We start from the raw sequence: 43098 nt of genomic DNA, 5'->3' as shown, positions 1-43098 counted from the left end.
AATCGGAGACCAAGGAAGGGCTCGAGCGCATCCAGGACGATTTCCGCCGCGTGCTGACGGCCGCGAAGCCGGACGTCGAGCTGCCGTTCTGAGCGACGTACGCACGCGTATTGTCGAATTGTCGACGCATCCGATACGTGCGGGGGCGGGTCCGTCGCGGCGCCGAGCGTTCGAACACGCGGGCCGCCGCAGACGCAACCGTCACCCGTCGAGAACATAACGAACCGTTCGGGACGAGCGTCCCGTTCGGCTTTTCAAGACGCCGGAACAATTTGGAGGAAAAGGATGTCGGGCTATCGCGAACTGAAGGCGCAAGCCGATGAACTGATGAGACGGGCCGAGGAAGCGAGACTGGCCGAACTCGAAACCGTGCTGCAGGAAGTCCGCAACCGTGTCGCCGAATACGGGTTGACGCCGAAGCAGATATTCGGCCGCAAGGGGGGCGTGGGGAAGCCTGCAAGGCCAACGGTCACCGTAGCGCCGAAGTACCGCGATCCGAACACCGGAACGACATGGAGCGGGCGGGGGCGCGAGCCCGCGTGGATCAAGGGAAAGCGCCGCGAGCGTTTCCTGATCGAGCACCAGGACGACTGAACGGGCAATCGCGCGGCGCGCCGGTTGCTGGCGCCGAGGCCAACGCCAACGCCAACGCCAACGCGTCGCCGAAGAGCGAGCACCTACAATGGAGGCGTCCGTCGGCCTGCGCTTCACCCTGACCTGGGTGACGCGCGGGCCGATCCACCCGCGACCCTCCAAGGCCAACATGGAAATCAAATGGATCGAGGATTTCCTCGCGCTTGCTCAATATCAGAGCTTTTCCCGCGCGGCTGAATTTCGCAACGTCACGCAATCGGGTTTCAGCCGCCGCATTCAGTCGCTCGAGCAGTGGATCGGCGCCGAACTGATCGACCGCAGCAGCTTTCCGCCGGTGCTGACGCCGGCGGGGCGCCTGTTTCGCGAGACCGCCGAGGACGTGCTCAGCCGCCTGTTCGACACGCGGGCCATCATCCGCACCGAGCAGCGGATCGCCGGCAAGAGCCTGCAGATCGCCGCGGGCCACACGATCGCGCTGAGCTTCCTGCCGGCCTGGCTCAAGGCGCTCGCCCCGCATTTCGGCGAGGTGCGGGCGCGCGTCATTCCGACCAATGTCCATGACTCGATCCTGATGCTCGTCAACGGCAACTGCGAGCTCATGTTCGCCTATCACCATCCCGAGCTTCCGCTTCATCTCGACCCCGCGAAATACGAGCACCTGACCGTGGGCCTCGACACGTTGATGCCGGCGTGCCGGCCGAACCGCCATTCGGCGCCCGCGTTTCGCCTTCCCGGAACGAGACAGAACCCGTTGCCGCTGATTTCCTATACGGAAACCAGCTACTTCGGTCGATGTCTCGCGCTGCTGCTCGGTCGTGCGTCGGACACGCCGGCCTTGCAACTGCATTACGAGTCCGACATGGCCGAAGTGCTGAAAAAGCTCGTGATGGAAGGTGAGGGCGTCGCGTGGCTGCCCCGCAGCGCGATCGCCGAGGAACTGGCGGCCGGCGAGCTCGTGCCGGCCGGAGCGGCGGCGTGGAATCTGGACGTCGAGCTGCGCGTGTATCGCGACGTGTCGAACCGCAGCGACTTCCTGGACACGCTCTGGCAGCATCTGCGCGCGGAGCCTGCCCGGCTAGGGTGAGCAAGGGTTTTCCCGCCTTATGCGGAACTCGCATACAGCCATGTTGCACCGGCATCACGAAGTTTTTGACCATCCCTACCATTCGTTCCAGCGGCAACCGTGACGCGTGACCGGCGTCGCGCGGCCTTCTTCGCAGCGCTCGTTCGCCTCCCGGCGGCCGGGCGTCACCCAAGGACGAATGGACATGAAAAATCGCCTTACCCTGAGCATTGCAATCGGCATGATCCTCGGTGTCGTCGCCGGTTATGCGTGCCACACCAGCATAGCGGACCCGGCCACGCTCAAAGCGGTCGCCGGCTACTTCTCGATCGTCACCGATATCTTCCTGCGCCTGATCAAGATGATCATTGCGCCGCTGGTGTTCGTGACGCTCGTCTCCGGCCTGGCCGGCATGGACAGCGGCGAAGACGTCGGCCGCATCGGCCTGCGTTCGATCGGATGGTTCATCTGCGCGTCGCTGCTTTCGTTGAGCCTGGGCCTCGTCATGGCCAATGCGCTGCAGCCGGGCGCGGGCCTGAACCTCACGGAGACCGCCGGCGAGGTCAACACCGGATTGAACACCGCTGCCCTGAACGCCCGGGACGTGATCACGCATGCGTTCCCGACCAGCCTGCTCGACGCGATGGCGCGCAACGACATCCTGCAGATCCTGGTGTTCTCGATCTTTCTCGGCGTCGCGCTGAGTGCGCTGAAGCACGACAAGCGCGTCGGCGTCGTGATCCAGTCGATCGACGGCATGGTGCCGGTGATGCTGCGCCTGACGAACTACGTGATGCGCGCGGCGCCGCTCGGCGTATTCGGTGCGATCGCTTCGTCGGTCACGCTGCGCGGGCTCGACGTGATCGTCACGTATAGCAAGCTGATCGGCGCGTTCTACCTCGGCTTGCTCGTGCTCTGGATGATCCTGATCGGCGTCGGCTACGTGTTTCTCGGGCGGCGCGTCGGCAGCCTGCTGAAGGCCGTACGCGAACCCGCGCTGATCGCATTCTCGACCGCGAGCAGTGAGGCCGCCTATCCGCGCCTGACCGAGCAGCTCGAGAAGTTCGGCGTCGACAAGAAGGTCGTGGGCTTCACGCTGCCGCTCGGTTACGCGTTCAACCTCGACGGCTCGATGATGTATCAGGCGTTTGCGGCCATCTTCATCGCGCAGGCGTTTGGCGTGCACATGCCGTTGTCGCAGCAGGTCTTCATGCTGCTCGTGCTGATGTTGAGCAGCAAGGGCATGGCGAGCGTGCCGCGCGGCTCGGTGGTGGTGGTTGCGGCGGTCGCGCCGATGTTCCATCTGCCGGCGGCCGGCGTCGCGATGGTCCTGGCGATCGACCAGATCCTCGACATGGGCCGCACGATGACGAACGTGATCGGCAACAGCGTGGCGACGGCGGTGATCGCGAAGTGGGAAGGCCGGCGTGCCGCGAAGCCGGAAGGCGCCGTATTCGACCAGCCGGAGCTGAACGCATGATGCGCACGGATAGCGGGAATGCGCGGCGGAAATTCGGCGTGGTCGGCGGTCTCGGGCCGCTGGGGAGCGCCGACGTGTTCTTCAAGATGGTGAAGGCGACGCCTGCGTCGTCCGACGAGGAGCACGACGAAGTGATCTTCGAGCAATACCCGTTCAAGGGCTCGGGGTCGGGCAGTGCGGCGACCATCGAGCGCAAGCTGTACGTGTTCGACATGATCCGGTCGTTCGAGCAGCGTGGCGTGACGACGGTCGTGCTGCCGTGTTTCCTGAGCCATACGTTCATCGACGAGCTGAAGGCGAATACGCGCCTGCCGATCGTCGATATCGTCGAAGCGGTTCGCAGCCACGTGCGGCGCAAGTATCCCGACGCGACGCGCATCGGCGTGCTCGCTTCCGACTATGTGCGCGACAAGCAGCTCTTCGACACCTATTTCGCGTCACCGCCATTCGAAGTCGTCTATCCGCGGCCGCACGAAGGTGTCGATCTCGTGACCGAGGCCATCTACGGATCGGACGGCATCAAGCGCGGCAATCTTCGGGGCCGGCCGGTCGAGCTGCTGCGCCGTGCCTGCGAGGATCTCGTCGATCAGGGCGTGCAGGTCATCGTCCCGGGGCTGACCGAGATCGCGCTCGTCGCGGACGAAATCGGCTCGCAGCGCGTGCCGCTCGTGGATTCGAACCTCGCGTATGCGCAGTACGCGGTGACCGGGCAGCCGGGTTCGCGCACGGCGCCGTTCAAGATCGGCGTGGTCGGCGGCGTGGGTCCGGCCGCGACGGTCGATTTCCTGGACAAGATCGTGCGCAACACGCCGGCGTCGCGCGATCAGGACCATATCAAGCTGCTGGTCGAACAGAATCCGCAGATTCCCGACCGGACGGAGAACCTGGTCGGCACCGGTGCGGACCCGACGATCTCCCTGTACGCGACCTGCAAGAAGCTGGAAGACGGCGATGCCGACATCATCGCGATTCCATGCAACACCGCGCATGCGTTCGTCGAACGGATTCAGCCTTATCTCGGCATTCCGATCGTCAACATGCTGACGGTCACGGTCGCCCACCTGCGCGATACCTATCCGGCGCTGCGGGAGGTGGGCGTGCTGGCGACGTCGGGCACGATCGAAAGTGGCGTGTACAAGCGGGCGCTGGCGTCGCAAGGCCTTCGGCAAGTGGCGCCGGCGCCGGCGTTGCAGGCGCGCGTGATGGAGGCGATCTACGGAAAGCAGGGCGTCAAGGCAGGCTTTACGACCGGACAGTGCGAGGAGGATATCGGTGCGGCCGTCGAGGCGTTGATTGCCGAAGGTGTGAGCGTGATCGTGCTCGGATGTACCGAACTGCCGATCCTGTTGCCGGGCGGCGAATATGTGGCGCGCAACGGGAGTCGGGCAACGCTGGTCGATCCGACCGAAGTGCTTGCCCGCGCGTGCATTGGTTATGCGACGGCGGGCGGTGGCTGAGTCGGTTCCTGTTTGGGGAGGGCGTTGATGATGAGGTTGACGCCCGCCGGGTTCGAGGCACGGTTCAGGCGCGTCGGCGTCGCATCAGGTTCTGCCCGCATCGCCTGCACCCGGCCCGGCCGGGCGCGTGATGAAATGGCGTCCGGACGAGGGCGCCGCTGCGTCATCCCGGTACGAGGAAAATGCGTAGTTCAGCAACCGGGCCGCATCCGATATTCTTGCTGCAGCAGTGGGCGCGCCCAGGACCACCGCGAACACGCGGCGCTTCATCGTGGGGGCGGCCTGCAATCGGCTCGCGGTCGCGACGATGCAATATCCGGCGGCCGCGGTGTGTCCCGTCTTCAGGCCGTCCACGGACGGATCCATGCCAAGCAGCCAGTTCTTGTTGCGCTTCTCGAATTTTCCGTAGGAGAAGCGCTGCTCGGATGAGTACCCGTAGTATTCCGGGAAGTCTCGCGTGAGACGGAGTGCCAGCGTGGACAGATCGCGAGCGGTCGAATGGTTGCCCGGCGTCGTGATGCCTGACGGCGTGGTGAAACGGGTGTGCTGCATGCCGATCTGCCGCGCCGTGTCGTTCATCCGTTGCTCGAAACCGGCCGGCGAGCCGCCGACCCGCTCGGCCAGCACCAGCGCCGCATCGTTCGCCGACGCGACGATCAGGCCCTGGACCAGGCGCCTGACCGTGACGCGCTGTCCGGGGACGAGATACATCCGGGCTTCGTCGCTGCCGACTTCCGCTACATCGGACACGCCGACCGTGACCTTTTCGTCCCAGCTCAGGGTTCCGTCGCGCAACGCACGAAGCACGATATACGCGGTCATGAGCTTGGTGAGCGACGCGGGCTGACGCGCCGCGTCCGCGTTGTGCTCGGCGAGGATCTGTTCGGACGCACCGTCGACGACGAGCCATGACACGGCTTGAATGTTCGGCGGTGGAGGCGCAGGTGCAGGTGCAGGTGCAGGTGCAGGTGCGGGCGCGGCTTCGGCCAGTGCTGTCAGACAGGCGGTAATGGCAGCCAGCAAGCGGGGGAAGCGCAGGCGTGAATGGAATCGTCGTGTCGTATGCCGAATAACCTGCATGGGAATGTGAGTCGTGACGGGTAGGGCTGATCGGGCGTCGAGCGGATGTGTCGACGGGGAGCGTCTGGCGTGACGTATCGCGACAGGATTCGCGGACGCCGATCATAAGCGACGACGCGGCGCGTGCGATGCCGTGTCGGCATCGCGTGATGCGTGAGCGGCATACGACCTCGAACGCGCGGGCCGTACGCCGTAACGACACGCACCCGCGGAGCGTCGTTCAGCGTGCGCTGTCGATGATCGAGCCGCCGTCCGGCGTGAGGCTGTAGCCGGTCAGGAACTGTGCGTCCTTGCTGGCGAGAAACAGGACGACCGGCGCGATGTCGTCGTCGGGTGTGCCGAAACGCCCCAGCGGGTTGGTCGGTGGCGGCACGTTGGCGTTCTCGCTCCACGTCTGCGCCAACGGCAACAGGTTGTTGACCGTGATCCGGTCAGCGGCCCATTCGCGCGCGGCGGTTCTCGTCAGCGCGCGTACCGCTTCTTTGGCCATGTTGTACGGACCGTATCCCGCGAGACCCATGACGCCGGCCATCGAGCCGAAGTTGATCACTCGCCCTTCGCCGCTCGCTTTCAGGTGCGGGTAAGCCGCCTGCATCATCCTCAGGTACGCGATGGGCCCGAGATCGAAGTTTCTTTGCAGTTTCTCCACCGATAACTCGGCGATCGAGGAGAACGGCACGGACGGATCGAACGCATTGTTCACGAGTATGTCGATGCCGCCGCACGTCGTGGCGACCTTGTCGACGGCGGCGTTGATCTGATCGGCGCTGCCGAGATCGCAAGGGACGCCGAGCGCATGGCCGCCGGCGGCCTCGATGTCGGCGACAACCGCATCGACGTTGGCCGACGTGAGCGACACGACCGCTACCGTTGCGCCTTCGGCGGCGAACCGTTTCGCGATGGCGCGGCCGATGCCTCGGCCTGCGCCCGTTACGATGGCAATTTTCCCGTTGAGTCGGGCCATGACGTTCTCCTTTAGCTGACGGTTGCATGACGCGTCGTCGCGACCATGCCGTACGGTGACGGGATGTCACGCGCGGCGTTTTGCGTGGTGAATGAAACGACGAGACAGACGAGGGCGGCCGCTGCCGGCAGTGCGCCGCGTGGCTTGCGAACACCGATGTGTGCGAGTGCGGAAAGCAGCAGGTGATAGAAGATGCCTGCGTACGCGAGATCGCTGAGCGGTACGCCGACACGCGTCAGGATGACCGCTATGGCGGCGATCTTCACGACGATCAGGAGCGGCACGAGATACGCGGGATAGCCGAATTCGACGAGGGTTTTACGGACCCAATCCCGCTTGACGATGTAGAGCGTTGCGGATGCCAGATAGAGCAGCGACAGCAATGCGGTGCTGATCCAGTATGCGAGATTTTCAGCCATTTGTTGCGGGTTCCTGAGTTTCGTCGATCTCGACTTGGCGCAAGAATGTCGTCTAAGATGAAATCCCGCAAGTAGGATGATTTTCTGTCTGTTGGTATGGAAAAGATGACTAATGATGCCGACGAAGTGAATATGCACGATGAAATGAGACGCGCATTCTCGCTGCTTTCCGGCAAGTGGAAGCTGGAGATCATGTGGCTGCTCAATCAGCGTGTCTATCGATTTGGAGAACTACGAAAAGCGATTCCCGGCATCACGCAACACATGCTGACCGCTCAACTACGCGAATTGGAATCGGACGGCTTGATTACCCGTACGGTGTTCGCGGAAGTTCCGCCGCGCGTCGAATACGGAATCACCGCAAAGGCGCGCGGTCTCGGGCCGACGATGGAGGCGTTGACGGCATGGTGGAACGAGTACGGGCGTACCGTGCCGGCCAAGCCGTCGACGCGCGGACGCAAGGCCAGTTCCGCCAAGGTGAAGCCGGAGTGATCTGGCGCGTTTTCCCGCATTCGGCTTGCTCGTGGAAAACTGTATGAATATACAGTATAGTATCCGTCGAACTCGAGCCGCGCGGGCATGATCCATGCGGCCCGTGCGCCGCGCCTGCGGGCATCCGCCGCAGCGTTCCGGCACCGTGAATTCCGGCTAACTCATTCAGACGGGCAGGCAAATTGTCATCCAGCAATCTGATCCGCATTCGCGGAGCACGTCAGCACAACCTCAAGAACCTCGATCTCGACCTGCGCACCGGCGAAATGACGGTCGTCACCGGCCCGTCGGGCTCCGGCAAGTCGAGCCTCGTGTTCGACACGCTGTACGCGGAAGGCCAGCGGCGCTACGTCGAGACGTTCAGCGCGTATGCGCGGCAGTTCCTCGACCGGATGGACCGCCCGCAGGTCGAGCGCGTCGACGGCGTGCCGCCCGCGATCGCGATCGACCAGACCAACCCGGTTCGCAGTTCGCGCTCGACGGTCGGCACGATGACCGAGCTGAACGACCATCTGAAGCTGCTGTACGCGCGCGCGGCCGAGCTGTTCGACCGGCAGACGGCGCGGCAGGTGCGGCATGACACGCCCGAGACGATCTATGCGGAACTCGTCGAGCGCACGCGTGCCGACGATCCGCGCGTCGTCGTCACGTTCCCGGTCGAGCTGCCGGAAAGCGCGTCCGAGGAAGAAGTCGCGCAGTGGCTGTCCGCGAGCGGCTACACGCGCGTGCAGGCGCAGCGCGAAGTCGCGTCGCCCACCGGCCCGCGCAAGCTGCTCGACGTGGTGGCCGACCGCTTCCGCGTGCAGCAGGCCGACAAGGTGCGCGTGGTCGAGGCGATCGAGGCGTCGCTGAAGCGTGGCGGCGGGCGCGTGAACGTGTACGTGCTGGCACCGGAGGCCGAAAACGCGATCGCCGAGCCGCAGGTGTGGCGCTTCTCCACCGGGCTGCACGATCCCGACAGCGACCTGCGCTACGCGGAGCCGCAGGCGGCGATGTTCTCGTTCAACTCGGCGTATGGCGCGTGCGAGACCTGCCGCGGCTTCGGCCGCGTGATCGGCGTCGATCTCGGCCTCGTGATCCCCGACGCGCGCAAGACGCTGCGCGGCGGCGCGATCAAGCCGATGCAGACGCCCGCCTGGAAGGAATGCCAGGACGACCTGATGCGCTACGCGGCGAAGGCGGACATCCGCCGCGACACGCCGTGGTCCGATCTGACGGACGCCGAGCGCGACTGGGTGATCAATGGCTCGCCGGACTGGAACGGCAAGTGGCAGAGCCAGTGGTACGGCGTCAAACGCTTCTTCGGCTACCTCGAATCGAAAGCGTACAAGATGCATATCCGCGTGCTGCTGTCGAAGTACCGCAGCTACACGCCGTGCGACGTGTGCGGCGGCGCGCGCCTGAAGACGGAATCGCTGCAATGGCGGCTCGGCTCGAAAGAAAACGCAGACGGCGTGCTCGCACCGGCCGATCGCTTCATGCCGCGCGGCGTCGACTGGACGCGCGCGCAGCTCGAGGCGCTGCCGGGCCTGACGGTGCACGACCTGATGCTGCTGCCGATCGAGCGCATCCGCCGCTTCTTCGACGCAGTGAGCCTGCCGAGCGCGCTGCTCGACGATGCGCTGAAGCTGCTGCTCGCCGAGGTGCGCACGCGCCTGAAATACCTGTGCGACGTGGGGCTCGGCTACCTGACGCTCGACCGGCAGAGCCGCACGCTGTCGGGCGGCGAGGTGCAGCGGATCAACCTGACCACGGCGCTTGGCACGTCGCTCACGAAAACGCTGTTCGTGCTCGACGAGCCGAGCATCGGGCTGCATCCGCGCGACCTCACGCGGATCGTCGAGGCGATGCAGCGGTTGCGCGACGCGGGCAATACGCTGGTCGTCGTCGAGCACGATCCGTCGGTGATGCTCGCGGCCGACCGGCTGATCGACATGGGGCCCGGCCCGGGCGAGCGCGGCGGCACGATCGTCTACGACGGCACGCCGGGCGACATCCGCTCCGCGCACACGCTGACGGGCGAGTATCTCGGCGGACGCAAGCACGTCGCGCATGCGTCGAACTGGGCGCGCCGTCCGGTGGACGCGAACACGCCGCGCATCGTGCTCGAAGGCGCGACCGAGCACAACCTGCGTGACGTGACGGTCGAGATTCCGCTGCAGCGGCTCGTGTGCGTGACGGGCGTGTCGGGTTCCGGCAAGTCGACGCTATTGCAGGACGTGCTCTATCCGGCGATGGCGCGCCACCACGGCAAGGCGACCGAGTCGCCGGGCGCGTTCCGCAGCCTGACGGGCGCCGACCAGGTCGGCGACGTCGTGTTCGTCGATCAGTCGCCGATCGGCAAGACCACGCGTTCGAACCCGGCCAGCTACGTCGGCGCGTTCGACGAGATCCGCAAGCTGTTCGCGAAGGCGCCGCTCGCGTTGCAGCGCGGCTACGGCGCCGGCACGTTCAGCTTCAACTCGGGCGACGGCCGTTGCCCGACCTGCGGCGGCTCGGGCTTCGAGCACATCGAGATGCAGTTCCTGAGCGACGTCTACCTGCGCTGCCCCGATTGCGACGGCAGCCGCTACCGCGCCGAGATTCTCGAAGTGCACATCGAGCGCGACGGCCGCGCGCTGAACATCGCCGACGTGCTCGACCTGACCGTCAGCGAAGCGGCCGCGTTCTTCGCGACCGACGCCGAGGTGCTGCGCGTGCTGCAGCCGATCGTCGACGTCGGTCTCGAATACGTGAAGCTCGGCCAGCCGGTGCCGACGCTGTCGGGCGGTGAAGCGCAGCGGCTGAAGCTGGCCGGCTTCCTCGCCGAATCGGCGGCCGCCGCCGGCGGGCGCCGGGTCGCCAGCGAAGAGGCGCGCATCGCGCGCGCGAAGCTGTTCATGTTTGACGAGCCGACCACCGGGCTGCACTTCGACGACATCGCGAAGCTGATGCAGGCGTTCGGCAAGCTGCTCGCGGCCGGCCATTCGCTGATCGTGATCGAGCACAACCTCGACGTGATCCGCGCGGCCGACTGGCTGATCGATCTCGGCCCCGAAGGCGGCGACGGCGGCGGCCTCGTGCTGTGCGCGGGCACCCCCCACGACGTGAAGGCCTGCGCGCAATCGCATACCGGCGCGGCGCTGCTGCAGTACGACCGCGCGATGGATGGCGAAACGGCGCTGGCCGACGAAGGCGTGCCGCTGCAGGCCGTGCTGAACGCCGCACGCGAGCGGCGCGCGATCGAGGGCGAGGACGTCGTGCGGATCGTCAATGCACGCGAGCACAACCTGAAGGCGCTCGACGTCGACATCCCGCACGGCAAGTTCAACGTGATCACCGGCGTGTCGGGCTCGGGCAAGTCGACGCTCGCGTTCGACATCCTGTTCCACGAAGGCCAGCGCCGCTACCTCGAATCGCTGAACGCGTATGCGCGCTCGATCGTGCAGCCGGCCGGGCGGCCGGAGGTCGATGCGGTGTACGGCATTCCGCCGACGGTGGCGATCGAGCAGCGGTTGTCGCGCGGCGGGCGCAAGAGCACGGTCGCGACCACGTCCGAAGTCTGGCACTTCCTGCGGTTGCTGTACGTGAAGCTCGGCCTCCAGCATTGCATCCACGACGGCACGCCGGTCACGTCGCAAACCGTCGAATCGATCGCCGCGCAGTTGCTGCGCGACCATCGCGGCGAACACGTCGGGCTGCTGGCGCCGCTCGTCGTCAACCGCAAGGGCGTGTATACCGATCTCGCGAAGTGGGCGAAGGCGCGCGGCAGCACGCATCTGCGCGTCGACGGCGAGTTCGTGACGGTCGATCCGTGGCCGAAGCTGGACCGTTTCCGCGAGCACACGATCGAGCTGCCGGTGGCCGACCTCGTCGTGTCGCCGGACAACGAGGCCGAGTTGCGGCGGCGGCTCGACGAGACGCTCGAGCTCGGCAAGGGCGTGATGCACCTGCTCGCGCCGCTCGACGGGCTGCATCACGCGATGCAGAACGATCGTTCGACCGCACGCGTCGGCGAGATCAAGGTGCTGTCGGTCAAGCGCGCATGCCCGGTGTGCGGCACGAGCTACCCGGAACTCGACCCGCGGATGTTCTCGTACAACAGCAAGCACGGCTGGTGCACGACCTGCGTCGGCACCGGCGTCACGCTCACGCGCGAACAGCGTGCAGCGTACGACGACACGGTGCTCGCCGGGGACGAGCGCGGCCGCGAGCAAACCCTGCCGTCGGACGAGCAGGAGCCGGAAGGCGTCGGCAATGAGCCGTGCCCGGATTGCGGCGGCACGCGCCTGAACCCGCCCGCGCGCGCGGTCACGTTCGACGCGCATCCGATCGTCGAGGTCGCGCAGTGGACGGTATCCGATACGCGCCGCTGGATCGACACGCTGGAGCTGACCGGCCGCGACGCGCAGATCGCGCGCGACATCGTCAGCGAGATCGGCAGCCGCCTCGCGTTTCTCGAGGAAGTCGGGCTCGGCTACCTGAGCCTCGATCGCGCGGCACCGAGCCTGTCGGGCGGCGAAGCGCAGCGGATCCGGCTCGCCGCGCAGCTCGGCAGCAACCTGCAGGGCGTGTGCTACGTGCTCGACGAGCCGACGATCGGCCTGCATCCGCGCGACAACCAGATCCTGCTGGACGCATTGCGCAAGCTCGGCGACAAGGGCAATACGCTCGTCGTCGTCGAGCATGACGAGGACACGATTCGCCGCGCCGATCACATCATCGACGTCGGCCCGGGCGCCGGCAAGCGCGGCGGCATGCTGGTCGCCGAGGGCGCGGTCGCCGATCTGGCCGCGCAGCCGGATTCGGTGACGGGGCGCCTGCTCGCGCAACCGATGACGCACCCGCTGCAACCGCGCCGCACGGTGAGCCTGCCGGGCAAGAAGGGCGCACCGGCGGTGCCGGAGGGCTGGCTGACCGTGCATGGCGCACGGCTGCACAACCTGCGCGACGTCACCGTCGGCATTCCGCTCGCGCGGCTCGTCGCGGTGACGGGCGTCAGCGGCTCGGGCAAGTCGACGCTCGCGCGCGACGTGCTGATGACGAACCTGCTCGATGCGGTCGGCCGCTCGGTGCTGTCGTCGCCGGCCACGCGGCGCGCGCGCAAGGCCGCGCAGCAGGACGCGCCGGCGACCAACCGCCGCTCGAGCGTGCTTGCACGCAGCGCGCCGCGGCCGTCGCTGAACGTCACGCATGCGTGGCAGGGCTGCGAATCGCTGAGCGGCTGGGAGCAGATCGACCGCGTGCTCGAAGTCGACCAGACGCCGATCGGCAAGACGCCGCGCTCGTGTCCGGCCACCTATATCGGCGTGTGGGACACGATCCGCAAGCTGTTCGCCGATACGCTGGAAGCGCGTGCGCGCGGCTACACGGCGTCACGCTTCTCGTTCAACACCGGCGACGGGCGCTGCCCCGCGTGCGAAGGGCAAGGCGTGCGCACGATCGGGATGAGCTTCCTGCCCGACGTGAAGGTGCCGTGCGACGTGTGCCACGGGCAGCGCTTCAACCCGGAGACGCTCGCCGTCACGTGGCGCGGCCGGAACATCGGCGATGTGCTGACGATGGAGATCGACGAGGCGGTGGCGTTCTTCGCGCCGATTTCGAACATCGCGCATCCGCTGCAGCTGATGAAGGACGTCGGCCTCGGCTACCTGACGCTCGGCCAGCCGTCGCCGACGCTATCCGGCGGCGAGGCGCAGCGCATCAAGCTCGTCACCGAGCTCACGAAGGTGCGCGACGACATCACGCGGCGCGGCCAGAAGGCGCCGCACACGCTGTACGTGCTCGACGAGCCGACGGTCGGCCTGCACATGGCCGACGTCGCGAAGCTGATCCGTGTGCTGCACCGGCTGGTCGACGGCGGGCATAGCGTCGTCGTGATCGAGCACGATCTCGACGTAATCGCCGAAGCCGACTGGATCATCGATCTCGGTCCGGAAGGCGGCGTGGGCGGCGGCACGATCGTCGCGGCGGCGCCGCCGGAAGGGCTCGTGCAGGTGGAGGCGAGCCATACCGGGCAGGCGCTGAAGCCCGTGCTGGCGCGCACGGCCGCGACGGGCGATGAAGCGGCGCGTGAGGGAGTAGAGCGGGTCGGTTGAACGCGGTGCTTCCGGTGAGCGGCCGCGGTGTCGGGTCAGACATCGCGGCCGCTTTTACATTCGCTCGTGCGATCAGCTGATACGGGAACCGGCACACAGCGTGAACAAATCGCTGCGTCGGATATCGTCGCGGGATGTGTCGAGGCTGCCAGCCAACACCAGTGAAGCGGACGAACAAGGAACGACAGCAACGGCTTTTGCCGCTCGGGCGGAAGACGGCTGCGCCTTCTCCGATCTCATTCGGCCTTCACGCCGATCGTCTCGATGATGGTCTCCAGTTGCGGGCTCATCGGCAGGTTGAGACTCATGCCCGACGGCAGCGGACGCAGGAACCAGCGCTTGTACTGACGCGTGATCTCGCCGTCGGCGGCCAGTTCCTCGAACGTGCTCTTCACGACCCGCGCGAGCTGCGGATCGTCCTTGCGGAACATGATGCCGTACGGGTCGTATGACAGGAAATCGCCAACCACGTCGTACTGACCGCCCTTGCCCGCATTCTCGGCAATCAGGCCGTACAGCAGCACGTCGTCCGTCGCGAACGCATCGGCGCCGCCGTTCGCGACCAGCGCGAAGCCCTGCGCATGGTCCGGCACCACCTGCAACTGGATCCCGAGCCTGAACCGCGCGTCCAGGTCGCGCAGCGCCTTCTCGTTGGTCGTGCCGGCCGTTACCGCGACCTTCTTGCCCGCGAGATCGCGGAACGAGCGGATCGGCGAGCCTCGCTTCACCATCACCTTCGTGCCGGCCACGAAGAAGATCGGCGAGAACGCCACGCGCTTCTGGCGCTCCAGGTTGCTCGTCGTGGAGCCGCATTCCAGATCGACCTTGCCGCTGACCACCGCGTCGATGCGGTTGTCGGCCGTGACCGGCACCCAGCTGATCGTCAGGCTCTTGTTGATCGCATCCTCGATCGACGACACGAGCGCCTTGCAGAGCTCGATCGAATAACCGATCGGCTGGTTGCGTGCGTTCAGGTACGAGAACGGTATCGACGCGTCGCGATAGCCGATCGCGATCGTGCCGCTGTTGCGCACCTTCGCGAGCGTGCCGGTCAGTTGGGCCGGCGCGAACGGCTCGACGCGCGGCGGCGCCGATGGCGCATCTTCCGCGCGCGCGGTTGCACCCGCGGCAAGCAGGCCTGCGAGCGCGAGCGCACGCCAGAATCGCTGCATCTTCATCGCCGGGCCTCCGTCAGACATCCGCAGGATGCGCGATCGTCCCTTCCTGCTCCGCGTCGATGCGCGCCAGGTTGGCTTCGGCTTCCGCCTCCGACATGAGCTGGCCTTCCCACTTCGCGACCACCGCGCTTGCGATCGAGTTGCCGACCGCGTTGGTCGCCGAGCGGCCCATGTCGAGGAACGTGTCGACGCCGAGGATCAGCAGCAGCCCGGCCTCCGGCAGCCCGAACTGGTGCAGCGTGGCGGCGATCACGACGAGCGATGCGCGCGGCACGCCGGCCATTCCCTTCGAGGTCAGCATCAGGACCAGCAGCATCGTGATCTGCGTGCCGAGCGACAGGTGCATGTTGTACGCCTGCGCGATGAACAGCGACGCGAACGTGCAGTACATCATCGAGCCGTCGAGGTTGAACGAATAGCCCATCGGCATCACGAAGCTCGAGATCTTGCGGCGCACGCCGAACCGGTCGAGCGCATCGAGGATTTTCGGATACGCGGCTTCGGAGCTTGCCGTCGCGAACGACAGCATGAACGCTTCCTTGATCAGCACCAGCAGCTTGAACACGCGCGGCCCGAGGAACAGCAGCCCGGCGCATACGAGCAATGTCCAGAGCAGGAACAGGCTCACGTAGAAGTCGCCCATGAACACCGCGAACTTCAGCAACACCGACAGCCCGTTGACCGCGACGGTCGCGGCCATCGCGGCCAGCACCGCGAGCGGCGCGAGCTTCATCACGTAGCCGGTGATCTTCAGCATCACGTGCGACAGCTGGTCGATCGCGGCCACGAGGATCTTGCCGCGCTCGCCGAGCGCCGCCAGCGCCACGCCGAAGAACATCGAGAACACGACGATCTGCAGGATCTCGTTGTTCGCCATCGCCTCCGCGAACGACTTCGGCACCATGTGGCCGACGAAATCCTTCAGCGTGAACTTGGAGGTCGCGAGGTTCGCCGAGGCGCCGATGTCCGGCAGCGGCAAGCCGAGGTTGTCGCCGGGCCGCAGCAGGTTCGCCATGAACAGCCCGAGCAGCAGCGAGATCAGCGATGCGGTGATGAACCAGCTGATCGATTTCGCGAACACGCGCCCGACCGATGCCGCGTCGCCCATGTGCGCGATGCCGACGACCAGCGTGGAGAATACGAGTGGCCCGATCACCATCTTGATCAGGCGCAGGAACACGTCGGACACGAGCGAGATGTAACCGGCGATCTCGGTGGTGGCCTTTTTGTCGGGAAAGCTCGTGAAGATCATGTAGCCGATCAGGATGCCCGCCACCATCGCGATCAGGATCCAGACGGCTGCAGCATTCTTTTTCTGCATCGTGAGCCTCCCATGCACCGGTTCCGCAACCGGGGATGGAAGGACAATACAGGACGCGAACGGCGATGAACAGTGCAACCGGGGCGGGATTTGTCCTAGCGCCGCGTCGCGACCGCTTGCCCGTCGGCGATTGCGCCGGTAGCGCCCCTCGGGCCCGGGCCGGCGCAACCCGATAGCGGATTTGTGCGGGGCAGCACATGGCCGGTTCGTTGCGGGATGCCGCGCTAGTCATGCGCGGCGGGATCCAGCAGGCTCTTGCTGAAATCGCACGCCTGCGCCGCCAGCCGAACGATTTCGGCGGTCAGCGAATGGGCGCGTTCCGCACGATGCAGCGCGACGTAGCGCACCGGCGGCAACGCCGGCCGCGTGCGCACGATCTCCAGCGCTTCACATGCGACCAGATGCGCGACGCACGCCTTCGGCAGATAGCTGACGCCCAGCCCCGACAGCGTCAGGCCGATCTGCGCGATCAGGCTGTTGCTCGACAGCACGCGCTGCATCGCGACGCCATGTTCCTGCAGGAAGCGGGTGTACAGGTATCCCGTACCGGACAGGTTTCCCTGCAGGATGAGTGGATGCTGGGCGATGTCCGTCAGCGAAAGGGTTGCCTTGCGCTTCGGCATGAACCCGGCCGCGCACATCCACGCATTGTCGACCTCGCCGACCACCGTCGCCGCGAACGATTCCGTCGCATGAATCTGCGGAACCACGATCAGGTCGATCGTGCCGGCCGCGAGACGCTCGCGTAGCGCCGCGGTCAGTTCCACCTCCGCCTCCACATGCACCCGCGGATACGCGGCCTGGATCGCCGCGATCAGGCGCGGCAGCCAGGTCAGCGCGGTCAGTTCGGTCACGCCGATCCGGACATGCCGCACCAGGGCTTCCTTCGAACTCATCCGCTCGACGACACGGTCGCGCTGCTCGAGCAATTCCTTCGCGTGCTCGAACAGTTCGGCGCCCTTGTCGGTGAGCCGGGCGCTGCGATGCGCGCGATCGAACACGGTCAGGTCGAACGCGCGCTCGAGTTCCTGGATCCGTTTCGACACGGCCGACTGCGTCGTGTTCAGGCGCGTGGCCGCCGCGTCGAAGGAGCCGAGCTGCACGATCCAGTACAGCGCTTCCATCTGCTTGAACGTGAGCATTGCCTTGCACTCGATAGATGAGGAAAAGCGATATTTTCTCATGTCAAAAAATCGCTTTTTTTACATTTTTCGGCTGTTTAAGGTTCTGCCATTGCGTTCGCCGGAAGACTCGCCACGTCGCGTCCGGCGTTCAATCGAACCCCATCATTGTGGAGACAGCATGGACACCGTCATCGATTCCCCGCCCGTCCCCGACGCGGCACGCAAGCCGCGCATCGGCCTCGCCTGGCAGATCGTCATCGGGCTCGTCATCGGCATTGCAACCGGGTTCGTGTTGAACCGGTTCCCGCCATTGCGCGAGACGGCCGTATCCGGATTGCTGCAGCCGGCCGGCGACATCTTCATCAAGCTGGTGCGGATGATCGTCGTGCCCATCGTGTTCACGAGCATGGTGATCGGCATCGCCGGCGTGGGCGACGGCAAGTCGCTCGGCCGCATCGGCCTCAAGACGCTGTTCTATTTCGAGGTGGTCACGACGATCGCGATCGTCCTCGGGCTCGTGATCGGCAACGTGCTGCAGCCGGGCGTCGGCACCGACATGTCGCAACTCGGGCACACGGACATTTCCCGCTACCAGCAAGCGACGCAACAGGTGCAGCAGGCGCACCACGGGCTGATGGCGCTGGTGCTCGGCATCATCCCGGACAACATCGTCGCGTCGATGGCGAAGGGCGACCTGCTGCCGGTGATCTTTTTCTCGCTGCTGTTCGGGCTCGGGCTGCAATCGGTGCCGGAAGAACACCGCAAGCCGGTGATCGCGATGCTCAAGGGCGTCGCCGACGCGATGTTCAAGGTGACGAACATGGTGATGCGCTATGCACCCGTCGGCGTGTGCGCGCTGATCGCGGTGACGGTCGCGAGCTTCGGCTTCGGCTCGCTGCTGCCGTTGCTGAAGCTGGTCGCCGTGACTTACTTTGCAATCCTGCTGTTTGCGATCGTCGTGCTGGGCCTCACCGCGCGGTTGTTCGGCTTTCGCATCCTGACGCTGCTGCGCGTGATCAAGGACGAACTGATCATCGCGTTCTCGACCTGCAGCTCTGCGACCGTGCTGCCGCAGCTGATGAAGAAGATGGAGGACTACGGCGTGCCGAAGAGCATCACGACGTTCGTGGTGCCGACCGGCTACACGTTCAACCTCGACGGCGCGTCGATCTATCTCGGCATCGGCACGCTGTTCGTCGCGCAGCTCTACGGCGTGCATCTCGACTGGCAGCAGCAGATCCTGCTGACGCTGACCATGGTCGTCACGTCGAAGGGTGCCGCGGGCGTACCGGGCTTCATGTTCGTGATCATGCTCGCGACGCTCGCGAGTGCGGGGCTGCCGCTCGAAGGGCTGGCATTCATCGCCGGCGTCGACCGGATCATGGACATGGGTCGCACGGCGCTGAACGTCGTCGGCAACGCGCTCGCGCCGCTCGTCATCGCCAAATGGGAAGGCCGGTACGACGCGGAGAAGGGGCGCGCGTACCTCGAATCGCTGCGCGGCTGAACGCCGCCATGCATGCATCGCACAACATATCGAAGCAGACAGGAGCATCGAAGATGAGTAGTACCCATGGAGCACTTTTTCCAGACGCATTGATGCAGCAGGTCAAGTCGCGCTTTCATCACGTCGATCGTGACCTCGATGGTCGCGAGCGGCTGTTCTTCGACAACGCGGGGGGATCGTTCCGGCTGAAGGCCGCGGTCGAAGCGTACGCGCGGATCGATGCGCTGCCCGATTGCCCGGAGCGCATCCATGAGCGCGCGCTCGACCTCCAGGCGATCCAGTCGCGCGGCGAGGATGACGTTCGAACGATCCTGAACGCGCAGGGCGGCACCGTATATGCGTCGCTGACGGCATCGGGCGCGATGTTCGACATGGTGCGCGCGATCATGGAGAACGTGCCGGGCACCAATGCGGTGACGACCGTTCTCGAGCATCCGTCGTCCTACGACGCGATGACGGGCTATGCGGAACGGACAGGCAAGACGCTGCGCATCGCGCCGAGCAATCCGGCGACCGGCGGCGTGGACGTCGATGCGATCGTGTCGCTGGTCGACGCCGATACCGCGCTGCTCAGCGTGATGTATGCATCGAACATCTCCGGCGCGAAATTCGACATCGAGACGCTCGTCGCGCGTGCGCGTGAGAAGAAGCCCGGGCTGTTCATCATCGTCGATGCGGTTCAGCATGCGCCGCACGGTGTGATCGACCTGGCGCGCATGCCGGTCGACGGGATCAACTTCGCGCCGTACAAGTTCTTCGGGTGTCGCGGTTCGGGCATCTCGTGGCTGTCGCCGCGCGCGGCCGCGTTGCCGCATCATCGGCTCGCCGCGAAAGGGCGCGACGTATGGGAGCTGGGCAGCCCGGCGCCCGCGCAGTTTGCGGTGGTGACGTCGATCGTCGATTACGTCACGTGGATCGGGCGGTATTTCCTCGACTCGGATGATCGGCGCACGTTGTTCGTCGAGGGCATGCAGCGGATCGAACTGCATGAACGCGCGCTGTTGGCCGCGTTGCTCGATGGGTGCGAGGGGCGTCGCGGGCTGAGGTCGATCGATGGTGTCGAGGTCTATTGGGATCACGACGACCTGACGAAGCGCGACCTGATCGTCGGGATCGGCTTCGCGAACCTCGAACCGACGCAAGCGGTGCGGGAATACGAGAAGCACGGTGTGATCGTCTATGAACGCGTCGCGTCGAGTTTGTATTCCGGCCGGATGCTGAAGTCGTTCGGGATCGGCGGCGCGGTGCGGATATCGCCGCTTCATTGTCATGCGCCGGAGGATATCGCGCGGTTTCTCGCGGTTACAGAGGTGCTGGCGGCGAGCCGGTGATTGACGACACGGCCCGGGTGATCCGGGCCGTGTCGCATTCGGTGCCGTAAAATTCTGCACGTCCGCGAGCGGTGCGTAGCCGATCGGCGGCAGTTTCGGCATCCAATCGAGATCGAAGCTGTAGCTGGCTGATGACACCGTTTCCAGCTCGATACATGTCCCGACATGACATGCGATCTGCGACGACGCGGGTATCGCACAAGACGCAATCATTGACCCGCCGGCGGCTGATTCGCTTTCTATACTGTTTACGTTGACCGAATTATCAACGGCATGCGTGCGCCAACAACGCACACGTCCGACAAATCCCGGGGTAAACGAAAACTGCACCGGCCGCAAACGCTTGCGGCCGGTCGGTGGAGTTCGGCCCGTGCATGGGCGAGGGCGCGGGGATGGGCTCCTCAACCATCGGAGAATTGAAATGAACGCGTCCCACCCGTGAAGGCAGGAGCAAAAGGAGGTGGATCCTCACGGGCCAACGGCATCGATGTGCCCAGGTGGAAAATGCACGCATTTCCCGGCAACCGGAGGATCCACGATGAACAGTATGGCCATGGGCGTCGATATCGCCAAGAACGTGTTCCAGGTGCATTACGTTGATCAGGCAAGCGGCGAGATCGTGAACAAGGCGATCAAGCGTGCGAAGTTTCTGGAGCACTTCGCGAATCGTGAGCGGAGCCTAATTGGGATGGAGGCGTGTGGCGGTGCGCACCACTGGGCCCGAGCGCTGAAGCGGATGGGTCACGAGGTCAGGCTGATGCCGGCGGAGTTCGTGAAGGCATTCAACATCCGCAACAAGAACGATGCGGCAGACGCGCGAGCGATCTGGCTGGCGGTACAGCAGCCGGGCAAGCCGATAGCGGTGAAGACGGAAATGCAGCAGGCGATGTTGGCGCTGCACCGGATGCGGGAGCAGTTGGTGAAGTTCCGCACGATGCAGATCAACGGGCTGCGTGGACTGCTGACGGAATACGGCGAGGTGATGAGCCGTGGCCGGGCGGCACTGGACAAGGAGATACCGGCGGCGCTTGGCCGGATCGCGGAGCGTCTGCCAGCGGCACTGGTCGATACGTTGCGCGAACAGTGGAATGGGTTGGCACGACTTGACGAACAGATTGCCGAGATCGAGCGACGCATGCGCGAATGGAAGAAGGAAGACCGGGCAGTGCAGGCAATCAGTGAGATTCCTGGCGTGGGGTTACTGACGGCGACCGCGGCAGTGGCCATGATGGGCGATCCGAAAGCGTTCAGATCGGGACGGGAATTTGCGGCGTGGGCGGGTTTGGTGCCCAAGCAGACAGGCTCTGGCGGCAAGGTGAATCTGCACGGAATCAGCAAGAGAGGCGACACGTATCTGCGCACGTTGCTGATTCACGGCGCGCGCAGCGTACTCACCCACGCGAAGGAGCCGGGGCCGTGGGTCGAGCAGATCAAGAAGCGACGACCAACGAATGTCGTGATCGTCGCGTTGGCCAACAAGATGGCGCGGACGATCTGGGCGGTACTCGCTCATGAGCAACCGTATCGGAAGGACTACGTCAGCGTGAAACCAGCCTGATCGGTTCGTGCGAGGTAGAAGATCAACATTGACACAGGGTGAACGTCGAAAGGTTGCGCAGCAATCGAGTGTGATGACGAGCCAGGTAGGACCTGGGCCCGCCAAGCCTGAATATCGCCAAGAGCTTTGAGCTCGTTCGGAGAATGAGGCGCGGGCCAGCGGATTTCATAGGGGCCCGCAGCGGAGGTATCGGCTGCATCAAGGCCGGATATAGAGCTGCAGCCCATCCTGTCTGTCGGAATACACGAGAACTGTTGCAAACGGGACGCGTTCATATAGGCAATATGGCGACATACATCGTATTGATGAATTGGACTGACCAAGGTGTGCAATCCGTGAAAGACACGGTCCAGCGAGCGAAAGCGTTTCAGGAAGGGGCGCGGGCGATGGGCGTCACCGTCGGCTCGCTCAAATGGACACTTGGGCCTTACGACATCGTCGCGACACTCGATGCACCCGACGACGAAACCGCGACGCGGCTGGGACTGATGCTGGCGCAGTTAGGCAATGTTCGAACCGTCAGCATGCGTGCTTTCGGCGAAGCGGAAATGGAGAGGATCGTCGGCGGCATGAAGTGAAGCCTTGACGCGCGAGATGCAACCAGCCACCGACAGTGGTGAAACGGGCGCCTTGGAAGCTGGTTGGTTGTCCTCGCATCGTGGCATCACGGGTATCGCTCACGAGCCAGGCGCTTGCGCAGTTACGCTTTCGGTGGTTAATCCACGACAAGAAACGGCGCTGCTTATACGGGAAGGTTGTAGTGAGTGGGCAGATTTCCTGCGCGACATCGGTAACCGAATCACGGCCAGCATCTTCGTGCCTCGTGCCTCGTGCCTCGCGCCGAAACGCTCGCAATCATCCGCCTAATCCCGAGTGCGATTGCCGGCTCGCGGTCGGGCTGTTTTCGTGCTCGCGTCGGTCGTCATGGATGGGGCCGCACTGATCGACGCAAGAGTTGAATTCCGGTCTCGGTCGAAACAGCGGCCGTCTGATCGTGGAGTAGTATTCCCCCAATGTCTGAGTTATTGCTCGGCCTCTGCGGCGCACAGCCAACTCATCCGTGAGGGCGGCAAGCTCGTTAAAGGATTTGGAAACTGCGTCAACGATACATGTGATGGCGCTGGCCGTGACGACGGCATTGATGGGATGCATCATGTCAACCGAGTGGAAGCACCGCGTCAGACTGTTTGCCCAGCGTTTCTGGCAGCCGACCAGTGCGTGCATGACCTGCATGCCGGGGAGCTGGGGAAATATCATGAGCCTTGCCCACTGGACTATTGCATTTCATACAGGACTGCTTACTGGACTCCTGGCTGTATTTTTGACTTTCACGCCTGCGGCGAAACTCTACGCGCATCGATACGGCAATGCGCTGGTCGTTGGCGTCCTGACAACGTTGGGCGACGCCTACTCGCACACGAGTCACTACCGTATCCCCTATGTCGAGCACATCGTGACGGGTGCGATTTCAGGTCTCTTGACGCTGGCGGCCTCATATCTCTTCGAAGACCGCGCGCGACGCCTTCGGGCGGTATGGGCTCGGGTTTTCGGATAGCTTGTCCGCTGACTTTCTGAACCCACCGGGCCGAACGGAAAGAGGCTCCTCGGTGTGGCTACGCTTCATGATTGGGAGGCTGCGCATGGACAACGGGAACTCGTGGCCGTTACATGCCCCAGTGTCAGGAGGCGGCCAGTTTCGGTCGTTCGGCGTCGCCCTACAGATCGTAGACAATCGCCAATATCGGGCAGGTTCAAAACTCTGCCCGCCTTCTGTTATCTACGTGCGACAATTTGAACCTGACGCGTCAGCTTGCGATTGACGTCAGAAATCATTGTTGCGGGAATCAGAAATGGCCCGGCTGTTCTGAGATCACATACGCCCATTAGGTGGCGACCGGGCACGTTGAATTGAATGAACGCTTCGATGTCGGCATCTTCTCGGAGTGCTAGATCCATCACCTCGTCGTTGAGGGCATGGGACGCTTGAATGGTCAATGTCGGTCCCTCTACCGGCGGGAGGGCTCGATTACCCGATTGGATAACCCAGTCGAGCCCGGCTTTCGTGACCGCGCACCGGAAGGACATACCGTAGAGGACGCCATTGCCGCGAGCCTGCTGTTCCAGCCACCAGTCGTTTTGCCAGTCTTCGTAGCCCATCAATGTTCCTTCGAGTCGCTCGAAGGTTTCATTCCAGCCGCCTGCCGCGCCAGCGGCTTGTCTTAGCAGCCTAAAGGCTGGGATACGCCACTCCTCTCCTTTGGCTGCGTAATAAACGTAGCCGACACGGCGGCCGGGAGAATTGGGCAGGATGTCTAGATTCTCTTCTCCGTGCAGCAATCCCGCCGCAACAAAGTGATCGAAACACGCCTTCAATCGGCTGTCAAAACTCAAGCCATCGTCGCTGTCGAACGTGAAGAATGCGAGTTTCTTTCTTCCATCCAGCAGCAGGGGCAACTCGTAACCGGTATGGAATAGGTAGGGCGAGCGTGGCAAGCGACGGCAATCCTTGAACAGGAAAACCTCCCGGCGTCCGCTGTCAAATCTCACACCAAATGCGCTGCAAAGCGCGGTGGTTTCGTGCGGTGACAGCAGATAAACCTTGTCGACCGACGGATCGTCGTCATCTTCGATGGCCAGAATACTCTTGAGCTTCGCTAGATCTGCAGTTCTAAATCGGGTTGCCAAACATGGGCTTAACAGGTGCTCATCGATGGCTTCGAGGATAAAAGCGGGAGCGTCTGGTGGCGTAGTCATGGCTTATTGGCTCGCATCGCATCCGTGCCGTAGGCGGTAGCATAATCTAGCACGCTCGGCAGACGTGAGAGAGGCACATGAAACTTCAGTCGAATTACGAGAATACGTTCAAGTACATCCGCAAGAACGCACGCGGTTTGACGTATGACGTGGGCTATCACCTCTACCAGCGCGACGATGGTACGTTTATCTATGGCTTTGAAATCGTGCAGGAAGCGTGCGATGGCCGCCTCGGAAGCGGCGCGACTGTTCTGAATTTCCGGGGCACGCCTGAACAAGCGGAGAAATATCTCCGAAACACTCTCGAGGAAATGGTCGAAAAATTGCCGGAGGTATGGGAATCGGATCGAAACAGGAACCGCAAGGAAACTGACGAGGGCGTGGTAACCGATGCGTGGCTAATCCGCCGCATCTACGGGTACTGGCCCGGATTTCATGATGCCGAACTCCTTTCTGTAACGCTGCGTCGACGCGTATCCGGTGGAAAAGGACAAGCGGACATGGAGCTTGTTCTTCATCACTGGGGACAAGACAATCCGGAGTGGCAAGGCGAGAACCGGCATTGCAAACTTACGTTTCTGCTGGAAGACGTGGACGGGGACGAGTTCGCCACAGATAACGTAAGCGATCCTTCTTGGATCTATGACTTGCGTTTTTCACGGTGTGACGATGGCCGCATCCAGGTCGATTTGGAGCCATCCACCGGCTTTTCGCTCCTGCTCTATTGCGCAGTTGCTCGCGTGATGTGCGTGGAACCGTATTTGCCCGAACGCACGTAATCGCGTGACATAAGGCATAGGATCCACCGGCTTGGTCAGGCTTACCAACGTCGCCTTCAGAGAAGACTGAATGGCCGCTCCGGGTCGCCTACAGCCGACCATGTCCGGCAGCTACGTGGCCAACTATGGCCGGAGCCAATTGCACCCAATAGCGGCCTTTGAGCGTTACTTGTCGAGGTGGCTGCGATTACCCCCTGTCTTTCCCTGCTTGCATCCTATATTTGTCGTTACGGGTTGCGTTGCGAGAGGAGAAGGGCCGTGAATCACATCCACATCGTCCCTACCGTTTCGCGACTGGTGCTTCTGGGACTCATGCTTCAATCGGGCGCCGCGTTGAGCCAGCAGTCATTGGACCAGCAACTGGCCGGCGCGTGGACGTATGTCTCGGTCGATACTGTCCGTCCGGACGGCAGCCGCACACCCATGTACGGGCCCAATCCCCACGGTCTGGTGATCTTTGACGGCCATGGCCACTACGCGCTGGTGAATTCGCGCGGCGACCTGCCCAAGTACGTATCCAACGATCGAATGAAGGGCAGTGCGGAGGAATATCGCGCGGTGGTGCAAGGTTCGATCGCCCACTTTGGTACGTACGTCGTCAACGAAGCAGACAAAACCATCACCTTTCGCATCGATACGAGCACATTTCCAAACTGGAATGGCGTCGAGCAGCGCAGGCCGTTTGTCCTCTCGGGAGATGAGCTCAGATGGACGACGCCTGCCGCTTCAGGGGGCGGCTCGGGCGAGGTCGTGCTAAGGCGAGCCAAATGACTTCGAGCGCAGGCCGGGTAGTTGACGTCGCGCCTTCTCAGGGATGACCGAACCCGGAGCGAACGGCCACTCCCCTCAATCGAAATACGGCGCCAACACCCCCTCGATCCAGTCCATGAACGCCCGCACGCGCGGCGACAGATTACGCCGATGGGCCACGACGAGCGACGCGGCCAGCGGCTCGGGACGCAGATCCGGCAGCACCTCCACCAGTGCACCGCTTGCGATGTGACTCGCAACCCCTGAATACCCGGCCTGGATCAACCCGATGCCGGCAAGCCCTGCCGCGTGATACGTCTGCACGCTGTTGACCTGCATCGCGCTCGGCAATGCAAGCGTCGCATAGCCGTCGCCGTCCGGATATTCCCATCCGGGATGTCGGGCACCGAGCGTCAGCGTGTAGTGGACCATCCGGTGCCCCTGGCCGAGCAGATCATCGAGCGTATGTGGCACACCGTACCGCTCGAGATAACCGGGGCTCGCCGCATTGATCATGCGCAGCCGGCCCAACGGCCGGGCAACCAGCGTCTCGTCCACGATCGGCCCGAGACGGATCACGCAATCGAATCCTTCCTGGACGAGATCGACACGCCGATCGGTGCTCGAAAGCTCCAGTTCCAGTTCGGGATGCGCGGCCATCAGTTGCGGTAATGCGGGAATCACGACGCTGCGCGCGAGCTCGGTCGGCATGTCGACGCGCAACCGTCCCCGCAGGCGGGTGCCATTGCCGGAGAACATCGATTGCAGTTCCTGCACTTCGGCCAGCAGGTCCCGCGCACGCGAATAGAAGGCGCGTCCGTCTTCGGTCAGCTGCACGCTTCTCGTGGTCCGATGCAGCAGCGCGACGCCCACGTCGCGCTCGAGCCGGCGGATCACCATCGACACACGTCCTTTCTGGATACCCAGGCTTTCGGCCGCGCGCGTGAAGCTCGTCATTTCGGCGACACGGGCAAAGATCAACAGCGCGTCAAGGTTTTTCATTGTTCACTCTGCGAGTAACAGAACGTTCAATCGGTCGTCATTTATGACTCAATTGCGACTCAGTAGAGTGCTTCCCATGTCGTCGCCCGACGACAACCTGAACGAAAGGGAGCAAGCATGACGCAACACATCACGCCGGTTAAAGCGGTCGTCGTCTACCACTCGGGCTATGGGCATACCGAACGCATGGCCGCGGCGGTCGCCGAAGGCGCTGGCGCCGCAGTCGTCGCCATCGACGCCGACGGAAATATTCCACCGGACGCGTGGGAGACGCTTGCCGGCGCCGATGCGATCCTGTTCGGCTCGCCGACCTACATGGGCGGCCCGAGCTGGCAGTTCAAGAAGTTCGCCGACGCATCGTCGAAGGCCTGGTTCGACGGCGCGTGGCGCAACAAGATCTTCGGCGGCTTTACCAACAGCGCCAGCATCAACGGCGACAAGCTCAATACGCTCGAATACTTCGTTCTGCTCGCCGGGCAGCACGGCGGCATCTGGGCGAGCATGGACATCAAGCCGGCGAACCTGAAGGCGTCGATGCGCGACGACCTGAATCGCATGGGCGCCTATATCGCGCCGATGGCGCAGACGCCGGCCGACGCGTCTCCCGACGAGATGTCGGCGGGGGATCTCGAGACGGCACGCCGCTATGGCGCGCGCGTCGCAACGATCGCCGGACAGTTTCGGGCAGGACACGCTCGAAACAGCTGACATCCTGGCGTGCGGCGCGCGCCGGACCGGACGCCGCCGCATTCTTCCCAGCCGATCCGGAAGGAAACGGGCATGAAATACAAGCAACTGGGCCGCACCGGCCTGTATGTCTCCGAGCTGTGTCTCGGCACGATGACGCTGGGCGGCAATGCCGATGCCGGCATGTGGGCGGCGATCGGCGCGGTCGGCCAGGACGACGCGACGCGTCTGATCGCCCGCGCGCTGGCCGACGGCATCAACTTCATCGATACCGCGGACATTTACTCGTTCGGTCAGTCGGAACGCCTCGTCGGACAAGCGCTGCGGGACCTCGGCGTGCCGCGCGGCGAGATCGTGCTGGCAACCAAGACGGCCGGCGTGATGGGCCCGACACCCAACGATCAGGGCGCGTCGCGCGGCCACATCATGGATTCCGTGCAGCGAAGCCTGGAGCGGCTGCAGGTCGACCATGTCGACCTTTACCAGATCCATGCGAACGATTCCGTCACGCCGATCGAAGAGACGCTGCGGGCGCTCGACGATCTGACGCGCCAGGGACTGGTTCGCTATGTCGGCGTGTCGAACTGGCGCGCCGGGAAGATCGGCAAGGCGCTCGGACTCGGCGAAGCGCTTCATGCGACGCGCTTCGAGACGCTGCAGGCCTACTATTCGATCGCCGGACGTGACGTGGAGCGCGAACTGGTGCCGCTCGCGATCGAGGAGCGGATGGGCTTGCTCGTCTGGTCGCCGCTCGCCGGCGGATTGCTTTCGGGGAAGTTCGGTCCCGGGGCGCCGACCGAAGAAGGCGCGCGGCGCAGCCATTTCGATTTTCCGCCGGTCGATCTCGAGCGGGCCTGGCCGTGCGTCGCGGCGATGCGCGCCATCGCCGATGATCGGCGCGTGTCGGTCGCCCGGATCGCGCTCGCGTGGTTACTCGCGAAGCCGCATGTCACGAGCGTCATCATCGGTGCCAAACGGGTCGAGCAGCTTGAGGACAATCTCGGCGCGGTCGATGTCGTCCTGACCGACGACGAGCTTGCGCATCTTGACGCCGTGAGTGCGTTGCCGCCCTGTTATCCCGGCTGGATGATCGATCGTCAGGCGGCGGGGCGGCTGCCGCAGCCTTTCGCACGTGCCGTGTCGAAATAGGATCGGCGACGCGACATCCATCTGTTCGACCGGGGCGGTCGCGAACACGCCCGGTGTCGAGTCGGGCACACGCGTGACGCGAAAGGAAGCACCTCGCCGCGTCAAAGCGACGCGCCGCCGCACATGACGATCTGCTGCCCGGTGATCGCGCTCGCATCGGCGCTCAACAGGAAGCCGGTCAGCGCGGCGACTTCCTCGGGCGTGATGAATCGCCCGATCGGCGGCAGGCGGGGAGGCGTTGCCGCGCGCGCCGGATCACGCAGGAACGGCGTGTCCGTCGCGCCGGGCGCGACGACGTTGACGGTGATGCCCCGCGGCGCGAGTTCCGCCGCCCAGGACCGCGCCAGGCCGACCAGCGCGGATTTGGTCGCCGCATACTGGCTGCGGGTGGCCGCGCCGTTGGCGGTGCGGCTGCCCAGCAGTACGATGCGTCCGCCTGCGGGCATCCGCGGCACCAGCCGATCGGCGAGAAAGGTTGCGGACTCGACGTGCAGGCGCCACATGGCTGCTCCGTCTTCCATGGCTGCTCCGTCTTCATGTGAAAGCTGACCGAGCGGTGCGGTACGCATGAACCCGGCCGCATGCACCAGCGCGTCCACCGCGCCCAGTTCATCGCACACGGGCCCGAGTGCCGCGAAGTCGGTGACGTCGACCGGCACGATTGTCAGCGCATCGCGGGTCGTTTCAATGTGCGAGCGGCACAGTCCCGTGACGCGCCAGCCATCGGACAGCAGACGATCGACGATCGCTTGCCCGATTCCCGACGACGCGCCCGTGACGACGGCATGGCGCGAACCCGAACCCGACTGCTCCAATTGACCCACGATCGCTCCTGCTACGTTTGAACTACGATGAACCGGCGGATGTCGCCGCAGTCTTCGTGCTGACCGCATGCACCGTGATCCGCGCCTGCGAATGGAACGGATCGAGCTGCTCGGGCAGGGCGGCGTCATCCGTCACGAGCGTCCAGTCGCGCTCGAGCGGCGTCCAGTGCTGCTGGCTCGCGCGTCCGAGCTTGTCCGCGGTCACGAGCACGAAGACCTCCGCCGCCTGCCGCATCACGCACTCCTTCAGATACGACTGCTCGCTGCTCGCCTCGCACAAACCCAGTTCGGCGACCACGCCGTCGGCGCCGAGGAAGGCCTTGTCGACGCTCAGGCGGCTCAGCGCGATCTGCGCGAGCGGCCCGAGCGTGCTCATGCTGGACGACCGGACGTCGCCGCCGATCACCGTCACAGCAACCCCTGACGATGCGAGCGGGCTCACGACCAGCAGGTTGTTGGTGACGACGTGAACGGCGGTCCGGCCGGCAAGCAGGCGCGCCAGCGCCGCGGTCGTGGTGCCGCCGTCGAGGAACACGGTGTCGCCATCCTCGACGAACGCGCTTGCCGCGTGCGCGATGGCTTCCTTCTGCTCCTGCGAACTGACGCGCCGCTCCTCGAGCGAGGGCTCAGGCTCGTGGCCGCCGACCGCGGCGGCGCCGCCGTACGTGCGCAGAATGCGACGGTCGCTCGCGAGCGCACGCAGATCCCGGCGAACCGTCGCTTCCGACATCCCGAAGTGCTCGCACAACGTCGCAACGTCCGTCATGCCCCCGAGCACGGCCTGCAGCATCGCCTCCCGGCGCCTGGTCACTTTCATGTGCGTGAATTCCTGGTCTGATCGCATTGGCGCGCAAGTCCGCGCATCCCGACCGACAAGTTTATCGAATTGCCGCAGCGACCGGCCAGTTGCACCGGCTGGCGTCATCGACCGCGAACCCACGCTTCGTCGACGCGCACGTACTTGATTTTCTGGCGGAACCAGGTGAATGCGATATGCAACGCGCCGTCCTGCGACTGCACGATGGACGGATACGAATACTCCCGGTTGCGCTGGTCCGCGGAGTTGTTGGTCATGCAGTACCCGTCGCCGATCTCCAGGTTGCGACGGCGCCGCCATGTCCTGCCGCCGTCTTCCGAGATGGCCAGCGACATCGGCGCGCGCGGCGCGCCCCAGAAGGCCGTGCCGCGCGCGGACGCCTTCTGGTCGCGCAGCTCGCCGCTGTCTTCCGAGTCTTCGATATCGTCGTACAGGGACGCGCGCCGCTCCTTGCTGTGCGACGCATCGCTCTCGTTGAACACGAGCGCGAGGTGACCGTTCTGCAACACCGTGAACTGAATCGACGAGTTGTTGTTCGGTACGTCGGTCGGCTCGGGCGCGCTCCACGTGCGGCCATCCGTCGAGCGGCTCGCGTAGACGAAGTCGGCCCAGCGGCTACGGTAAAGCGCCAGCAGCGAGCCGTCGTGCAGCACGTGAACGTTCATGTGCACGCACCCGACGCTGTCCGGTACTTCATGCAGCGTCCACGACGCGCCCTGATCGTCGGAGACCATGACCGCGCTGACATCGTCGTTGCCGACCCAGCGCTCGCCGGGCGCCGTGCGGCACAGGAAGATGGGGCAAATCCACGTGCCGCTGTCGAGCGCGATGATCGGCTGGCGGACGAAGGTCCCCGGACGCTCGAACAGGGTTTCGACGGGCCCCCAGGTGACGCCGCCGTCCGCCGACACGCGGCGGCGAACGATCGCGGTGTTCTGATGGCCGGACAGTTGCGCGGTGTAGATCAGCCACAGGCGGCCGTCCGGCGCGGTGAACAGCACCGGGTTCTGTTCCGAGCGGGTCGGGTCGTCCGACAGCTTTTGAGGCGACGACCACGCGTTCGTCCCGGCCGCGAGACGCGACAGGTAGATGGAAACGTCGGGAATGCCTTCCTGGGTGCCGCCGAACCAGACGCACAGCAGGTCGCCGTTGTCGAGGCAGTGCAGGTTGGCCGCGTGGTTCTGCACGCAGGCGGTCGGCAGAAACGCTTCTTGCCGTTCCGCGTCGGCATACGCCGTGCGAACGCAATGATCCGAAGCGGCGCTCGGCGCTTCAACGAGGTTGGTGCTCATGAAATGTGTCTCGAGTGGCGAGGTTAGTGCGATTCGCGATGCGTGAGCGGCTTGTCGCGAAGGTCCGAGCCTTCGCCATGAAACAACAGCTTGCCGATGATCAGCACGATCGCGGGTGTCACGAGGGCGACGTACATGTTGTCGATGCCGAACGGATTGCCGAGCAGGTACCAGACCGTCGTCGCGATCGTCGCGAAGATGAGCGCCGAGACGGCGCCGCGCTTGCCGCTGAAGAACGGCAGGTAGATCCCGATCAGCGCAACGATCGACACGGACAGACGCAGCGCGCGGCTGAAGAACGACAGCGCGAGGATCTGCGGGACGAACAGCACGAAGATCAGCGGGAGGAAGCCGACGACCAGCGAGATCCAGCGCGTCATTCTCAGTTCGACGTCGGGCGTCGGCTTGAAGCGGGGCACATAGAAGTCCTTGACGATCAGCGAAGCGATCGCCAGTGCGACGGTGCAGACGCTCACGAAAATGGATGCGACGAGCGAAGTCGTGACGATGCCGGCCAGGATGGGGTTCATGTGCTGCAGGAACACCGGCAGCGCATACAGGCTCTTGATGTTCGGATACAGGTACTTGGCGGTCACGCCGATGAAGCCGAGCGCGAGCCCGATCGGCACGCACAGGACTGCGGCGATCAGCGAGGACGCGCGTGCGCCCTCGGGGCTGCGGGTGGCCGAGATCGCCTGGATGATGAACTGCGTCGAGAAGATCGCGCCGGCCGTGCCGATGATCCATGCGCCGATGGTGCCGCCCGACAGCGCCCCCGTCCACGTGAAGTAGTGCGCGGGCATGTGCTGCGCCATCGGCTTGATGCCGCCCGACAGCTGCCACGCGACGCCGACCAGGATGGCGATGCCGAGCAGCTTCACGGCGCTGTGGACGACCGTCAGGTACGCGACGCTCTTGAGCCCGCCCCAGACGAAGTAGATGGTGCTGACGATGGCGGTGATGATGGCGGCCGTCGGCAGGTTGATGCGCATGACCGTCGAGATCGCCGCCGCACCGCTCACGTAGTTGCCGACGTTCACCACGAACAGCGCGTAGATCATGATCGCGGAGACGGCGAGCTTCGCGCCATGCCCGTACCGCTGGGCGATGAACCCGGAGATGGTGAATTCACCTGACGCATACAGGCGCTTGGCCATGAACAGCCCGAAGAGCAGGAAGCCGATGGCTGCCGCCAGGACCGACCACGAAGCGGCGAGGCCGGCCGAGAAGGCTTCCTGCGATGTCCCGACCGTCGATTTGGCGCCGATGAATTCCGACATCAGCAGGATGGCGACCACCAGCGCGGGCATCGAGCGCCCGGCCACCATGAATTGTTCGGAATTACGGCTGCGCAGGCGAATGCTGATGATGCTCGTCAGCACGATGTAGGCAACCACCATGCCGATGATGGTGGCTGTATCCCAATAACTGAAGGTGGCCATCGCTTGTCTCCACGTTACCTTCGGTTGATATGTCCGTTCGGGTGCGTCGAGTCATCCGGCATGTTCCTGCCGGTATGACCCGTTGGTCGATGCGTGTCGTTACATGGGCGGCTCAGGCGGCGCTTGCCACCGGCGACGGCTCGTTGCGCCGCGTCGCGAGGTCCACGGCCTGGCGGAAGGCTTCGAGCATGCTGCGTTCGTCGGCGATGCCCTTGCCGGCGATGTCGAAGGCGGTGCCGTGGTCGACCGACGTGCGGATGACCGGCAGGCCGACCGTCACGTTCACGCCGGCTTCGAGGCCCATCACCTTCACCGGCCCGTGTCCCTGGTCGTGATACATCGCGACGACCACGTCGAAATCGCCGCGGCCCGCACGGAAGAACAGCGTGTCGGCCGGCAGCGGGCCTTCCACGTCCCAGCCGCGCGCCTGGAGGATCTGCACCGCCGGAACGATCTTCTCTTCCTCTTCGCCGTAGCCGAACAGGCCGTTCTCGCCGGCATGGGGATTGATGCCGCATACGCCGATGCGCGGATTCGCGATGCCGGCGCGAACCAGCGTGTCATGTGCGCGTTCGATCGTGCGTTGCACGAGGCCCGGCTCGATCTTGCGAATCGCGTCGAGCAGGCCGATGTGCGTCGTCACGTGGATCACGCGAAGGTTGGGCGCGACCAGCATCATCGACACCTCGTCGATGCCCGTCAGATGCGCGAGCATTTCCGTATGTCCGGGGAAAATATGGCCGCCGGCATGCAACGCTTCCTTGTTGAGCGGGGCCGTGCAGATCGCGTCGAGCTCGCCGTTCGACGTCAGCTCGACGGTGCGCGCGATATATCGATACGCGGCGTCTCCGGCGATCGCGGACAGCTTTCCATAAGGCAGGTCGGCCGGAATGAGCGCCATGTCGATGCAGTCGACGACCCCCACGCGGAACGCGCCGTCGGACGGCCGGCTGACGGCGCGAACGTCGAGCTCGACGCCGGCTCTGCGGCCGGCGTCCCGCAGGCGCGCGGCGTCGCCGATGACCACGGGGCGGCACTGCTCGTACACGGACGCATGGGCAAGGCTCTTCATGATGATTTCCGGGCCGACGCCAGCCGCGTCGCCCATGGTGATACCGATGATGGGACGGTTGTCCATGGCAGTTCTCTTCACAAATTGGTTTGAGCGGTATTGGCCGTCTTGCCTTCATTCGCAAGCCGGCGCCACGCGTGATGGAGCGATGCGGGCTGGCCGAAGCCGCCCGCCTTGGTCACGACGGGGAGTGTCTTTCCTTGCAGCCGGCATTCGAGCAGCGGCATGCCGTCCTCGATTTCGTCGACGATCCGCAACGCGTTCGCGCCGGCCGCGGTGAGCAGCGCGCGCGCCGTTTCGCCGCCCGTCGCGATGATCCCGCCCGCGTGGCGCACGGCGGGCGCCAGCAACGCGGCAAGACGGTTGCAGAACAGCAGGCCGTCCTTCACGTCGCCGCGCTGCGCCTGGCTCAACGAGACCACCACATGCCGGCCGCGACGAAGGGCGTCGCATACGAGCGTCGTCACGTCGCTGCGCGGATCATCCAGCGCGGCGACGGGGACCTCGAGCGCAACGAGGCTCGTGCCGCAGTTGGCCTTGAGGCAGTCCAGCTGTGCATGCGAGATGCCCGACATGCTGCCGACGACCGTGAGCACGGGCCCTTGCGGATCCTCGCGGCCGGCCGTCGGGGCGGTCGTGCTTCGGGTTGGCGCCAGCGTTTCGATGACGGCGGGAGCCAGGCCGGCCGAGCCCACCCAGAACACGTTGTCGAGCGTGGCCGATGCGCGGGCAATGCGTTGCAGGTCCGCATCGGACTCCGCGTCGCACACGACGGCTTGCACGCCATCGGCTTGCAACTGCCGCATGTGTGCCGCGAGCGCGTCCGGTTCGCCGCGCACCGCGCCGATTCCCGCGTGTGCGACGCGCAGATCCTCGGCCGAAAGCAGCGCAACCAGATCGGCCTTGCCCGGGATGTGCTCGTTGCGCCAGTATTCGCTCGCTTCGACGGGCACGCCGCGAACCCATTGGCGTCCGTCCCGCGTCGTGCGTCCGGATGCCGGGTAGGCGGGGCAGACGATCGCCATGCCGAGGTGTGACGCCAATGCGGCGACCTCGGCCGCGACATTGCCTCGCAGCGTGGAGTCCACCTTCTTGTAGATGCGCATGCCGGCGCGCGACAGCGACTCGACGGCGGCGACGTTGCGTCGGGCGGCCATGTCCTTCGATGCGCGGCGCGAGTCGACGTCGACCGACAGGATGTCGACGTCGTGCGCCGACGCCGACGCGTGTTCCGTGTCGAGCAGGACCATCGCCGTCAATCCGTGACGCAACCCGGCCACCGCGCAATCGGCCGCGCCCGACAGGTCGTCGGCGACGATCAGGAGCCGTGCCGCATGCTGTGCGACCGCGTTCATGGCAGCAGGCGACGGTAGATGGACTTCATGTCGTCGAGCGTCAGCGCCTTCGGATTGTTGCCGAGCAGGCGCTTGACCTTCGATGCCGCCACCGCCAGCGCGTCGAGATGTGCTTCGGACACGCCGAACTTGCGCAGGTCCTGCGGAATGTCGACAGCCGCCGTCCATTCCACCATCTTGTCGATCAGCTTGCGTGCGGCGACCGGGTCCGAATCCGTGTTCGGCGCCAGATCGAGTGCGCGCGCAACGTTCGACAGCCGGCCTTCGATCGCATCGAGATTGAAGGCCATCACGTGCGGCAGGAGCATCGCGTTCGCGACACCGTGCGTGACGTTGAACATCCCGCCGAGCGGGTAGGCCAGCGCATGCACCGCTGCCGTGCCGGCGGCGGTGAGCGCGAGGCCGCCGTACATCGACCCGAGCATCATCGCTTCGCGTGCCTTCAGCGACTGGCCGTTCTCGTACGCCTCGACGATGTTCGCGCCGATCAGGCGCATCGACTCCATCGCGTACATGTCGCTGATCGGGTTCGCCTTCGTCGAGATATACGATTCGAGCGCATGCACGAACGCGTCCATGCCGGTTGCGGCCGTGATCGGCTTCGGCAGGCCGAGCGTCAGTTCCGCATCGAGAATCACGATTTGCGGCAGCAGGTGACGGCTGACGATGCCCACCTTCAACGCTTCGTCCGGCAGCGTCACGATCGCGTTGGGCGTGACTTCGGAGCCGGTGCCTGCGGTCGTCGGCACCAGAATCATCGGCACGCCGGGGTGCTTGATGAGGTCGATGCCGAGCCAGTTGCGCAGCGGTTCGTCGTTGGTCAGCCGGACCGCGAACAGCTTCGCCGCATCGAGCACGCTGCCGCCGCCGATGGAAAGAATCGCCTGAGGCGCAAAGGGCTCGATCTGCTCCTTGAAAACCGTCTCGACGTTGCCGATGGTCGGCTCCGGCTCGACGCCGCGAATGATGCGCACGTCGACGTCCCTCGCGTTGAGCGATTCGATCACGCGATCGGCGACCCCCAGCGCTTCCATTGCGGGTTGCGTGATCAGCGCGATGCGCTCGATCGGCGTATCGAGCAGCGACAGCGTGTCGGGAAGCGTGGCGAGGCTGCCGGCGCCGTGGACGATGTGCTTGACTGTCTGGAAGTGATAAGTCGTCATGCTGATGACCTGTTTCAGTGGCCGCGCGCGGCGTCGTGGTAAATGGAGAGCGCTTGCGCCAGGCGCTCGCGCGCGCTGTCGTCGAGCGGTTGCGCGGGCGAGCGAGCCGGGCCCGCTGGCATGCCGAGCATCTGCGCGGCGGTTTTCAGCACGACGGGCATCGTGCCCAGCGCGAATGCGTCGCGCAGCGCACGCAGCGACTCCTGGGCGGCGCGTGCACCCGCGATATCGCCGGCCTGGAACTTGTTCCAGATCGACATGACGACCTGCGGGACGGCATTGGTCGTCGCGGCGACCGCGCCGTCGCCGCCCGCGATCAGCGTCCAGAGAATCATCGAGTCGGTGCCGGTGAAGACCGCGAAGTCGTCGCGCCGCAGGTTGATCAGTTGCAGCAGGCGATCGAAGTCGCCGCCGCTGTCCTTGATGCCGCGGATGTTCGGAATCTCGGCAAGGCGGCGCACGGTATCGACCGTCAGCGTGATGCCCGCTTTCGCGGGGATCGTGTAGAGCATGACCGGAAGCGGCGTTGCCTCGGCGATCTTCTTGTAGTGCGTGTAGAGCTCCGGCTGCGTCGCGCCGTTGAAGTACGGCGTGATCACCGAAACGGCATCCACGCCGACCTCGGTCATCTTCCGGTTCAGGTCGATCACGTCACGCGTCGCATAGGCGCCGGTGCCCGCGATGACGGGCACGCGCGAGCGGGCCTGGCTGACCGCGATGCGCGCGATGCGCAGCTTCTCTTCTTCGCTCAGTGCGATGAATTCGCCGTTGGTGCCGAGCACGAAGAGCCCGTGCACGCCCGACTCGATGAGCCGTTCGACCAGCGCGCGCAGCCCGTCTTCATCGATGTTCTCGTCTGCCGTCATCGGCGTGATCAGCGCGGGAACGATCCCCTTGAACGAAATTGACATGCTTGGCTTGCTCCATCGCGGAAGGGACGGCGGGCGGAAGCGCCGTCTCCTTGGGGTTAGGCAGAAAACAGCGGGGCCGTGCGCTTGCGGGCACCCGCCAGTGCAACGCGTATGACGGAACGAGTCGTCCGGCAGCTTTCTTCAGTGGACTTGCTCGTTTCGATCAAAGTTGTTGCGCGATGTGTGCATTCTAGCTGATGTGGTGACTGGATCAGTCAATGAAAACCCTAATATGATTGAATCGATCATTTTGAGGTGGCGCCGAAAAGGGGAAATGAGCGAATGGTTCGGCTTCGCGTACGTCGGCGGCATGCATGGCCGGCTGCTCGTGATCGGCTTCGTCTGCAACCTGTTCGTCACGCGCGTGAACGAGCGCCATCACATGACCGACGCGCAGCTCGACGCCGGCAAATAAATAAATCCAGGAGACGCGAAAAATGAACGAAACGGTCGCTTCCGCTCGCCCGACCAAACAAGGCGGTGCTTGCCGTGTTTTGGCTCTACGTGCTGATTCCGCTTGCCTGGGGTGTCGTCAACACGCTCACGACGGCGATGAAGCTGTTTGGGTGAAGGCGGGCAGGGCGCGCTGATCTGCACGGTGCGATCAGCGCGGTAACCGCTAGAATTGCGGTTTTTAGCCCGGAACACGTCCATGTCTTTTGCCTCGCTAGGCCTGATCGACCCGCTGCTGCGTAATCTGCAGGACCTCAATTACCAGACACCTACGCCGGTGCAGGCCAAGGCGATTCCCGCAGTGCTCGGCGGCAAGGACGTCATGGCCGGGGCGCAGACGGGCACGGGCAAGACCGCGGGTTTTGCGTTGCCGCTGTTGCAACGGCTGGTGCAGCACGGGCCGGCGGTGTCCAGCAACCGTGCGCGTGTTCTGGTGCTGGTGCCGACGCGTGAACTGGCCGAGCAGGTGCTGCAAAGCTTCGTCGCGTACGGCAAAGGCCTCGACTTGCGATTTCTGGCCGCCTACGGCGGGGTGAGCATCAACCCGCAGATGATGAAGTTGCGCAAGGGCGTGGATGTGCTCGTTGCCACGCCTGGCCGTCTGCTGGATCTCAATCGCCAGAATGCCGTGCAGTTCGACCAAGTCCAGACGCTGGTGCTGGATGAGGCCGACCGCATGCTCGATCTGGGCTTTGCGCGCGAGCTCAATGCCGTCTTTGCTGCGTTGCCCGTTCAACGCCAGACCCTGCTGTTCTCTGCCACGTTCACCGACGACATCCGCGCGATGGCGGCGAGCATTCTGCGCGGTCCGGTCAATATCAGCGTCAGTCCGCCTAATGTCACGGCGAGCAAGATCAAACAGTGGGTGGTGACGGTCGACAAGCGGAACAAGCCGGACCTCTTCATGCACCTGGTGGCCGAGAACAACTGGGACCACGCGCTGGTGTTCGTCAAGACCCGCAATGGCGTGGATTACCTGGCGTCGATGCTGAATGACGCGGGCTATGCGGTCGACACGATCCACGGCGACAAGCCGCAACCCGCGCGGCTGCGTGCGCTCGAGCGCTTCAAGACGGGTGAGGTGCAGATGCTGGTCGCCACCGATGTGGCTGCGCGCGGGCTGGATATCGATGATCTGCCGCTCGTGATCAACGTCGATCTGCCGATCGTGGCGCAGGATTATGTGCATCGGATCGGGCGTACGGGGCGTGCGGGGGCGAGTGGTGTGGCGGTGTCTCTCGTGTGTGCCGATGAAGCGCCGCAACTGGCCGCGATCGAAGCGCTGATCGGGAAAACGCTGCGTCGTGAAGAAGAGCCGGGGTTTGAGGCGGAACACCGCGTGCCGGAAACCAGTGCGACAGGGCAGATCATCAAGAAGCCTAAAAAGCCGAAGAAGCCTAAGGTGGCGCAAGGTGGGGCGGGGGCTGTGCCGGTGGCTGTGGCTGGGAAAAAGCCGCGGCCGCAGGGTGGTGAGGGTAAGGCTGCGGGGAAGGGCGCGAGCGTGTTGGCCGGTAGTCCGTTCAGCGTGCAGAAGCCGCGGAGCAAACCCGCTGGTAAGGCGGCTGCGGGGGCGCGTAAGCCGGCTGGGAAATCGTCTGGTGGGCGCGGGAAGCACTAACGTCGATCGGTGGGGCAGCCGACGCCAGCCAAGGCGCAGGCTGGCGGGTCGGGAGGCAGGTAACGGCTCGACTTCGGCACATGCATCAGGTCGACGGGTAACGGCGCACTGTAGTCAGGATCAGTAACGCCTTCGGGGCCGAACGGATGTTGGAGTCGTGCGTAACAGGCGTCAGATCGAGGGTGACACCGGCGATGTGTCCGGTTTTTCATACGAACGCTGTTGTCTGATCGGCTCGTCGAGGACTATCGCGTTGAGGCGGATAGTGGCCTTTCGCTTTGGGGTGCAGTCGGCCAGGAGCGGTCTTTCGACAGATGGGGCTAGATCGTTGACACTAGGGTTCCACGGCCGCATGCTCCAACCCAATCGCCCACGCTATTCCGGTGATAATCGTTGTCGTTGCGATGTAACTGGTACTGCGAATCGGGGGTGACAGTGACAAAGAGTCGGAAGCTGGTCTTCCAAAGACGCACTGCGATACACGCGGGCCTATGGGTTTCGCTTTACTTTGCGCTAAAACCAGGGGCGTTGCTTGCGTCCCCTCCGCAAGACCTTGAAATACTGGGCAGAAGACTTCGTGTTGAAATCGACGAAGCATATCAGAAGCTCCCCAAAAGCGGCCCGATACAAGAGATAGAGAAAGCTGGGGACATTACTTGGCTCGCAGTTCGTTACATTCCTCTCGAAAGTTCGTTTGACGACGCCGAAGTCATCCTTCGCGGCGCCGGTTTTTCAGTCGGACCACGGCCGGATAAAAATCAACCGGGTAATCTGCAGCATAGATATGATGTCATTGCGCGGATTGACGGGTACCGTTCAAATGTTGTTTCGCGCACCAACGTGTCCGTATTTCTTTCGCCCAAAGCTCCTGGCGATTTTTATGATGGTGTTTCGGCGATATTCGCATCGTTTACGACGAGTTATTTGTAGCGACATTGCACGCAGCAGGGTCGCGAGGTACCGTTCAGCTGTTGATTGTGTATGTCAGTTTTGGGGGCGTCTAGCGGCAGATCTGGGGTGACGTCTTCTGGTATGCGGTTGCGTTGCGTGCTCGTGTGACAGGGAAAAGCTGCTTCGGTGAGCCATTGAGAACAGGTGCAACATGAAATATTTGCACGTGATGGCAGAAAAATACCAAATAAAATTGGAACAATTTAATCAGCTTTTGATCGCCTCCACGGAAACGCCATCCGATACCGACATTGACGTTGGCTTTGGCCGAAGCGATCATCGGAAATCGATTATTTTTCCCCACTACGATATAGGCGATGACCGCTCTGGGTCGGCAACTACCGACTACATCGGGTGGCAAGCGAGCCGGCTTCGGCCTCGGCTTTGGGCAACGAGCCGGCCAATAGGCGACTTTCGTAGGCAGCGGCGTTCGGACATTCAGACGTCCGTTGCGCGATCTCAACGGACGCTTGCAATCGATTGCTCGGCGGATAGGTCAGACGATTATTTCAAAAGCAACTGACACCCCGGTGTCAGCAGGATTTGAGTATCGTGCCGGAATCGCTTGTCATCTGCTGCGTTGCATTGATACCGTTTGCAGCATGCGTGACCGACCAATCCGAGAGGGAGCCATGGCGCGAATTCTTTCGTTTTCTTCCGGGCCCAATGACTGGCAACGCCAATTGGCTGATCCTGAAAAGCATTGGAAGACAGGGTATTCCGCACGCACGCTTGCCTATTGCTGGGAAGACGCCGATGGATTTCCGGCGGAAGTTGCTGCCTCCTTGTCATGCTCCTGCGAGCCGCTGCTCGAAGAACTCACTCCACTCCTGGCGGTGCCGGAATTCAAGGTGCCGTTACCGGGTGGGGAACGTGCTTCGCAAAACGATATATTCGTGCTCGCGCGTTCCTCGGCTGGAGCCGTATCCATCATGGTTGAAGGAAAGGTCCGTGAGTCGTTCGGCCCGACGTTGGAGAGCTGGTGCAACGAGTCGTCAAGCGGCAAGGCGGAGCGCTTGCGCCACATACTGCGAGTGATCGGCCTTGTAGCAGCACCGCAGGGAGACATTCGCTATCAACTGCTGCATCGGGCGGCTTCGGCTGTCATAACAGCCGAGCAGTATCGAGCGGTCGCCGCAATCGTGCTCATACATTCTTTCAGCCCCGAACGTTCGGGCTGGCCGGATTTCCAGGCTTTCACCCGATTATTCGGAGTTGAAGCGGAACATGGGTGTGTCCAAAAACTTGCCGTTTCTTCGCGGGTACCACTCTTCGGCGCTTGGATTACTGGCAACCCGAAGTACCTGACCTGTTGAGCAATAGAAATGCTGGACGCTACGCTGAGCATGTCGTGAATGAATCGACCGGACTAAAGCCTCATGAGCATCCAATTTGCAGCAGTGCACGAGAAGAACACATGGCGCCGGCATTCAGGACATCAAACCCTGGAGGCTGCGATTAGCGGAAGGGATGGCGCGGAAAATCTCCTGCGTGGATTCGAGCGCGTCGGCCGTGATATGCACAAAGCATACGGCGTGGTTCATGCCGTATTTGTATGGGACGACACAGAGCAGATGGCCGACGCGCTCCGGCTGGCACCGGGTAGCAGCCACGACATCGAGCGAGTGAAAGTCCGTGTCGAACTCGTCGAGCTGTTTCAGGTGAAGCATGGTCCGTCTCTGGCTCAGATCGACGAATGGTTTCGGTCGTCGTCCCCAAACGTTGGCACATTGTATCCAGATGACATTCCCGGCGGGGTGCAGTATTTCGAAGGCGCGGTTGCACAGGTGCTTGTGAACGTTTATGAGCGAAATGCAGCCGCACGCCGAGCGTGCATCAACCACTACGGATATGCCTGTATGGTCTGCGATCTGGATTTCGAAGTCCGTTATGGATCAATCGGTCGCAGCTTCATCCACGTTCACCATGAGGTTCCCATCGCAGACATTGGCGCGAACTATCAAGTGGACCCTATTCGCGACCTGAAGCCGGTGTGCCCCAACTGTCATGCGATGCTTCACCGGCAGGATCCTCCACTGCCGATTGAGAAGTTACGTGCAATGTTGTGCCGCTGAGTCAGGGTGCGCGATTCCGATGCCTGTTTTACCTCGGACGTTGCGGTAGATGTCGCGCCGGATCGAATAGCGGGCGTGGGTCGGTCTGCGGCGGTCGCGTGTCGTGGGGTGGCGGCTGGCCGAGTTCGGCGGTTGAATCCACCTCGGCAAACGGCCGTTCCGATGAGAATGATTCAGATTTCGTCATCTGCCAAAGCGCTCCTGACCTGCACTCAGGGTGTTCAGAACGTGGTGAATTCTCAACCCGACGGATTGGCGCGGCGGCGAGATGCTACGATCAACGCGATCCGACTTTCATCCCGACGCACAATGACGACAATGTATGAATTGCTCGGTGTGTGCGAGAACGCCACCAACGA

At 63.9% G+C, this 43098-nt stretch carries 35 protein-coding genes and 3 pseudogenes; 22 read left to right on the top strand and 16 right to left on the bottom strand.

The genetic code is table 11. The features are described from left to right. Window positions 1-285: 285 nt before the first annotated feature. The 4 genes from DIE15_RS33905 to DIE15_RS33890 all read left to right on the top strand — a co-directional run bounded on the left by DIE15_RS33905 (window position 286) and on the right by DIE15_RS33890 (window position 4594). Entirely contained in the window at window positions 286-594 is a 309-nt protein-coding gene (locus tag DIE15_RS33905) for an H-NS family nucleoid-associated regulatory protein (RefSeq protein ID WP_057928201.1), read from the top strand. 169 nt (window positions 595-763) lie between these two features. After that, window positions 764-1678, top strand: a complete 915-nt coding sequence (locus DIE15_RS33900) for a LysR substrate-binding domain-containing protein (RefSeq protein ID WP_124835592.1) — start codon at window positions 764-766, stop codon at window positions 1676-1678. A gap of 184 nt (window positions 1679-1862) precedes the next feature. Next, a complete protein-coding gene (locus tag DIE15_RS33895) occupies window positions 1863-3137 on the top strand; it encodes a dicarboxylate/amino acid:cation symporter (protein WP_124835589.1) in 1275 nt (424 codons plus the stop codon). Next, a complete protein-coding gene (locus DIE15_RS33890) occupies window positions 3134-4594 on the top strand; it encodes an amino acid racemase (RefSeq protein WP_124835588.1) in 1461 nt (486 codons plus the stop codon). Before DIE15_RS33895 ends, DIE15_RS33890 begins: the two co-directional genes overlap by 4 nt. Window positions 4595-4678: 84 nt before the next feature. Here DIE15_RS33890 and DIE15_RS33885 read toward each other — a convergent pair whose 3' ends face one another. The 3 genes from DIE15_RS33885 to DIE15_RS33875 all read right to left on the bottom strand — a co-directional run bounded on the left by DIE15_RS33885 (window position 4679) and on the right by DIE15_RS33875 (window position 7057). Next, the gene (locus DIE15_RS33885; protein WP_124835587.1) at window positions 4679-5674 is read right to left on the bottom strand and encodes a D-alanyl-D-alanine carboxypeptidase family protein; all 996 of its coding nucleotides are present in this window, start codon (window positions 5672-5674) and stop codon (window positions 4679-4681) included. Window positions 5675-5894: 220 nt separating this feature from the next. After that, a complete protein-coding gene (locus tag DIE15_RS33880; RefSeq protein WP_057928204.1) occupies window positions 5895-6638 on the bottom strand; it encodes an SDR family NAD(P)-dependent oxidoreductase in 744 nt (247 codons plus the stop codon). 11 nt (window positions 6639-6649) lie between these two features. Next, window positions 6650-7057, bottom strand: a complete 408-nt coding sequence (locus DIE15_RS33875) for a DoxX family protein (protein ID WP_057928205.1) — start codon at window positions 7055-7057, stop codon at window positions 6650-6652. Between the two features lie 96 nt (window positions 7058-7153). Here DIE15_RS33875 and DIE15_RS33870 point away from each other — a divergent pair, with 96 nt between their 5' ends. Both DIE15_RS33870 and uvrA read left to right on the top strand, forming a co-directional pair. Next, on the top strand, window positions 7154-7549 hold the full coding sequence (locus DIE15_RS33870) for a helix-turn-helix domain-containing protein (RefSeq protein WP_124835586.1): 396 nt from the start codon (window positions 7154-7156) through the stop codon (window positions 7547-7549). A gap of 182 nt (window positions 7550-7731) precedes the next feature. Further along, window positions 7732-13626, top strand: a complete 5895-nt coding sequence (uvrA, locus tag DIE15_RS33865) for an excinuclease ABC subunit UvrA (protein ID WP_124835585.1) — start codon at window positions 7732-7734, stop codon at window positions 13624-13626. 236 nt (window positions 13627-13862) lie between these two features. Here uvrA and DIE15_RS33860 read toward each other — a convergent pair whose 3' ends face one another. The 3 genes from DIE15_RS33860 to DIE15_RS33850 all read right to left on the bottom strand — a co-directional run bounded on the left by DIE15_RS33860 (window position 13863) and on the right by DIE15_RS33850 (window position 17267). Then, window positions 13863-14804 carry an amino acid ABC transporter substrate-binding protein gene (locus tag DIE15_RS33860; RefSeq protein WP_057928207.1) on the bottom strand — a complete coding sequence of 314 codons (942 nt, stop codon included), beginning with the start codon at window positions 14802-14804 and terminating at the stop codon, window positions 13863-13865. A 13-nt stretch (window positions 14805-14817) separates the two neighbouring features. Beyond that, the gene (locus tag DIE15_RS33855; RefSeq protein ID WP_124835584.1) at window positions 14818-16125 is read right to left on the bottom strand and encodes a dicarboxylate/amino acid:cation symporter; all 1308 of its coding nucleotides are present in this window, start codon (window positions 16123-16125) and stop codon (window positions 14818-14820) included. A gap of 224 nt (window positions 16126-16349) precedes the next feature. Beyond that, complete coding sequence (locus tag DIE15_RS33850) at window positions 16350-17267, bottom strand: LysR family transcriptional regulator (RefSeq protein ID WP_124835583.1); 918 nt, start codon at window positions 17265-17267, stop codon at window positions 16350-16352. 160 nt (window positions 17268-17427) lie between these two features. On the opposite strand from DIE15_RS33850, the gene gltP reads away from it, so the two are divergent. The 5 genes from gltP to DIE15_RS33825 all read left to right on the top strand — a co-directional run bounded on the left by gltP (window position 17428) and on the right by DIE15_RS33825 (window position 23200). Further along, window positions 17428-18756: a glutamate/aspartate:proton symporter GltP gene (gltP, locus tag DIE15_RS33845; protein WP_124835582.1), complete on the top strand. Its 1329-nt coding sequence runs from the start codon at window positions 17428-17430 to the stop codon at window positions 18754-18756. Window positions 18757-18809: 53 nt separating this feature from the next. Continuing rightward, complete coding sequence (locus DIE15_RS33840; protein WP_124835581.1) at window positions 18810-20087, top strand: aminotransferase class V-fold PLP-dependent enzyme; 1278 nt, start codon at window positions 18810-18812, stop codon at window positions 20085-20087. A 538-nt stretch (window positions 20088-20625) separates the two neighbouring features. Beyond that, on the top strand, window positions 20626-21645 hold the full coding sequence (locus DIE15_RS33835) for an IS110 family transposase (RefSeq protein ID WP_124835580.1): 1020 nt from the start codon (window positions 20626-20628) through the stop codon (window positions 21643-21645). A 284-nt stretch (window positions 21646-21929) separates the two neighbouring features. Then, window positions 21930-22223 (top strand): GYD domain-containing protein, encoded by a 294-nt coding sequence (locus DIE15_RS33830; RefSeq protein ID WP_057928240.1) that lies wholly within the window; start codon window positions 21930-21932, stop codon window positions 22221-22223. Between the two features lie 575 nt (window positions 22224-22798). Continuing rightward, a complete protein-coding gene (locus tag DIE15_RS33825; protein ID WP_124835591.1) occupies window positions 22799-23200 on the top strand; it encodes a hypothetical protein in 402 nt (133 codons plus the stop codon). Between the two features lie 218 nt (window positions 23201-23418). Here the strand turns inward: DIE15_RS33825 and DIE15_RS33820 are convergent, their stop codons facing one another. Beyond that, window positions 23419-24399 carry a hypothetical protein gene (locus tag DIE15_RS33820; RefSeq protein ID WP_124835579.1) on the bottom strand — a complete coding sequence of 327 codons (981 nt, stop codon included), beginning with the start codon at window positions 24397-24399 and terminating at the stop codon, window positions 23419-23421. 77 nt (window positions 24400-24476) lie between these two features. Between DIE15_RS33820 and DIE15_RS33815 the strand changes: the two genes are divergently transcribed. Beyond that, window positions 24477-25178 (top strand): Imm50 family immunity protein, encoded by a 702-nt coding sequence (locus DIE15_RS33815; RefSeq protein ID WP_124835578.1) that lies wholly within the window; start codon window positions 24477-24479, stop codon window positions 25176-25178. 258 nt (window positions 25179-25436) lie between these two features. Then, window positions 25437-25949: a lipocalin-like domain-containing protein gene (locus DIE15_RS33810; protein ID WP_242431882.1), complete on the top strand. Its 513-nt coding sequence runs from the start codon at window positions 25437-25439 to the stop codon at window positions 25947-25949. Window positions 25950-26024: 75 nt separating this feature from the next. Here DIE15_RS33810 and DIE15_RS33805 read toward each other — a convergent pair whose 3' ends face one another. Next, window positions 26025-26930, bottom strand: a complete 906-nt coding sequence (locus DIE15_RS33805) for a LysR family transcriptional regulator (RefSeq protein ID WP_124835577.1) — start codon at window positions 26928-26930, stop codon at window positions 26025-26027. Window positions 26931-27047: 117 nt separating this feature from the next. Between DIE15_RS33805 and DIE15_RS33800 the strand changes: the two genes are divergently transcribed. Then, the gene (locus DIE15_RS33800; protein WP_057928213.1) at window positions 27048-27638 is read left to right on the top strand and encodes a flavodoxin family protein; all 591 of its coding nucleotides are present in this window, start codon (window positions 27048-27050) and stop codon (window positions 27636-27638) included. A gap of 72 nt (window positions 27639-27710) precedes the next feature. Further along, window positions 27711-28766 carry an aldo/keto reductase gene (locus tag DIE15_RS33795; RefSeq protein WP_057928214.1) on the top strand — a complete coding sequence of 352 codons (1056 nt, stop codon included), beginning with the start codon at window positions 27711-27713 and terminating at the stop codon, window positions 28764-28766. A gap of 101 nt (window positions 28767-28867) precedes the next feature. Here DIE15_RS33795 and DIE15_RS33790 read toward each other — a convergent pair whose 3' ends face one another. The 8 genes from DIE15_RS33790 to dapA form a co-directional block, all read right to left on the bottom strand. After that, complete coding sequence (locus DIE15_RS33790) at window positions 28868-29590, bottom strand: SDR family NAD(P)-dependent oxidoreductase (protein WP_124835590.1); 723 nt, start codon at window positions 29588-29590, stop codon at window positions 28868-28870. A gap of 22 nt (window positions 29591-29612) precedes the next feature. Further along, a complete protein-coding gene (locus DIE15_RS33785) occupies window positions 29613-30407 on the bottom strand; it encodes a DeoR/GlpR family DNA-binding transcription regulator (protein ID WP_057928216.1) in 795 nt (264 codons plus the stop codon). Window positions 30408-30511: 104 nt separating this feature from the next. Continuing rightward, window positions 30512-31699: an exo-alpha-sialidase gene (locus DIE15_RS33780; RefSeq protein ID WP_057928217.1), complete on the bottom strand. Its 1188-nt coding sequence runs from the start codon at window positions 31697-31699 to the stop codon at window positions 30512-30514. Between the two features lie 23 nt (window positions 31700-31722). After that, a complete protein-coding gene (locus tag DIE15_RS33775) occupies window positions 31723-33141 on the bottom strand; it encodes a sodium:solute symporter family protein (RefSeq protein WP_124835576.1) in 1419 nt (472 codons plus the stop codon). 112 nt (window positions 33142-33253) lie between these two features. Then, window positions 33254-34279, bottom strand: a complete 1026-nt coding sequence (pdxA, locus tag DIE15_RS33770; protein WP_057928219.1) for a 4-hydroxythreonine-4-phosphate dehydrogenase PdxA — start codon at window positions 34277-34279, stop codon at window positions 33254-33256. A gap of 11 nt (window positions 34280-34290) precedes the next feature. Further along, the gene (locus DIE15_RS33765; RefSeq protein WP_124835575.1) at window positions 34291-35568 is read right to left on the bottom strand and encodes a four-carbon acid sugar kinase family protein; all 1278 of its coding nucleotides are present in this window, start codon (window positions 35566-35568) and stop codon (window positions 34291-34293) included. After that, window positions 35565-36731, bottom strand: coding sequence for an iron-containing alcohol dehydrogenase (locus DIE15_RS33760; RefSeq protein ID WP_124835574.1), 1167 nt, complete (start codon window positions 36729-36731; stop codon window positions 35565-35567). The genes DIE15_RS33765 and DIE15_RS33760 overlap by 4 nt, the downstream gene beginning before the upstream one ends. Before the next feature lie 14 nt (window positions 36732-36745). Further along, on the bottom strand, window positions 36746-37642 hold the full coding sequence (gene dapA, locus DIE15_RS33755) for a 4-hydroxy-tetrahydrodipicolinate synthase (RefSeq protein WP_057928222.1): 897 nt from the start codon (window positions 37640-37642) through the stop codon (window positions 36746-36748). A gap of 274 nt (window positions 37643-37916) precedes the next feature. Between dapA and DIE15_RS37275 the strand changes: the two are divergent. From DIE15_RS37275 to DIE15_RS37370, 7 genes and pseudogenes are all read left to right on the top strand, one after another. Then, window positions 37917-38057: pseudogene (locus tag DIE15_RS37275) on the top strand (hypothetical protein); the annotation flags it as partial. A gap of 22 nt (window positions 38058-38079) precedes the next feature. Continuing rightward, window positions 38080-38212 (top strand): annotated as a pseudogene (locus tag DIE15_RS33750) (oxalate:formate antiporter). A gap of 82 nt (window positions 38213-38294) precedes the next feature. After that, window positions 38295-39713, top strand: a complete 1419-nt coding sequence (locus DIE15_RS33745) for a DEAD/DEAH box helicase (protein ID WP_124835572.1) — start codon at window positions 38295-38297, stop codon at window positions 39711-39713. Between the two features lie 429 nt (window positions 39714-40142). Beyond that, the gene (locus tag DIE15_RS33740) at window positions 40143-40643 is read left to right on the top strand and encodes a hypothetical protein (RefSeq protein ID WP_124835571.1); all 501 of its coding nucleotides are present in this window, start codon (window positions 40143-40145) and stop codon (window positions 40641-40643) included. 704 nt (window positions 40644-41347) lie between these two features. Next, window positions 41348-41980, top strand: a complete 633-nt coding sequence (locus tag DIE15_RS33735; RefSeq protein WP_409364326.1) for a DUF6946 family protein — start codon at window positions 41348-41350, stop codon at window positions 41978-41980. 63 nt (window positions 41981-42043) lie between these two features. Next, entirely contained in the window at window positions 42044-42739 is a 696-nt protein-coding gene (locus DIE15_RS37910; RefSeq protein ID WP_124835569.1) for an HNH endonuclease, read from the top strand. Between the two features lie 168 nt (window positions 42740-42907). Continuing rightward, window positions 42908-43098, top strand: a pseudogene (locus DIE15_RS37370) (hypothetical protein); the annotation flags it as partial.

The sequence above is a fragment of the Burkholderia sp. Bp9031 genome, from assembly GCF_003857965.1.
Taxonomy (GTDB): Bacteria; Pseudomonadota; Gammaproteobacteria; order Burkholderiales; family Burkholderiaceae; genus Burkholderia; species Burkholderia ambifaria_A.
The sequence above is the reverse complement of the archived record's forward strand: the minus strand, read 5'-3'. Positions and strand labels throughout refer to the sequence as shown.

What these genes read in the sequence shown, in the direction of transcription:
- DIE15_RS33905 (WP_057928201.1), top strand. Translation starts at nt 286, where the DNA reads ATGTCGGGCTATCGCGAACTGAAGGCGCAAGCCGATGAACTGATGAGA.
- DIE15_RS33900 (WP_124835592.1), top strand. Translation starts at nt 764, where the DNA reads ATGGAAATCAAATGGATCGAGGATTTCCTCGCGCTTGCTCAATATCAG.
- DIE15_RS33895 (WP_124835589.1), top strand. Translation starts at nt 1,863, where the DNA reads ATGAAAAATCGCCTTACCCTGAGCATTGCAATCGGCATGATCCTCGGT.
- DIE15_RS33890 (WP_124835588.1), top strand. Translation starts at nt 3,134, where the DNA reads ATGATGCGCACGGATAGCGGGAATGCGCGGCGGAAATTCGGCGTGGTC.
- DIE15_RS33885 (WP_124835587.1), bottom strand. Translation starts at nt 5,674, where the DNA reads ATGCAGGTTATTCGGCATACGACACGACGATTCCATTCACGCCTGCGC.
- DIE15_RS33880 (WP_057928204.1), bottom strand. Translation starts at nt 6,638, where the DNA reads ATGGCCCGACTCAACGGGAAAATTGCCATCGTAACGGGCGCAGGCCGA.
- DIE15_RS33875 (WP_057928205.1), bottom strand. Translation starts at nt 7,057, where the DNA reads ATGGCTGAAAATCTCGCATACTGGATCAGCACCGCATTGCTGTCGCTG.
- DIE15_RS33870 (WP_124835586.1), top strand. Translation starts at nt 7,154, where the DNA reads ATGGAAAAGATGACTAATGATGCCGACGAAGTGAATATGCACGATGAA.
- DIE15_RS33860 (WP_057928207.1), bottom strand. Translation starts at nt 14,804, where the DNA reads ATGAAGATGCAGCGATTCTGGCGTGCGCTCGCGCTCGCAGGCCTGCTT.
- DIE15_RS33855 (WP_124835584.1), bottom strand. Translation starts at nt 16,125, where the DNA reads ATGCAGAAAAAGAATGCTGCAGCCGTCTGGATCCTGATCGCGATGGTG.
- DIE15_RS33850 (WP_124835583.1), bottom strand. Translation starts at nt 17,267, where the DNA reads ATGCTCACGTTCAAGCAGATGGAAGCGCTGTACTGGATCGTGCAGCTC.
- gltP (WP_124835582.1), top strand. Translation starts at nt 17,428, where the DNA reads ATGGACACCGTCATCGATTCCCCGCCCGTCCCCGACGCGGCACGCAAG.
- DIE15_RS33840 (WP_124835581.1), top strand. Translation starts at nt 18,810, where the DNA reads ATGAGTAGTACCCATGGAGCACTTTTTCCAGACGCATTGATGCAGCAG.
- DIE15_RS33835 (WP_124835580.1), top strand. Translation starts at nt 20,626, where the DNA reads ATGAACAGTATGGCCATGGGCGTCGATATCGCCAAGAACGTGTTCCAG.
- DIE15_RS33830 (WP_057928240.1), top strand. Translation starts at nt 21,930, where the DNA reads ATGGCGACATACATCGTATTGATGAATTGGACTGACCAAGGTGTGCAA.
- DIE15_RS33825 (WP_124835591.1), top strand. Translation starts at nt 22,799, where the DNA reads ATGTCAACCGAGTGGAAGCACCGCGTCAGACTGTTTGCCCAGCGTTTC.
- DIE15_RS33820 (WP_124835579.1), bottom strand. Translation starts at nt 24,399, where the DNA reads ATGACTACGCCACCAGACGCTCCCGCTTTTATCCTCGAAGCCATCGAT.
- DIE15_RS33815 (WP_124835578.1), top strand. Translation starts at nt 24,477, where the DNA reads ATGAAACTTCAGTCGAATTACGAGAATACGTTCAAGTACATCCGCAAG.
- DIE15_RS33805 (WP_124835577.1), bottom strand. Translation starts at nt 26,930, where the DNA reads ATGAAAAACCTTGACGCGCTGTTGATCTTTGCCCGTGTCGCCGAAATG.
- DIE15_RS33800 (WP_057928213.1), top strand. Translation starts at nt 27,048, where the DNA reads ATGACGCAACACATCACGCCGGTTAAAGCGGTCGTCGTCTACCACTCG.
- DIE15_RS33795 (WP_057928214.1), top strand. Translation starts at nt 27,711, where the DNA reads ATGAAATACAAGCAACTGGGCCGCACCGGCCTGTATGTCTCCGAGCTG.
- DIE15_RS33785 (WP_057928216.1), bottom strand. Translation starts at nt 30,407, where the DNA reads ATGAAAGTGACCAGGCGCCGGGAGGCGATGCTGCAGGCCGTGCTCGGG.
- DIE15_RS33780 (WP_057928217.1), bottom strand. Translation starts at nt 31,699, where the DNA reads ATGAGCACCAACCTCGTTGAAGCGCCGAGCGCCGCTTCGGATCATTGC.
- DIE15_RS33775 (WP_124835576.1), bottom strand. Translation starts at nt 33,141, where the DNA reads ATGGCCACCTTCAGTTATTGGGATACAGCCACCATCATCGGCATGGTG.
- pdxA (WP_057928219.1), bottom strand. Translation starts at nt 34,279, where the DNA reads ATGGACAACCGTCCCATCATCGGTATCACCATGGGCGACGCGGCTGGC.
- DIE15_RS33765 (WP_124835575.1), bottom strand. Translation starts at nt 35,568, where the DNA reads ATGAACGCGGTCGCACAGCATGCGGCACGGCTCCTGATCGTCGCCGAC.
- DIE15_RS33760 (WP_124835574.1), bottom strand. Translation starts at nt 36,731, where the DNA reads ATGACGACTTATCACTTCCAGACAGTCAAGCACATCGTCCACGGCGCC.
- dapA (WP_057928222.1), bottom strand. Translation starts at nt 37,642, where the DNA reads ATGTCAATTTCGTTCAAGGGGATCGTTCCCGCGCTGATCACGCCGATG.
- DIE15_RS33745 (WP_124835572.1), top strand. Translation starts at nt 38,295, where the DNA reads ATGTCTTTTGCCTCGCTAGGCCTGATCGACCCGCTGCTGCGTAATCTG.
- DIE15_RS37910 (WP_124835569.1), top strand. Translation starts at nt 42,044, where the DNA reads ATGAGCATCCAATTTGCAGCAGTGCACGAGAAGAACACATGGCGCCGG.